Source organism: Erythrobacter aureus (assembly GCF_003355455.1).
In the GTDB taxonomy this organism is placed as follows: Bacteria; Pseudomonadota; Alphaproteobacteria; order Sphingomonadales; family Sphingomonadaceae; genus Qipengyuania; species Qipengyuania aurea.
On the sequence record NZ_CP031357.1, the window covers coordinates 160172 to 217842 of the forward strand.

Consider the following 57671-nt stretch of genomic DNA (forward strand, 5'->3'; position numbering starts at 1 on the left):
TGCGCATCTGGGTGGGGGAAAGGTTGATCGCAATGCGGAAACTCCCGTCCCACTCGGCGGTTTCGGCGAGCGCCTGCCGGATGACCCATTCCCCGATCGGAACGATCATGCCCGTTTCTTCCGCCACGTAGAGAAATTCCGACGGGGTCATGATGCCGCGTTGCGGGTGGTACCAGCGCAAAAGCGCTTCGTAGCCGGCAATCTTGCCCGTATCGAGATTGATGACCGGCTGATAGTGCAGCCCGAGTTGGCCGCGCGCGATCACTTCGCGCAAATCGGCTTCGATGTCCCGTCGCTCGCGCGCGGCGCGGTCGAGCGCTTGGTCGTACAGTGCGAGTGTATCGCGCCCCTTTTCCTTCGCAGCAAACAATGCCAGGTCCGCGCAACGCATGAGTTCCTGCGCCTCGCAATTGCCATCCGTGCATTTGGCAATCCCGATACTTCCCGAAATTCGGTAGAAATGACCATCGATTTCAAAGGGCTCGCGAATGACCGCGAGAAAGCGATGGGCACGTTCTATCAGCATACCGGCGCCACCGCGCGCTTCGAGCAGAACGGCAAATTCGTCCCCTCCCAGACGCGCGACAAGATCCTGGCCCCGAACCTCCTGTTCGAGCCGCGTTCCGACTTCTCGCAGCAAGCGGTCGCCGACGAGATGGCCGCGCGTGTCGTTGATCGCCTTGAAATCGTCCAGATCGAGATAGAACAGCACCACATTGCGGGCGCGATCGCCCGTCGACAGAGCATTGCGCAACCGGTCATTGAAGAGATACCGGTTGGCCAGGCCGGTGAGATTATCGTAATGCGCCATGAAGGCGACGCGCTCTTCGACCAGCTGATCGCTGGTCACATCGCGCGCGACCCCGCTCATCCAGCCATCGTATCGCGGCCGCGCCGAGAGTTTCCAACAACGGGTTTCTCCATCAACTCTCAGTTTGACAACCAGATCGCGAAAACGGCTGCGGTCCGCCACGTGCCGCGCAAGACTGTCGCGTTCCTCCGAAGGCATGAAGAGATCGATGAATACGCTACTCTCCAGAACGTCGACTTCGCTCCCGGTAGCCGCGGCGAACCGCGCACTCACGTCGCGCAGTTTCCCCTCCGCATCGACCGTCCACAGCCAGTCTGACGATTGCTCCTCATAGTCATTGAGCAAGAGACGGACGGTCGATTCCGCTTCCTCCCTCTTCATCTCGCCAGCGATGGATCGCGCGAAGGCCCGTTCCTCTTCGAAGGTCAGTAGCAGGAGAGAACTGGCGAAAATGACAGTGAGCAGGGCGGTCGGCCACCCTTCGAACCCGGCGATCAGATACGTCGCCGACAATAGCGATACCGACATTCCGACAATGTGGAACACCGCCAAGCGCGGCGCCGCTCGCGTGACCAGCGCGACTGCGAAGAAGATCGCCGTGGCGACCGCGGTGAGTACGGCGAGTTCCGTATTCCGCACCACAAGTGCCAAATACGGAAACATGGCCATCCAGGCCAAGCTGCTGACCAGTTGGAGCAGGCTGATCCGCCACCAGTCACGCCGCGCCCGTGCGAGATCGAATTCTTCGGTCCCCACGCCCCGAACAAGCCAGATGAAAGCCGCGAGCAGCGCGCACTGGAAGAAGGCCCAGCCAAACAACACGGAAGGCGACGCGTCGTCGAGAAATACGTAAAGGAGAATGGAAATAGCCGCAAAAGTCGGCGGCAACGTAATTGTCACGCCGCTTTTGAAGGTACGCATTCGCCAGAAAAGCTTAAGCTTTTCCAACTCGTTGGCATCGATCGGAGATTTCAATCCGTTCGGTTCGCCCATAATTCCCCCGGACCATTGCGATTTGTCGCATTCCCGTCATATTTCGTCAATGCTTTGTCTAGTTACAGGAAAGTCATCGTCAGTACACGTCGTTCGGTCGAATGGCCCCCTATCCCTGGTTGGATGAGCACCCACGTTTGACGTGTCATGCGAAACGCCCCGGTGGATCGCTCCACCGGGGCCTTCCAATTTTCAGCCTCATGCCGGCAAGGTCGGCTTATTCGCCGTCCTTGGCGTCCTCGTTGAGGTAATCGCCAGCATCGGCATCGGTGCCGTGCGTTTCGCCTTCGACGCTCGCCAGCGGATCATCGCCGATTGCCGCTTCGGGGCCCTGGGCGAGTTCCGCCTCATGCTCTTCCTCTGCAGTGTTGGCGGCGATGATCGCCTCCTGTGTTTTCTTCCACTGGGCGCGCAGGGCGGCATCGCGGCTCGAGGCGGTGATACGCATGCGGTTCATGCCCGCGCCGGTGCCCGCCGGGATGAGACGGCCCACGATCACGTTTTCCTTCAGGCCGACCAGCGTGTCCTTCTTCCCTTCGACCGCGGCCTGCGTAAGCACGCGCGTGGTTTCCTGGAACGAAGCGGCGGAGATGAACGAACGCGTTTGCAGGCTGGCCTTGGTGATGCCCAGCAGGATCGGCGTGCCCACTGCGGGCTGCTTGTTCCGGCCCAGCTTCGAGTTGGTTTCGTTCAGCTCTTCCAGATCGACCTGTTCGCCCGGCAGCAGCACGGTGTCGCCACCGTCGGTGATCTCGACCTTCTGCAGCATCTGGCGAACAATCACCTCAATGTGCTTGTCGTTGATCTTCACACCCTGCAGTCGGTAGACTTCCTGGATTTCGTTGACGAGATATTCGGCCAGCGCCTCGACGCCCAGAACCTCGAGGATGTCGTGCGGATTGGGCGAACCGGAAATCAGGGTGTCACCCTTCTTCACGAAGTCGCCTTCCTGCACGTCGATCACCTTGGTCTTGGGGATCAGGTACTCGACTGCATCACCTTCCTCCGGCACGATCGCAATCTTGCGCTTCGCCTTGTATTCGCGAACGAATTCGATCTTGCCCGAAATCTTGGCGATGACCGAATTGTCCTTCGGAAGACGTGCCTCGAACAGTTCGGCAACCCGCGGCAGACCGCCGGTGATGTCGCGGGTTTTGGCAGCTTCGCGGCTGGCGCGAGCCAGAATGTCGCCCGCCTGGACCTCGGCCCCGTCCTCGACCGAAAGCGCGGTGCCCGGCGCCAGCATGTAACGCGCGGCCTCGCTCTCGTCGCCCGCATCGTTGAACAGGGTCAGGCGCGGACGCAGATCTTCGTTCTTCTTGCGGCCGGTGGTCTTGGTTTCGGTAACCACACGCTGGGCGATACCCGTGGCATCGTCGACGCGCTCTTCCATGGTCGTGCCATCGATGAGGTCCTGAAACTTCACCACGCCCGAGGTTTCGGTGATGATCGGCAGGCTGAACGGATCCCATTCCGCCAGACGATCGCCTTCCTTCACCTTGCCGCCATCTTTGTGCATCAGCACAGTACCGTAAGGCACCTTATGGATTTCGCGTTCGCGGCCCTCGGCATCGATCACCGCCAGTTCGCCATTGCGCGCGAGCGACAGGATGCGGCCCTTCTTGTCGGTGATGGTCGGCATGTCGCGATAGACGACCTTGCCGTCAGACACCGCTTCGAGATGCGAGGTCTCGTTGAGCTGCGCGGCGCCGCCGATGTGGAAGGTACGCATGGTAAGCTGCGTACCGGGTTCACCGATCGACTGCGCGGCGATGACGCCCACGGCTTCACCGATATTGACCGGCGTACCGCGCGCCAGGTCACGGCCGTAGCAGGTGGCGCAGACGCCGTGCCGGGCTTCGCAGACCAGCGGGCTGCGGATCTTGGCAACCTGGACTTCGGCTTCCTCGATGAGCTTGATCATCGGTTCGTCCAGCAGCGTACCGGCCTTGGCGATGACTTCGCCGGTGGCCGCATTGACGATGTCCTCGGCCACGGTGCGGCCCAGGATACGTTCGCCGAGCGATGCGATGACCGAACCGCCCTGCACGATGGCGCGCATGTCGAGCGAGTTTTCGGTCTTACAGTCGTCGACCACGATGGTGCAGTCCTGCGACACGTCGACCAGGCGGCGTGTCAGATAGCCCGAGTTCGCCGTCTTCAACGCGGTATCCGCCAGGCCCTTGCGGGCGCCGTGGGTCGAGTTGAAGTATTCAAGAACGTTGAGACCTTCCTTGAAGTTCGAGATGATCGGGTTTTCGATGATCTCGCCCGACGGCTTGGCCATCAGGCCGCGCATACCGGCAAGCTGCTTCATCTGAGCAGGGCTACCGCGCGCGCCCGAGTGGGCCATCATGTAGATCGAGTTGATCTCGGCCTGGACGCCGTCCTTGCCGATCGGGCGGGCCTTGATCTTCTCCATCATGGCATCGGCCACCTGGTCGCCGCAGCGGCTCCAGGCGTCGATGACCTTGTTGTACTTTTCCTGCTGGGTGATCAGGCCGTCCTGGTACTGCTGCTCGTAATCGGCAACCAGCGCCTTGGTTTCATCGACCAGGCCATCCTTTTCCTCGGGGATGATCATGTCATCCTTGCCGAAGGAGATACCGGCCTTGAACGCGTGGCGGAAGCCAAGCGCCATGATGGCGTCGGCGAACAGCACCGTGTCCTTCTGGCCGGTGTGACGATAGACCTCGTCGATCACGTCGGCGATGTCCTTCTTCGTCAGCAGGCGGTTGACGATGTCGAAAGGAACCTTGTGGTTCTTCGGCAGGCATTCGCCGATCAGCATGCGGCCGGCAGTCGTTTCGAACCGCTTCATGACGATGTTGCCGTCCTCGTCCGCCTGCGGAACGCGGGCGAGGATCTTGGTGTGGAGCGAGACCTGCTTGGTCTCGAGCGCCTGGTGCACTTCGGCCATGTCGCTGAACATCTGCAGCTTCTCGACCTTATTACCGTCGGCATCCTCGACATACTCGGGCTTGCCTTCCTGCCGCTCCATCGAGAGGTAATAGAGACCCAACACCATGTCCTGCGAAGGTACGATGATCGGCTTGCCGTTGGCGGGCGAGAGGATGTTGTTGGTCGACATCATCAGCACGCGCGCTTCGAGCTGGGCTTCCAGCGAAAGCGGCACGTGAACGGCCATCTGGTCACCGTCGAAGTCGGCGTTGAAGGCTGCGCAGACCAACGGGTGAAGCTGGATCGCCTTGCCTTCGATCAACACGGGCTCGAATGCCTGGATGCCGAGGCGGTGAAGCGTCGGCGCACGGTTGAGGAGGACGGGGTGCTCGCGAATGACCTCGTCGAGAATGTCCCAGACCTCCTTGCGCTCCTTCTCGACCCACTTCTTCGCCTGCTTGAGGGTCATCGAAAGACCCTTGGCGTCGAGGCGGGCGTAGATGAACGGCTTGAACAGTTCGAGCGCCATCTTCTTCGGCAGGCCGCACTGGTGCAGCTTAAGTTCGGGGCCGGTCACGATGACCGAACGACCAGAATAGTCGACGCGCTTGCCGAGCAGGTTCTGACGGAAGCGGCCCTGCTTACCCTTGAGCATGTCGGACAGCGACTTCAGCGGACGCTTGTTGGCGCCGGTGATGACGCGGCCACGGCGGCCGTTGTCGAACAATGCGTCGACCGCTTCCTGCAGCATGCGCTTTTCGTTGCGGACGATGATGTCCGGCGCGCGCAGTTCCATCAGGCGTTTCAAACGGTTGTTGCGGTTGATCACACGACGGTAAAGGTCGTTGAGGTCCGAAGTCGCGAAACGACCACCGTCCAGCGGCACCAGCGGGCGCAGCTCGGGCGGAATGACCGGCACGACTTCGAGGATCATCCATTCGGGGCGATTGCCCGATTCGATGAAGCTTTCGACGACCTTCAGGCGCTTGATGATCTTGGCCGGCTTGAGCTTGGACTTGGTGGTCGCGAGCTCTTCCAGCAGGTCCTCTTTCTCCTGCTCGAGATCGAGATCCATCAGCATGATCTTGACCGCTTCGGCGCCGATCCCGGCGCTGAAGGCGTCTTCGCCATACTCGTCCTGCGCTTCGAGCAGTTCGTCTTCGGTGAGGAGCTGGAACTTCTCCAGCGGCGTCAGGCCGGGCTCGGTGACGATGTAGCTTTCGAAATACAGCACGCGCTCGAGCTGCTTCAACTGCATGTCGAGCAGCAGGCCGATGCGCGAAGGCAGCGACTTCAGGAACCAGATATGCGCGACCGGCGCGGCCAGTTCGATATGGCCCATGCGCTCGCGGCGGACCTTGGTGACGGTCACTTCGACGCCGCACTTCTCGCAGACGACGCCCTTATACTTCATGCGCTTGTACTTGCCGCACAGGCATTCGTAATCCTTCACCGGACCGAAGATGCGCGCGCAGAACAGGCCGTCACGTTCGGGCTTGAACGTGCGGTAGTTGATCGTTTCCGGCTTCTTGATTTCGCCGAAGGACCACGAGCGGATGCGCTCGGGGCTGGCGATGCCGATCTGGATCTCGTCGAAGGTTTCGGGCTTCGCGAGCTGGTTGGTGAATTTGGTCAGTTCGTTCATGACTTATTCCCTTAACGGGTGAATTCCTGGGGCGGAGATGGGGACCGAAGCCCCTTATTCCGCCGCGATCGCGAAGCCGTCGTCATCCTCATCGTCGGCCAGCGACTTGAGTTCGACGTTGAGGCCCAAGCTGCGCATCTCCTTGACGAGCACGTTGAAGCTCTCGGGAATGCCCGCCTCGAAGGTGTCGTCGCCTTTGACGATCGCTTCGTAGACCTTGGTCCGGCCGATCACGTCGTCCGACTTCACGGTGAGGATTTCCTGCAGCGTGTAGGCGGCGCCGTAAGCCTGGAGCGCCCAGACCTCCATTTCCCCGAAGCGCTGGCCGCCGAACTGGGCCTTACCGCCCAGCGGCTGCTGGGTGACGAGGCTGTAGGGGCCGATCGAGCGGGCGTGGATCTTGTCGTCGACGAGGTGGTGCAGCTTGAGCATGTAGATGATGCCCACGGTGACCTTGCGGTCGAAAGCTTCACCCGTGCGTCCGTCGAACAGCACCGACTGGCCCGAACTGTGGAGCCCTGCCTTTTCGAGCTCAATGGTCACGTCGCCTTCGCGTGCACCGTCGAACACCGGTGTGCCCATCGGGACGCCTGCGGTTAGGTTGCCGGCCAGTTCGACCACTTCGGCGGTCGAGCGGCTGTCGATCGCATCGTGATATTCCTCGCCATAGACAGTCTTGAGGCGCTCGATGACCGCTTCGGGCGGCTTGGCCTTGGCATAGTCTTCCGAAGCATTGGGGTTCGCGCGCTTCCACTCTTCGAGCTGCTCGCCGATCTGGTGGCCCAGATTGCGAGCCGCCATGCCGAGATGCGTTTCGAAGATCTGCCCGACATTCATGCGTGAAGGCACGCCCAGCGGATTGAGCACGATATCGACCGGGGTTCCGTCTTCGAGGAACGGCATGTCCTCGACCGGGAGGATGCGCGAAATCACACCCTTGTTCCCGTGGCGGCCGGCCATCTTGTCGCCCGGCTGCAGCTTGCGCTTCACCGCGACGAAGACCTTGACCATCTTGAGCACGCCCGGGGCGAGTTCGTCGCCGCGTTCGAGCTTTTCCTTACGGTCCTCGAACTTCTCTTCGATGAACTTGACCGCCTCGTCGTACTGCGACTTGACCGCTTCGAGCTGCGCTTGGCGACCATCGTCGGCCACGGCAAACTTGAACCACTCGTGCTTGTCGACACCCTCGAGCACCTCTTCGGTGATCTCGCTGCCCTTCTTCACACCCTTGGGCGCTGCCGAAGCGGTTTGACCGACGAGCATGTCGCGCAGGCGGTTGTAGGTCGCACGGTTGAGGATGGCGCGTTCGTCGTTCGAGTCCTTACGGAGGCGTTCGATTTCCTCGTTTTGGATCGCACGCGTACGGTCGTCGATCTCGATACCGTGGCGGTTGAAGACGCGGACTTCGACGACCGTGCCGGCAACGCCCGGGGGCAGGCGGAGCGAAGTGTCGCGCACGTCGCTGGCCTTTTCGCCAAAGATGGCGCGCAGGAGCTTTTCTTCCGGCGTCATCGGGCTTTCGCCCTTGGGTGTGATCTTGCCGCACAGGATATCGCCCGGATGCACTTCGGCGCCGATATAGACGATGCCCGCTTCGTCGAGGTTGCGCAGCGCTTCCTCGCCGACATTGGGGATATCGCGGGTGATGTCTTCGGGGCCGAGCTTCGTATCGCGGGCCATGACTTCGAATTCCTCGATATGGATCGAGGTGAAGACGTCGTCCTTAACGATACGTTCGGAGATGAGGATACTATCCTCGTAATTGTAGCCGTTCCAGGGCATGAAGGCGACCAGGCTGTTGCGGCCCAATGCCAGTTCGCCGAGATCGGTCGAAGGGCCATCGGCGATGATATCGCCAGGAGCGACCGTCTCCCCCACCTTCACCAGCGGGCGCTGGTTGATGCAGGTGTTCTGGTTCGAACGCTGGAACTTCTGCAGCGTGTAGATATCGACGCCCGACTGGCCGGGCTCGACATCGCCGATCGCGCGGATGACGATACGTGTCGCGTCGACCTGGTCGACAATGCCGCCACGGGTCGCCGCGATGGCCGCGCCGGAATCGCGCGCAACGGTTTCTTCCATGCCGGTGCCGACCCAGGGCGCTTCCGCCTTGACCAACGGAACCGCCTGGCGCTGCATGTTCGAGCCCATGAGTGCGCGGTTGGCGTCATCGTTTTCCAGGAACGGGATGAGCGATGCGGCGACCGAAACGAGCTGCTTGGGGCTGACGTCCATCAGCGTGATGCTCTCGCGCGGCGCCATAAGGTTGTCACCGTCGTGGCGGGCCGAGACCAGCTCTTCCACGAAGCTGCCATCTTCCGTCAGCTCGGCCGAGGCCTGCGCCACGGTGTGCTTCTGCTCTTCCATGGCGGAAAGGTAGATCACCTCCTCGGTGACCTTGCCGTCAACCACCTTGCGATACGGCGTTTCGATGAAGCCGTACTTGTTGACGCGGGCGAAGGTCGACAGCGAGTTGATCAGGCCGATGTTCGGGCCTTCCGGCGTTTCGATCGGACAGATGCGGCCATAGTGCGTCGGGTGAACGTCACGGACTTCGAAACCCGCACGCTCGCGGGTGAGCCCGCCCGGGCCAAGCGCCGACACGCGGCGCTTGAGGGTGACTTCCGACAGCGGGTTGGTCTGGTCCATGAACTGGGAGAGCTGCGAAGAACCGAAGAACTCGCGCACGGCAGCAACCGCCGGCTTCGCGTTAATGAGGTCGTTCGGCATCACGGTCGACACGTCGACGCTGCTCATGCGTTCCTTGACCGCGCGCTCCATGCGCAGCAGGCCGACGCGGTACTGGTTTTCGAGCAGTTCGCCGACCGACCGCACGCGGCGGTTGCCGAGATTGTCGATGTCGTCGACGTCGCCCTTGCCGTCCTTGAGGTCGACCAGTTCCTTGACAACGGCGAGGATGTCTTCCTTGCGCAACGTGGTGACGGTGTCTTCGGCATCGAGGTCGAGGCGCATGTTGAGCTTGACCCGGCCAACGGCCGACAGGTCGTAGCGCTCGCTATCGAAGAACAGGCCTTCGAACAGCGCTTCGGCGGTTTCCTTGGTCGGCGGTTCGCCCGGACGCATCACCTTGTAGATCGCTTCGAGGCCCTCATCGCGGTTCTCGGCCTTGTCGACCTTGAGCGTGTTGCGGATCCACGGACCGGTGGTGACGTGGTCGATGTCGAGCAGGACCATTTCGTCGATGCCGGCGGCGTCGAGAACTTCGAGGTTCTCGGCCGAAACCTCGTCCCCTGCCTCGATATAGATGCGACCCGTCTTCTCGTCGATCATGTCGCGCGAAGCATAGCGGCCGAAGATTTCCTCGGTCGGCAGCAGCAGCGTTTCGAGCCCGTCCTTGGCCGCCTTGTTGGCCGCGCGCGGGCTGATCTTCTGCCCGGCGGGGAAAACTTCCTCGCCGGTCTTGGCATCGACCAGCGGGAAGGCCGGCTTCTGGCCACGCCAGTTCTCGGGGACGAAGGGAATGGTCCACCCTTCGCCTTTCTTGCCGGTCGAACGCTTCCAGGTGACGGTGTCGTAGAAGTGATCGAGAATGTCTTCGCTGTCGAGGCCGAGCGCGAAGAGCAGCGCGGTGACCGGCAGCTTGCGCTTGCGGTCGATACGCACGTTGACCACGTCCTTGGCGTCGAATTCGAAGTCGAGCCAGGACCCACGATACGGAATGATGCGGGCGGCGAAAAGGAGCTTGCCCGAGCTGTGGGTCTTGCCGCGGTCGTGATCGAACAGCACACCCGGCGAACGGTGCATCTGCGAAACAATGACGCGTTCGGTGCCGTTGACGATGAAGGTGCCGTTCGAAGTCATGAGCGGCATGTCGCCCATGTAAACGTCCTGCTCCTTGATATCGAGAACCGAACGGGTCTCGGTTTCCTGATCGACCTCGAAGACGATCAGGCGCAGCGTGACCTTCATCGGGGCGGCATAGGTGATACCGCGCTGGCGGCATTCGACGATATCGTATTTCGGCGCTTCGAGTTCGTAATGGACGAAGTCGAGTTCGGCGGTGCCGGCGAAGTCGCGGATCGGGAACACCGAACGCAGCGTCTTTTCGAGGCCGGAGACGTAATCGATCTCCTTGTTCGAGCGCAGGAACTGTTCGTAGCTCTCGCGCTGGACCTCGATCAGGTTCGGCATGTCGACGACTTCGTGGATGTCGCCGAAGATCTTGCGGATACGACGCTTCGCCGTGCCCTGCGCGTTCGTGCCCCGGGTCTTCTTCGGAGCCTTCGCCTTGGTAGCCATAAGGGGTAGTTACCTCTTCTCGTATGCGCCGGAGATCGTCCACGTCTTTGGGCGGACAACCCCTCGGAATTCGTGCCTCATGCGCGTGAGATCATAGCCGGGACGCGAAAAGGCCGCAGCGGATGACGCACCGGTCCCGGCGGTCTGCTGCAGCTTCTCAAGCGTCGCGAATATGGAAACGCCGCTTCCATCCTGTGCCCGATCCCCGCGCATGAATCGGACTCGCTCGAAGCGTGCGGTCGGAGGGCATGTAGGATTTGCGCGCGCACGGGTCAACCGGGGAATCGGGCGCTGCGCGGCGGGGCAGGGAAACGGCGACGCGATAAGCTAGGAAGGGGCGTGACGATGGCAGCGAAGAATGGATGGGTGCCATCACGAACAAGGACGGCCGACCATTGGCCATGATGACGAGCGCAGCGGCGGGAACCGGACAGGCTCTTACTCGACCTGGCGACTGTTCCACATCATCCGCTCGATCTTCCAATAGCCCGCTTCGTCGGGCCGGGCATGAATGATGTAGTGACCTTCCTGAACGGAGCGAGTGCCGTCATAGGTGAAAGCAATCTCGCTACGGCCGCTGATCGCCGCCAGCGCGGGCGATCCTTCGATGGCGTCCGCGTGCCGCTCGAAATATTCGACCTCGGTCGATGGAGGGCCATCGGGGAACCAGAAGCCGTGCAACGCCTCGATTCCTGAAATCGGCGGCGCTCCATCCCCCGGATAAACCACGGCATCTGGCGCGAAAAGCGCCAACAGCGCTTCCGATTGCGCCTTGGCCCCTTTTTCCCGCCATGCCTTGCCATAGCTCTGGTCGAGTGCGCGCAGCGCCTCGCGGTCGCCAGCGGTCATACTCGCCCGAGCGGAGGGCTCGCTTCTCGCGGGCGGATCGGTCGAGGGAGAAGAACAGCCGACCAGACCCAGCACCGCAATAGCGGCCAAGACGCGAAACATGGACACCACTCCCATCTGACCGGCGATAAATGACCTATCGGATCGACGAGGTCGAAGCCTGCTCCACCAATGTCATCCGCGATTCTGCGAATGACATGCGAATGCAGATTATCGAATTTCGATATTATCGATTGACGATATGAAAAATGTCCGTCATATCGAATTTCGATAAGGGAGATTGCCTCATGCTGGAAGCGACCATCTGGGTTCTGCGCGTTGCCAACTGGCTCAACTGGATCGTCGCCACGCTGTTCGCACTTCTCGGTGCGATGCTGGTGATCGACCCGAACCACTTCCGCGAAAAGTTGCTCGACGCCTTTTCGACCACAGGGGGCGAAGCGGTCTTCATATGGCTCGCCGTATCCTGCGCACTCGTACTGCCCGTTGCGGCTGCCGTTCATGCCATCCTGACACGGCTGATTGCAATCGTCCGGGATACGCGGGCGGGCGCCGCTTTCAGTGATCGCAACGCGCATCGGCTCACCATCGTCGCCTGGGCGCTGTTGGCGATAAATCTCGTCGATCTGGCGCATGGGCAGCTTTCGGTCTGGGCGAGCGCGCAAAGCGGAGAGTATTTCGGCTGGACGCTGTCCCTCACCGGCTGGCTGGCCGTTCCCTTGCTCTTCCTGCTTGCGCGCGTGTTCCGCGAAGGCGCCGCCATGCGTGAAGATCTGGAAGGCACGGTCTGATGCCGGGCGAAGACATGCACCATATCGTCGTCCAACTCGACGACTTGTTGCGCGAGCGCGAGATGACGCTGACCGAATTGTCGGAACGGATCGGACTGACACTGGCGAACCTGTCCATCCTAAAAACCGGCAAGGCCAAGGCCATCCGTTTTTCCACGCTCGAGGCGATTTGTCGCGAACTCGAATGCCAGCCGGGCGATCTGCTGAAATACGGGGAGTAAAAAACATGCAATGGATACGTCGTTTTTTCACCGATCTTGCAGGCAGCTATATCGATAGCCTGCGCGCGATCAGAGCCCTTCCGTGGCTTTTCGCTGCAATCATCCTGTGGGAATTCGCCCAGCATGTGGTCGAAGTGCGGATCGGCATGTTCGCCGATGAAGAAACCGCCCGCGCCGTATCGCAGGACGGTGCGCGCATGGCGTTCGGCTGGGTGAAGATGATCTCGATCTATGTCGGCGCCTTCTTCGTCATCCGGCATTTTGCAGGGAAGCGCGACGGGCGGCAACTGGCCCCGCGGGGTACGGCGGCAAAGCGCTTCGCACCGTATCTTGTCTATTCGCTCGTTATGTTCGCCGCCGTTTTCTACACGCGCGATTTTGCCGGCGAGGAGCATGTCGATACCGTTCGCACCATTGTCGGCCTCGGCCAGGTGCTGGTCGAACCGTTATTGATGGCCTGGGTCGTCGCGGCCGCGACAGATGGCCGGATCGCCGGGCCGATCGGTTCGGCCAGGCATACCGGCCTGCTCTATTTCCTCGCGCTGCCGCTGTTCCTGCTGACGCGTGTCCCGGTCAGCCTGCTGCACCAGAACCTCAATGAGTGGGCGATGGGCAAGCAGGGCGCCGAGCTGTGGTCGCTCCTCGCCATCGATTCGCTGGTGGTGGGCCTGATCGTTGCGATCACCCCTGCCGCGATGGTGCGGGTTGCGCGGTGGGTGGAGCTGCGCCACGCAAACAAGGTGGTCGCCCGGCAGCCCGGCACGACCCGGCATAAGGCCCGCACCGGGCAATCGCGGCGGGGCCTGTGACGGCCCTGTCCGCCCTTCGCCCTTGACGCAGGCGCCCGATCCGCTAAAGGCCCGCCCGCAAAGGCGGGTCTTTTTCGATTCCCGTCCGTGCATCCGTCCGAGACAGTTGGTGAAGGCAATCTGGCCTTCTTAATTTCCAGCCTAGACGGGGAACAGAGAATTTCCGGTGATGCGCCTGCATCACCGTTTCGCGCCATCTGGCGCACTCCTTCCCCTTCAACGGACTCGCCCGTGTCGCTCAGGTGGCATGGACAAACGTAGCCGGTCGTCTGCTTCCAAGCGGACGACCATAGTGAAGGAGTATGGCATGGATCGTTCGCAAAAAGCCGACGCGGTTGCCCAGCTCAGCGAAGTCTTCAACCAGGCAGGCGTGGTCGTCGTGACCCGCAACCTGGGCCTTACGGTCGCCCAGTCGACCGAATTACGTACGAAGATGCGTGAAGCCGGTGCATCCTATCAGGTTGCGAAGAACCGTCTTGCCAAGCTCGCCCTGAAGGACACCGACTACGCAGGTCTCGAAGAGTACCTGTCCGGTCCGACCGCCCTTGGTTATTCCGAGGATCCGGTTGCCGCGGCCAAGGCCGTGGTGGAGTTCGCCAAGACCACCGACAAGATCGAAATCGTCGGCGGTTCGATGGGCGCGCAGAAGCTCGACGAAGCAGGGGTCAAGGCGCTCGCCTCGATGCCCAGCCTCGACGAACTTCGTGGCACGATCGTGGGCCTCGTCAAAGCGCCGGCAACCAAGGTTGTCCGCACGATCAAGGAACCCACCTCGATGCTCGCACGCGTATTCGGTGCCTATGGCGCCAAGGAAGCCGCGTAAGAGCCGGTTCGACGTACGAACACATATTCATCGGGGCAAAGTCCGTCGGACACCCCGGCCTTATATTTGGAGTGAAACATCATGGCCGATATCGCCAAGCTTGTTGAAGAACTGTCGAAGCTGACCGTCATGGAAGCCGCTGAGCTTGCCAAGGCGCTCGAAGAAGAGTGGGGCGTTAGCGCCGCCGCTGCTGTTGCCGTAGCCGGCCCCGCCGCTGGCGGTGACGCAGGTGCCGCAGCCGAAGAAAAGGACGAATTCGACGTCGTCCTGACCGGCGACGGTGGCAAGAAGATCCAGGTCATCAAGGAAGTCCGCGCCATCACCGGCCTGGGCCTTTCGGAAGCCAAGGCTCTTGTCGAAGGCGCGCCCAAGCCGCTCAAGGAAGGCGTCAACAAGGCGGAAGCCGAAGAAATCAAGGGCAAGATCGAAGCAGCCGGCGGTACCGTCGAGCTCAAGTAAGCTCCTGCTCCCCGCCCGCGCGGGGATCTGCTTACGCTTCGATCTCGTTTCGCGAGATCAGACGAAGGGCGGCGCCGCGAGGCGCCGCCCTTTTTCCTATCCCGGTCGCACCGGCGGGCGGGCCGGCCAACCTAGTCGAGCTGAGCTTGGTCGACCGTGTAATAGACACCGTCGCGATCTTCTCTGCGGCGAAGGACAATGTGCCTGTCGGCCACGCCGGAACCCAGGGCATCGACGACCGAATCCGACTTGATCCGCGAAAAATCCTCATCGGACAGCGTCTGAAACTTCAGCCCCTGCGCCTCCGCGAAAATCAGCGCGGCCGGGGCTTGCCCGGAAAGGCGCGCCAGGAATGTCGCGGCAGGCTCGCTCGTCATGTAGCCGTACAGTTCGAGGATCTGTGTCAGCGAATGCGGGAAAGCCACGTGATTGTTGCCTTTGCCATTGTGCCATTTGCACAGCGGCATCAGGTAGCAGATGTTGGTCGACGGGACGCTGCCGTCTTTATTCGGGGTCATATGCCCGCCCACCAGGAACGCGGGATGCGTATGGTCGGGCATCTGGGGATCGACATAACAATGGTCGTTGGTGCCCACCCCTATACCGAACTGTTGAAGTAGGTAAGTCCAGCTCGGATAGCCGGGAATCTTGGGATCGCCGCTGCTTCCGATCACATTGTATAACGGATCGGTGTAGGTCACGATTTTTGCTTGTGTCGAAAACAGTCGCTGTTCGCCAAAACGAGTGACGAAGTTCTGCAATGCGGCGACGGGTTCGACCGCTTCCGAGTTCTCCATGGTTTTTCTCCCTATTGTGGCAGACGATCGATGACCGCGATCGGTCGGCAAGCCAATTCTCCTTGCATCCGATTCAGATCGAACCGGTCGCCAGCGTCACTTCCAACCGATTCTCGATCCCTCATGACGACCACAGTCGGCCGTCTGGTACAGAACCATGGCTGCGCTGCTGAGCCGATCGACCAGTCCGTTGAAGGCCCCGCACACCGTTACCTCCCAAGCGGACCAATTTTCGGTCAGTGCCGGTCAGGGCATCGCGCAGTGTGGCTTGCGCGCACCATGCGGGACGCCAATTGCTCTCGATTGCTCCGGGCGGTTTGAGCGGGACCTGTCCTTCGCCTATCCGGTCCGGCTGCATGACGCACGAGACCGCCATGGAGCCCACGCCCACCATTGCGGAACCGGGCGGCGATGGCTGGCGCGACGAACTGGTCGCGACGCTGCGGCTGAGCTGGCCGCTGGCGGCGGCGAATCTGTTGCAAATGCTGACCTATGCGATCGACGTGATCTTCATCGCGCGGCTGGGTCAGGATCAGTTGGCGGCCTCGGCTTTGGCGGTGGCGCTCTTCGGCATGGTCTTGTGGGCCTTATCCGGCCTGACCGGCGCGGTCGCACCGGTCGCGGCAGCCGAGCTGGGCGAGCGCGCGCCCGCATTGCGGCCGGTCCGCCGTTCGGTGCGCATGGCGCTCTGGCTTGCGCTGATCTCGGGAATTGGCGGGATCGGAGTGTGCCTGCTGCTTGGCCCGCTGATGCGGATCACCGGACAGGAACCACAGATTATCGCCATGGCGATCGAATACAACACGTTGCTGGTGCTCAGCCTGGTACCCATGCTGTTCAACAACGTGCTGCGCAGCTTCGTCTCCACGCTGGACCGCCCGATCTTCGCCACCGCGATCACCGCAGCCGGCATCTTCGTCAACGCGCTCGCCAACTATGCCTTCATCTTCGGCAATCTTGGCGCGCCCGAGCTCGGCCTCAAGGGCGCTGCGGTAGCGACGATCCTCACCACGTTGACCACGCTCGCCGCCTATATCCTTGTAATCCGCCTCGATCCGAAACTGCATCGCTATCGCGTCTTCGGGCGGTGGTGGTCGCCCGACTGGCAGCGGTTTGTGCATATCACGCGCATCGGCACGCCGATCGCGCTGACCATCACCGCCGAAGCGGGGATTTTCGGTGCCGCCGCCTTTCTGATGGGCAATATCGGCGCAACCCAGTTGGCTGCCCACACGGTAGCCCTGCAGATTGCCGCTCTTGCTTTTCAGGTGCCCTTCGGGGTCAGTCAGGCCGCGACGATCCGCGTCGGCTATTTCTACGGGGCACGCGATTCCATCGGTATGAAACGCGCGGGCTGGACCGCCATCTTCGTGGGCACCGGTTTCATGGCGCTGACGGCCCTTGCGATGGTGGTGATCCCCAAGCCACTGCTGGCGATCTATATCGACCCGTGGGATCCGAAAAACGCGGTTCTGGTCGGCTTTGCGCTACAATACATCGTGATCGCCGCCGCCTTCCAGTTGTTCGACGGGATGCAGGCGGTCGCCGCGGGCGCACTGCGCGGGTTGCAGGACACGCGCGTGCCCATGTGGATCGCCGCCTTCGCCTATTGGGTGCCCGGCATCGGCCTTTCGCTTTATCTCGGTTTCCGTACCCCGCTGGAGGGGGTGGGCGTGTGGATCGGGCTCGCCACCGGCCTTACGGTTGCCGCCGCGCTGCTCGGGTGGCGCTGGCACCGGCGCGAAAAACTCGGACTGACGGACAGGCCCCCTCGCCTGGCCTGAACACGCGCACACCCCGGCGAAAGCATCGCAACTTTTTTCGCCGTCGCCCCGTTGACTCGAGGAAAAGGCGTCCCCAAATGCGCCTCGCTGGCACTCTCGGAGTGGGAGTGCCAATCCTTGTTTCACACTCTTAGAAGAGAGGTCATCATTATGGCATTTCGTCCGCTGCACGACCGCGTTCTGGTCCGTCGCATCGAAGCCGATCAGAAGACCGCCGGCGGGATCATCATTCCCGACAGCGCCCAGGAGAAGCCGAGCGAAGGCGAAATCGTCGCTGTCGGCGATGGCGCGCGGGACGATGACGGCGACCGTATCGCACTCGACGTCAAGGTCGGTGATCGGGTGTTGTTCGGCAAGTGGTCGGGCACCGAAGTCAAGCTCGACGGCGAAGACCTGCTGATCATGAAGGAAAGCGATATCATGGGGATCATCGGCTGATTGCCGAGCCTTTCTCGCTTCCTACCAGACACATAATTTCCAGGAGAAAAACCAATGGCAGCCAAGGACGTTAAGTTCGGCCGCGACGCGCGCGAAGGCATTCTGCGCGGCGTCGACACCCTCGCCAATGCAGTCAAGGTCACGCTGGGTCCCAAGGGCCGCAATGTCGTGATCGACAAGAGCTTCGGCGCCCCCCGCATCACCAAGGACGGCGTCACCGTCGCCAAGGAAATCGAGCTTAAGGACAAGTTCGAGAACATGGGCGCGCAGATGATCAAGGAAGTCGCATCGAAGGCGAACGACGCCGCCGGTGACGGCACCACCACCGCGACCGTCCTCGCCCAGTCGATCGTGACCGAAGGTATGAAATCGGTCGCGGCCGGCATGAACCCGATGGACCTCAAGCGCGGCATCGACCTTGCGGTCACCAAGGTCGTCGAAGACCTCAAGAGCCGTTCGAAGGACGTCTCCGGATCGAACGAAATCGCGCAGGTTGGCATCATTTCGGCCAATGGCGACCGTGAAGTCGGCGAGAAGATCGCCGAAGCGATGGAAAAGGTTGGCAAGGAAGGCGTGATCACCGTCGACGAGAGCAAGGGTCTCGAATTCGAGCTCGAAACCGTCGAAGGCATGCAGTTCGATCGCGGCTACCTGTCGCCCTACTTCATCACCAACCCGGACAAGATGACGGTCGAACTCGAAAACCCGTACATCCTGATCCACGAAAAGAAGCTGTCGAACCTGCAGTCGATGCTTCCCGTTCTCGAAGCGGCTGTCCAGTCGGGCCGTCCGCTGCTGATCATCGCGGAAGACATCGAAGGCGAAGCGCTGGCGACCCTCGTGGTCAACAAGCTGCGCGGCGGCCTCAAGGTTGCAGCCGTCAAGGCTCCGGGCTTCGGCGACCGCCGCAAGGCGATGCTGCAGGACATCGCGATCCTGACCAAGGGCGAGATGATTTCCGAAGATCTCGGCATCAAGCTCGAAAACGTCACGCTCGGCATGCTCGGCGAAGCCAAGCGCGTCACCATCGACAAGGACAACACCACCATCGTCGACGGCGCCGGTGACGAAGCCGACATCAAGGCTCGCGTTTCGGAAATCCGCACGCAGATCGACAACACCAGCTCGGACTACGACCGCGAAAAGCTGCAGGAACGCCTGGCCAAGCTCGCCGGCGGCGTTGCGGTGATCAAGGTCGGCGGTGCGACCGAAGTCGAAGTGAAGGAACGCAAGGACCGCGTCGACGACGCCCTGCACGCAACCCGCGCAGCCGTTGAAGAAGGTATCGTTCCGGGCGGCGGCACGGCCCTGCTCTACGCCACCAAGGCGCTGGAAGGCCTCGAGGGCGGAAACGATGACCAGACCCGCGGCATCGACATTATCCGTCGGGCGCTGCAGGCTCCTGTACGCCAGATCGCGACCAATGCCGGTCACGATGGTGCCGTTGTCGCAGGCAAGCTGACCGATGCGAACGACACCTCGCTCGGCTTCAATGCTGCGACCGACACATACGAGAACCTCGTCAATGCCGGTGTTATCGACCCGACCAAGGTTGTGCGCACGGCACTGCAGGACGCCGCTTCGGTTGCCGGCCTGCTGATCACGACCGAGGCCGCAGTCGTCGAGAAGCCGGAAGACAAGGGCGCCGCCCCGGCAATGCCCGACATGGGTGGCATGGGCGGTATGGGCGGCATGGGCTTCTAAGCCTTTTCCCGACCAACCGGACAGCATTTGGCCCGGCAGGAGCAGTCCTCCTGCCGGGCCTTTTCATTCGTCCTGTCTCGCCACGCCCCGGCGCTCCGCACAAGCGCTTCGTCCTCTCTCAAACGGCTCGTGTCGATTTGGCGCGATATTCCAAGGATTGCGTCGACGGCTCGGATAAACCCGTGTTTCATGAGGAATGGGCCGACAACCCTGCCCCGCCAGAATGGTAGCGAGGACACGCTTGAGCCTCGGCATGGATCGAACGACGATGCCTCGCGCCCCGAGCCGCGGGAACGCTATACAAGGCCGAAGCAATCGGCTCTGATCCGCATGGGCAAACGCCTGCGCGATCCGGTCAATCGCTGGTTTGCGCGCCAGTCGCTGGTCGGAGACGAGGCGATCCTGCCCGCTTCGTACCTTCCCTGTCTCGATGAGTTGCAGCGCGAATGGCATATCGTCAGACAGGAACTTGCGCCCCTCCTAATGGAGCGTCGCTCGATACCCGCATTCGGCAAGCTTTCGCCCGACCATCGGCGAATTGCCAACAGCTCTGCCTGGAAAAGCTTCTTCCTCGAAGGCTATGGTTTCAAGGCCCAGGGAAACCGCGCCCGGTGCCCGCAGACCGCTGCCATGCTCGACCGGATACCCGGGCTCGTTGTCGCCTTCTTCTCGATCATGGAGCCGGGCACGCACGTCCCGCGCCATCGCGGACTGACCAAAGCCTGGCTCAATTGCCATCTCGGACTTGCGGTCCCGCGGGGTCCCGATCGCTGCGAGATGGAAGTGAACGGGGCGCCGGTACGCTGGGCCGAGGGCGAGTGGATGGTGTTCGACGAGACCAATCCACACGAAGTCTGGAACGAAACGCAAGAACCACGCGTGGTCCTGTTCCTGCAAGTGCGCCGCCCGATGCGCCGGTCGGGCCGCATGGCGGCCAGGCTGCTCTATTCGATCATCCGCCGCACCGCATTCGTTCAGGATGTGAGAAAAGCGATCGCGGCCTAGCTTACCCGCCCGTGCGGCTTTCCTCGACCGCCGCAATCACTTCGGCAGGCCAGGTGACCTGGGTTTGCGTCTGCGGATTGAACAGGCCATCGGCATAGACCGCCGCCTCGGCCGCGGCGATTTCCGCTGCGGTCAGGTGCTCGCTCGGCTCAAGCGCGAAGACGTCCAGCCCCCGGCTGATCTCGGTCGCGTAGATGCGGCCATTGTACCAATATGCCGACCAGTATCCGCCCGTGATAAGCTGCTCCTCATCGACTGGACCGCGATCGAAATAGGCGATCTCGAACGGCTTGCTCGCATCGGTGAAGTCGATCACCGAAATGCCGCCCTGATACCAGGCTTGCACGAAGATATCGCGTCCCGGCACCGGAATGATCGAGCCGTTATGCGCGACGCAGTTTTCCTTGTCGCCCTGCGGTGCAGGCAGCTTGTAGGTGCCGCGATAAACGAGCTTGCCGTCTTCGATCGCGTAGAATGCATTGGCGCCCCAGTTCTTCGGATCTCCTGCCTGGCAACGCGGACGGCCACCGCCGCCCCATTCGTCAGTGAACAGGACCTTGGTGCCGTCATTGTTAAAGGTGGCCGAGTGCCAATAGGCAAAACCTTCATCGGTTACGTCATCAATGCGGACCGGCTTGAGCGGGTCCTTAATATCGAGGATGATACCATTGCCGGAGCAAGCACCCGCCGCGAGGTCGAGCGCGGGAAAAACGGTGATGTCATGGCACATGTCGGTCCGAAAAGTGTCCTGCGTGCCTTCACCATGGTCGCCACCGCGCCACAGGCCGGCTATCTCGCCATCCTTGGCGAACACGCGCGGGCGGTCGACAATGCGCGATGCGGATGGATCGGCGAGCGGGACTTCGATTACGTCGATGCTGAACAGCGCGGTATTGTCGCCGCCGATCTCGTAGCAGCCCGCCAGTTCCTCATCGTCGCGGACGTAACTCGTGCCCGAATTGTAGACGATCAAACGATCTTCGTCGGCCTTCACGATCGAATGCGTGTGGCTGCCGCGACAGGTCTGGACCAGCCCGACCTGGCGTGGGCGGGTTATGTCGGACATGTCGAATATGCGGAGCCCGCGGAAGCGTTCCTCGCTCACCTTGTCGTCGACGCCCTGCAACCCGCAATCGACGCGCGCGCGACGGTCCTGGACGCTCATGATCAGGAGATCGCCCACGATCGATACGTCGCCCTGTCCGCCGGGGCACACGACCGAGCTGACAAGCTGGGGTATGCCGTCATCGCCCAGGCGATAGGCGTTGAAGCCGTGATAGCTGCCCGCCACCATCATGTCGCCGCTAAAGGCCATGTCGGTAAAGGCAAAGCTCAGCAGCGATCCGCGTTCACCGAACTCGGGCTCGTCATCCTCGGTTTCCTCGCCGTCTTCGCGCGGCGATGTGTCGGCCTCCTCTTCGTCCTCTTCCTTCACCGGCTGCAATTGGGCGGGGTTCTCCGGATCGAAGAAACCAGGCGGCTTTTCGAGCGTGGCCACTTTGCGCAGGTTCAGGATCGCCTCGCCCGCATCGCGAAAGCCCGCCGTCAACGTGGCGCGCGGATCGGTCGAGAGCGTGGCCAGCGTAGCGTTCATCCGGTCGATTTCAGCCTTCTGGTCGGTCACCACTTCATTGGTGAACTCGTACATCACCGGATCGTAAGCGCTGCCCGAAGTCCCGTGAAGATCATCGACCATGGTCACCGCGCCGCGATGGTGCTCCACCATCAGGTGCAGGAACAACCGGTCGAAGGCCGTGCCATTGGCGGCGGCGAGTTCACGCATCTGTTCCGGCGTCGCCATGCCTTTCATCGTATGGTGCGCATGGCCCATGCCCTGCATCGCCACTTCGAGATTGCGGTCCTTGAGCCAGGTCCGCATGAAATCCATCTCGTCTTTCTGACCCGCCTCGATACGGTCGGCGGTTTTCAGGATCGCTTCGTTATTGGTGCGATCCCTGACCAGTTGCGCCATATCGACGGCTTGCTGGTGGTGGACGATCATCCCCTGCATGAAAGCGACGTCCGCCGGAGAGAAGCGCGTATCGGACAGTGCTATCGCTTCCTGGGCGTCGATCACGCGCGGTGTATCGCCAGGCGCTCCGGGCAGGACGATCGGCACACTCTGCGCCAACGCGGCAGTGGAAGTCGAAAGCAACAGGCTGGCGGCCAGAAGACGTAGCGATTTTGTCATGATGTCAGTCCCCGAGATATCCTGATCGTAATCAGGCCCGGCAGGAGCCGGGCGGTCAAGCGCAAATTCTACGAACGGCAAGATGGAATGGGTCAGGAGCGGGCGAACCGACCACGTCTTGGCCCCAGATAGCCGAACAGATAGGCCGCCACCTTGCGCATCTGGATTTCCTCCGCGCCTTCGGTGATCCGATAGCGGCGGTGGTGGCGATAGATGTGTTCGAACGGCTTGTGACGCGAATAGCCGATCCCGCCATGCACTTGCATCGCACGGTCAGCCGCTTGGCAGACCAGTCGGTTCGCCCAGTAATTGCACATCGAAACCTTGTCGGAGATCGTCTTCTCGATCTCCGCATGCGGCATATTGTCCATTTCCCACGCGGTCTTGTAGATCAGCAAACGCAGCATCTCGCATTGCGTGGCCAGCTCCACCAGCGGGAACTGGATCGCCTGATTCTTCGCCAGCTCCTCGCCGAAAGGCTTACGTGTCCGGGCGTAGCGCACGCTCTCTTCGACGCAGTAGCTTGCCGCACCGAGCGACGATGCCGCTTGGCGGATACGGTTCTGGTGGACAAAGCTTTGTGCCAGAGCAAGGCCGCGTCCCTCCACACCGAGGATCGCGCTGTCGGGCACCCAGACATCGTTCACCGACAGCCGCGGATGGTCGGTCGGCATGTTGAAAGTCCACATCCATTCCTCGATCTCAAGGCCGGGGGTGGGATTGGGCACGAGGAAGCAGGTAATGCCGCTGGCATCGCCATTCTCTCCACTGGTGCGCGCGAACATCGCGCAATGAGTGGCGACGTGCATGCCGGTGATCCACATCTTCTCACCATCGATACGCCAGCCATCAGCCCCGTCGCGCGTTTCGCGGACCGCCGTGGTTTCCATCCAGGTGGCATCCGATCCATGATCCGGCTCGGTCAGGCCGAAGGCGACGCGGCGCGAGCCTTCGAACCCGCCTTCGATGAATTCCCGCTTCTGTTCCTCGGTCCCAAAGGTTTCGAACATGGCGACGAAGGGAAAGTTGCCGACGATCGAATGTTCGTTCTGCAGGTCGTTGTGCAAGCCAAGCCCGCGCTGGGCGAACCGATCGCGGATCACCGCCATCCACAGATTCGATCCATCCTTCCCGCCATATTTCCTCGGCGCGGAGAAACGCCAATGTCCTGCCTCGTCGGCAATCTGGCGGGCCTGCCGCAGCAGGTCCTCCCAGGCTTCATTCGGTAGACCGCCCTGCTCCCAATCGGTCCGCGCATTCTCGCGGCGGTGATCGAAAAACCGGATATTGTCGTCGCGGGCGACCAGCGGCTCGATCTTCGCCTCGATAAACCTCTCGAGTTCCGCGTAATAGTCCTCGAGCTCCTGCGGAATGGTGAAATCCATCGGCCTATTCCTCTTTCGTCCATGTCTTCCGCGCGATCGCCAGCGCAGGGTATTTCGGCATGTCGACCGCCAGCTTGTCGAGTGTGTTTCGTCTGAGCGCGGCGAGCAATCCCGGCTGAGCCAGTGTAACCTTGCCATCGATCAGATCGCGCGCCAGTTTCGCGTCGCGCACCTCTGTCCGGACAGCATTGTCACGGGCGATTATGCCGAGCGCATTGCGGGCGACCGCATGCTGGAAGCGATCATGGCCGTCCATCCGGTCTTTCACAGTCGCAAGCCATTCCGAGATTGCGACCGCCAGCTCCCCGGCACTCGCCTCTCCCCTCGGTTCGGACGTACCCGAACTATCCGGCAAATCGCGCTCGCGCTCTTCTCGGGGTGCGTCTTCCTCCAGCAAAAGCAGCAGGTCGAGTTCCTGCTCGCTGGTTCGGCGCGAGATGAGCGCGCGTTCGAGTGTGCGATCGGCTCCTTCACGCCAGGTCGCACCCATGCGCCAACAACCGAGCGCCCACCAGCACGTGCGATAAACCAGCCACCAGCGGAAGCGCGCCGGATCGACCTCGCGGCCGTAAAGGCTTGCATATTCTATCGACTGATCGCCGAGCGTCCCGAGGCCATAAGCCGGCCTGTCGGGGCCGCGAGAACCGCCATACGGTCATGCAACCATAAGCGATATCCTCATGGTAGTCGCCGAGATGCGCCAGTTCCCAGTCGAGCACCCCGGTCAGCGTGCTCTCCTCCACCATCAGATTGCCGAGCCGGTAGTCTCCATGGACCAGCACGGGTTCGATCGGCGAGAGAAGATTGCCCTCCAGCCATCTCAGCGCCAGCGCGACGATCGGCCGATCCGCCCCGGCCTCCTCGAACTGCTCGCGCAGACCTGCCACACCGTCGGACGGTTCTAGCCGAGGGAGATCAGGCAGGCTGTCCAGCGGAGTGTTATGGATCTCGGCAAGCTCCATCGCGATGTCGGCGCACAGATCGAATGCCAGCTCGTCCCCTTCATTCGCAGCAAGAATGGCGCGAGGATCCGCCGTCCCGGGGAGCGCCCGCATGACGAAGCCGGTTCCCAGACAGTCGGTTTCCTCCAGCTCGACCACGATTTCCGGGGCGCGCACCCCGCGCTGATGAACGGCGCGGATGACGGCGGCTTCGACATCGTGCCCGATCGCCCGCCCTTCCATCATTGCTGCGGACGGCGCACGGCGGAGGATAAAATCCCTTCCCGCGCTCGAAAACCGCCAGCTTTCCATGGTGGCCCCGCCGGTCAGCCTCTTCAGGCCTTCCGGCGCCCCTATTCCAACCCGTTCAAGCGCCCGGGCCAGTCCTTTCGCGAGCGCGCTTGCGCTTTCAGTCTCTCCCATGCGGTTCATGTGTGAAGCGAAACGCTCTGTCGCTCAAGCCCGGACCTCTTGCGGCGGTGGGTCGTTATTCCGACAAGCCAGTCTATCAGGAGATACTTTTATGCGCCTTCCCGCCAACGCCCATGTCGCCATCGTCGATGGTGAGAACTTCACTGTGATGCGCAACAGCGGCAAGCCTTTCGAACCCAAGCTAAGCGGCGCGGAGAAGCCCGACCTGTCGGCAACCAATTTCAGCGCCGGGGTGAAGCACCAGGATGCCGTCGGCCAGCGACTCGGGCGGACGGATCTGGATGAACTAGCCCATGGTGCAGCGGCAGCGGAATGGCTCAATGCCAAGTCGATAGCGGGTGAGATCACCGACGTCTTGGTCATCGCCGACCCCAAGACACTGGGTGAAATGCGCAGGCACTATCACTCCGAACTCGAGAAGCGCCTGGTTGGTGAGATCGATAAAACAGTCACCGGGGAACCGACCGACCGCATCGAGGAAATCATCGCCAATACCTGAGGTATCGGACGAACGATTGTAACAAGTCGGCAGGCTAACCTGTCGCGCCCGCAACACTTTTCGTCGCGTCGCCCTTGTGTCGACATATTCGGTTGGCATTAAGCTTCGCCTAACCACGGAGGGTGTATAGGGTCGGCATGCCTAAACGATTTTTTGGACGACTGCTGGCGATCGGGGCGATGCTTGCGTCTGCCCCGGCGCTGGCGCAAAGTGGCGGGTTCGAGGCCCAGTTCGACAATGCCCTGGGGACACAGGTCCGGGCACCGCAAACGCTCGAGGCCCTGTACGAAACTCCGCTCGCACGCGAAATCGCGATGCTTGCCGACGGCTCGAATGGCCGCATCGGCGTCTATGCGGTCGACCTGGCTACCGGGCATGAAGTTGGCGTGCTTGCCGATCAGCGCTTTCCGATGGCCAGTACCAGCAAGGTCGCCATAGCGGCCGCCTATCTTGCCGGGGTGGACGAAGGACGTTGGAGCCTGACGAGCGAGTTTCGACTGCCGCGTCCCGGTGGCGCCTATTTGCCCGCCTACAAACATCTCAGCCTGATGATTTCCAAGAGCTGTAACGACTGCACCGATGCACTGTTGGCGGCAGTCGGTGGCCCTCGGGCGGTAAACAAGTGGATGCGGAATGCCGGAATCGAAGGGTTCGAGCTGAGCCGCGATATCCGCACGCTGATCCGCGAAGATGGTCGGATCGACCCGGCCTGGAGCGTCGACGCGAAGGACAGCGCCACGCCGCGCGCAATGGGGCAGTTGCTGGCCGGAATTTATCAGGGCAAGTGGCTCAGCGATCATTCGCGCCGGTTTCTGCTGGACGCCATGGAGGAAACGACCACCGGAAAACGGCGCATGCGCTCGGCGCTCCCCGTCAGCGCCAACCTCGCGCACAAGACCGGTACGCTCAGCCGCACGGCGAGCGATATCGGGATTTTCCACACGCCCGATGGACGCGCAATCGCCGCCGCGATTTACGTCACCGGGCAGAGCCCTTCCATGGCGATCGAAAATGGCAGCCGCAGCCGCAAGCTCGAGGCACGGGCCAATCGCGATGCCCGGATTTCCAGCATCACGCAGGCGCTATACCATGGCTTCGGGCGTAACGTGAACGACGGGCGCAACTGGGCTTCGGCCGAATATGGCGGAAGGTAAGAGTCCGGCAACTCGATAAAGAAAAAGGGCGGCGCCGGAAGGCACCGCCCTTTCTTTTCGTGAACGCTAACCGTTCGCGAAGCGTGCGCGATTAGTCGGCAGCAGCTTCGGCTTCGGTTTCGCCTTCGACTTCAGCTTCGACTTCAGCAGCAGCTTCGTCGGCTTCGGCAGCAACTTCTTCAGCACCGGCTTCCATGGCGTCGCCAGCGGCTTCCATGTTTGCTTCGGCGTCAGCAGCAGCCGAATCGGCGGTTGCTTCGGCAGCGTCTTCGGTAGCTTCCGAGCAAGCTGCGAGGGTCAGGGCAGCAGCCGAAGCAGCAGCGAAAAGAGCGATCTTGCGCATAGTTCTAAATCCTTGAACAGCGAGTTTTGAGGTGGTTCGGAGGCCGAAGGCCCCCTCTCCACGCGAGTCCCGAATTGGGGCCTCACAGTGTCTAAATAATGGCCAAATTGGGGCCTAGCAAGCAGATTCACCAGAATCTGCCACATTTTGGCCCCAATTCCGCTGGGAATGGCAGGAATCCGCCGATTGTCGTGACGAGGAAAAATCGCGCTCCCCAAGGGGCAAGCCATTGCTAAGCCGCCTGACCATGGGTGAAAAACCACATCTCTACCTCGTCGACGGCTCGGCCTATATCTTCCGTGCCTATCACCGGCTCCCCCCCTGACCGACCCGAGGGCACTCCCGTGGGCGCGGTCTATGGGTACACCACGATGTTGTGGAAGCTGGCGGACGATCTGGACAAGGCCGATGGTCCGACCCATCTCGCGGTCGTGCTGGACAAGTCGAGCCAGAGCTTCCGCAACGAGATTTACGATCAATACAAGGCCAACCGGCCCGATCCGCCGGAAGATCTGGTTCCACAATTCCCCCTGATCCGCGATGCAACGCGGGCCTTCAGCCTGCCGTTGGTGGAAGAACCCGATGTCGAGGCGGATGACATGATCGCCACCTATGCCCGCGCGGCGCAGGAGCAGGGCTGGAACGTCACGATCGTTTCCAGCGACAAGGACCTGATGCAGCTCGTGGGCGAAAAGGACGGCGCCCGCATCGATATGCTCGATACGATGAAGAATGCGCGCATCTATGTCGAAGAGGTAGAGGACAAGTTTGGGGTGGAGCCCGAAAAGGTTGGGGATGTGCTCGCGCTGATGGGCGATTCGGTCGACAACATCCCCGGCATCTTCGGCGTGGGTCCCAAGACCGCAAGCAAGCTCATCGCCGAACACGGCGATTTGACCGCGGCGCTGGACGCGGCCGAGGGCATGAAAAAGTCGAAGCTCAAGGAGCGCCTGATCGAGCACCGCGCCGACGCCGAGCTCAGCCGCGTGCTGGTGACACTGAAGGAGGATTGCGACCTTCCCATCGCCCTCGACGATATGAAGCTCGACGGCGTGCCGAGCGAACCGCTCGCCGCATTCCTCTCCAAGCACGGCTTTACCAGCCTTCTGAAACGGCTCGATGCAGGTACTGGCAGCCCCTCTCGCACAACCGATCTTAATCCGGCCAAGCAAGATGCCAAGGGCGCGCCCGCCAGCACCGAGGGCAACCGTCAGCCGCTGCCCGACTATCCCGCGATCGACCGCTCGGCCTATGAATGCGTCCAGACCATGGAGCGGCTGGAAGAGTGGATCGAACGCGCCCATATGGCGCGCGTGGTGGCGGTCGACACCGAGACCAGCAGCCTCGATGCGATCCGCGCCGATCTTGTCGGGATCAGCCTCGCGCTGGGAGCCAACGATGCGTGCTACATCCCGCTCGGCCATGGCGGCAGCGACATGTTCGCCGAAAAGCCCCCGCAGATCGACAAGGCCGCCGCGCTCGAAGCCCTGAAGCCCCTCTTGACCAGCGACGCCGTGCTCAAGGTCTTCCACAACGGCAAGTACGACCTCAACGTCCTCGCCCGCAATGGTATCGCGGTCGCGCCGATCGACGATACGATGATTATCAGTTTCGATCTCGATGCGGGCCGTCAACTCGACGGGATCGGCGGCGGCCACGGGATGGACGAACTGGCCGACCGCCACCTCGGCCACACCTGCCTCAGCTTCAAGGAAGTGTGCGGGACCGGCAAGAAGGCGATACCGTTCGGCGAAGTCCCGCTCGACAAGGCGACCGAATATGCCGCCGAGGATGCCGACGTCACCTGGCGGCTTTATCGCCATCTCAAACCGCGGCTGGCGACCGAGGGGGGAACGAGGATCTACCAACGCGTCGACCGCCCGCTGGTCCCCGTGGTTGCGCAGATGGAGCGTCATGGCATCAAGGTCGACCGCGTCCGGCTGGCCAAGCTGTCGGAGGAGTTCGCCGGCGAGATCGCACGGCTGGAAAAGGAAATATACGAGCTGGCCGGCACCGAGTTCACTGTCGGCAGCCCGAAACAGTTGGGTGAAGTCCTGTTCGACACCCTCGGCTACAAGGGCGGCAAAAAAGGGAAGAGCGGCCAGTATTCGACCGATCAGAGCGTGCTCGAGCGGCTGTCCGGCGAAGGCGCGGAGATTGCCAACAAGGTGCTCGAATGGCGCCAACTCGCCAAGCTCAAGAGCACGTATACCGATGCGTTGCAGGCTGCGATCAACCCGGAAACCGGGCGCGTCCACACCAGTTATAGCCTGGTCGGCGCGCAAACCGGGCGGTTGTCCTCGACCGATCCAAACCTTCAGAACATCCCGATCCGCACTGCGATCGGCCGCCAGATCCGCGAAGCCTTCGTCGCCGAGGAAGGCCATGTCCTGCTCGCCGCCGACTATTCGCAGATCGAATTGCGGCTGGCGGCGCATATGGCCGATGTCCCGACCCTGAAGGAAGCTTTCTCCAATGGCGAGGACATCCATGCGCGCACCGCCACCGAAATGTTCGGCGAAGTCAATCGCGATACCCGCGCTCGCGCGAAGACGATCAATTTCGCGATCCTCTATGGCATCAGCCGCTGGGGGCTGGCCGGTCGGCTCGGTGTCCAGCCCGATGAGGCGCAGGCGATGATCGACACGTATTTCAGTCGCTTTCCGGGCATCCAGAAATACATCGTCCGCACGCTCGAACAGGTGCGCGAGCGCGGTTATTCTGAGACATTGTTCGGGCGCAAGACCTGGTTCCCGCGGATCGGTTCGAAGAATCAGGCCGAGCGCCAAGGCAGCGAGCGCGCAGCGATCAACGCGCCGATCCAGGGCACCAGCGCCGACATCATCAAGCGCGCCATGGTCCGCATGATGCCCGCACTCGAAAAGGCGGGCCTCGGCCATGTGCGCATGTTGCTGCAAGTTCACGACGAACTTGTCTTCGAACTGCCCGAGGGAGATGTCGAAGCCGCATCCCAGGTCATCGAGCACGTCATGGCCGGCGCGGCGCAACCTGCCGTGACGCTTGACATACCGCTGGGCATCGACATCGGTACGGGTTCCAGCTGGGGAGCAGCACACTGAACGAGATCGAGGACTTCGTCGCGCGCACGCGCAATCCACGCTGGATGAATGTGGCCCTGCTGAGCGTGATCGCGGCGGCAATGTTCGCCACGCTCCTGCTCGTCTATCAGACCGTGGAAGCCGAACGCGCCCAGCGCGAACAGGTTGCGAAAACCACCGAGATTCTGGAGGAACTGCGCTTGGTCAATAACGCGGCTCTGAACGGCGAGACAGGGCAGCGCGGCTATCTCATCACACTAGACCGGCGCTATCTCTCGCCATACCAGATCGGACGTGAACAGATCGATCCGGCTCTCGATCGGATCCGGGCGCTCATCGGCGACGAAGCGACTCCGCGCCAGACCGAGCTGATCGACCAGATCGACGCCCTGGCCCGCGCGAAATTCGACGAGATGGCAGCCAGTGTCGAGCTGCTCGAGAACGGGCAGTTGCTCGATGCGCGCCGCGCGGTGCTTACCGACGAGGGTGTGGAGACCATGGAACGGCTCAGTCGCGCGATCGCCGAAATGGAGCAGATTGAGAACGCGATACTGGCCGATCGCAACACTCAGGCGGCGCGAACCGAGGCGCGTTTGTTGCCACTGCTGGGTGCCCTGTTGGTATTGTTGATCTTGGCCATGATCGCAGGTGCCCGGCTGGTCGGCCGCGCGGCCAGGGCCGAGGCCGAAGCGGCGCAGGCGGCGGTCGTCAGCGAAGCACGGGACCGCGCCGACCTGCTTGCCCGCGAGCTCAACCACCGGGTCAAGAATCTCTTCGCGGTCATCCTTGCAATCGTGCAAATGAGCGGCCGGGACAAACCGGAAGCCAAGGAAGTCACCGAGAGCATCGCCCAGAGAATCCGCGCCCTGCTCACCGCGCACGAAGTGAGTCAGGGCGAATTGGAACGGCCCGTTGCTTCGCTCCGCGCGCTGGTGGAAACGTCGCTCGCACCGTATCGCTCGCGCAAGCACACTGCCGAAATCGATGGCCCGGAAATCATGCTGCCGGCCAAACGAGTGACCCCGCTCGGTCTCGTCCTCCATGAGCTGACGACCAATGCGGTGAAGTACGGCGCCTGGCAATCCGAAGGCACGGTGAGTGTGACCTGGACGGAAAAAGACGGAAGGGTGGCTCTCGAATGGCGCGAGAGCGGCGCGAATATCGAAGAGGTTCCCGAACGCAAGGGGTTCGGCAGCCTGCTGATGACCAGTGCCGCACGGCAGTTCGGCGGCACTCTCGAACGGAAATTCACGAAGGATGGCCTGCGGGTCTCGATCGAGCTTCCGGTTGATGACTAGGCTTGCCTTGCCGCTGCCCTGCTCATAGCAGGTGGCCCGATGTTAGAGCGTTACGATCCGCGCAATTGGCCGATTTCCATCGAGGGCGTGATCCATACCCTGATCGTGCTGAGCGGTGCTATTCTGGCCGCATTCATCGTCCATTGGCTGGCCTTCGCGATTCTGCGGCGGCTGGCCAAGGCTTCGGAAAGCACGCTCGACGATGTCGTCGTGGAAGGGGTGCGCAGGCCCCTTCGCTGGGCCGCCATCGCATTTTCGATAACCGTCGCGGCAGAGAACGATGCCTTGGTCGGCCAAGGCTGGGACCTCCTGGCCAAATTCCTGACACCCGCAGTGGTCGGCTGGGTGGCCTACGCCGTCGTGCGCGGCCTCGCCAAAGGATATGAAGCGCAAATCGAGGGAGCGGAAGATCCCGTCGCGCAGCGTGGCCGCCTCACGCGGATCGCGATCCTTTCCCGCACGGTGAAGGTCGCGATCATCATCATCACCGTATCGCTAATCATGCTCAACGTTCCCGGCGTGCGCGATATCGGCACGACTATGCTGGCCTCGGCCGGTCTTGCCGCGCTGGCCGTGGGCGCCGCGGCACAGCCAGCGCTGAAATCCCTGATCGCGGGCCTGCAAATGGCGCTCACCCAGCCGCTACGTATCGGCGATCTGGTCAAAGTCGACGGACAGGCGGGCCGGGTGGAGGAAATCCGGATGAGCTTCGTGACGGTGCGCACTTGGGACGAGCGCGTTCTGGTTGTGCCGACAAGCCGGTTTCTGGACGAGAGTTTCGAAAACTGGTCGCGGGTCGATGAACGCCTGACCGGTCCAGTGATGTTGCATCTCGACCCAATCGCCGAAGTGGAGCCCATTCGCGAGGAGTTCGAGCGTTTCGTGCAAGCACAGGATCTGTGGGACGGGCGCAATCTGCAACTGCTGATGACCGAAGCCCATCCCGAAAGCATCGAACTGCGCCTATCGATGAGCGCCGATACGATTGGCGATTTGTGGACCTTGCGCTGCACCGTGCGCGAACACATGCTGGGCTGGCTCAAGGAAAACCAGCCCGAAGCGCTGATCCGCCACCGGCTCGAGGTCGAGGCGGCGAATCAGCGCGCTGAGGAGGCCTAGGCGCTGGTATCCGGCCCGTGCTTTTCGTCGCGGGTGCTTTCGACCATCCCTTCGTAAAGAAAGCCGATCGGCCGGACTTCGGCGGCACGTTTTTTCAGCTCGCCGCGCATCTTCTTGTATTCGGTTTCCATTTTGACAGTAACGGTCGCCCGGCTGTCCTCGAGTGCCTCTGCAAAATCGGCAGCGGTCACGTTTTGCACATCCCCACCGGCGCGATGGAGCGCGCTGAGACCGGCACGGCGCACCACATCCTCGAGATCCGCGCCGGTGAAGCGAGCGGTTTTGACCGCCACTTCACCCAGGTCGACGTCATCCGCCAGGGGCATGTGCTGCGTGTGTATGCCCAATATCTGCTCGCGCCCCGCTTTGTCCGGTGTGCCGACATAGACCAGCTCGTCGAAGCGGCCCGGACGCAGCAGCGCGGGATCGACAAGGGTCGGGCGGTTGGTCGCGCCGACCACCACGACCGACTGCAATTCCTCCAACCCATCCATTTCGGCAAGGATGGTATTGACCACGCGCCCGGTCACCTGAGGCTCGCCCTGCCCACTGCCGCGCGCCGGCACGAGACTGTCGATCTCGTCGATGAACAATACGCACGGTGCGACGGCGCGGGCACGTTTGAACATACGCGCAATCTGCTGCTCGCTCTCGCCATACCATTTCGACAACAGGTCCGAACTCTTCATCGAGATGAAATTGGCCTTGGCTTCCTTCGCCACCGCCTTGGCGAGCAGCGTCTTGCCGGTACCCGGAGGGCCGTAAAGCAGAAAGCCCTTGGCCGGTCGGATCCCGAGACGGTGAAACGCCTCGGGATTCTTCATCGGCAATTCGATGCCTTCCTTGAGTTTCTCGATCGCGTCGCCGATTCCGCCGATATCGGACCAGCCGACATTGGGCATCTGAACCATAACTTCACGCATGGCGCTGGGCTGGATGCGCTTGAGAGCGGACAGGAAATCTTCGCGGGTCACGCACAGCTCGTCGAGCACTTCGGGCGGAATGGTCCGTTCGTCCAGATCGATCTTATGCATGATCCGGCGGACGGCATCGATCGCCGCCTCCCGTGCCAGCGCGGCGATATCGGCGCCTACGAAGCCATAGGTAGCCTTGGCTAACTCGCCAAGGTCCACCTTGTCTCCGAGCGGCATGCCCCGGGTATGGATACCAAGGATCTCGCGCCGCCCGCTTTCATCGGGCACACCGATCACAATCTCGCGGTCGAAACGTCCGGGACGCCGCAAAGCCTCGTCGATGGCCTCGGGGCGGTTGGTCGCGGCGATGACGACCAGGTTGGAACGCGCCTCGAGCCCGTCCATCAGGGTAAGCAACTGGGCGACCAGCCGTTTTTCCGCCTCGCCCGGCACCCGATCGCGCTTGGGTGCGATCGAATCGATTTCGTCGATGAAAATGATGGCCGGCGCCGACTTGGTCGCCTGTTCGAACACTTCGCGCAGGGCCTTTTCGCTTTCCCCATAGCCCGAGCCCATGATTTCAGGCCCGTTGATGGTGAAGAAATTGGCGTCGCTCTCATTGGCAACCGCCTGCGCAAGCCGCGTCTTGCCGGTGCCCGGCGGGCCGTGCAGCAGCACGCCCTTGGGCGGGTCGACCCCCAGGCGGGTAAACAGTTCGGGATAGCGCAGCGGCAGTTCGACCATTTCGCGCAATTGCTGGATGGTCTCGCCCATGCCGCCGACATCGTCATAATTGACGACGGCCCGGGCGTCGCGCGGCGCTTCGAATTCCGCGCGCAATTCGACCTCTGTGTCCTCGTCGATATGAACGATGCCCTTGGGGGCCGTGGACACCACGCTCAGGCGGATCTGGGTCAGGGCATAGGCCGGTGCATTGAACATGCGGCGAACCTCTGGCGGCATGTTCTGGACGGGCTGCTGGCCGGTCGTCGCCACCAGATCGCCCGCAACCAGCGGTTTTCGGAAGAAATTGCGCTTGAGTGCCTGGGGCGGTCCTTGGAGCCGCATTTCCCGCTGGGCGGGCGCGAAGACCACGCGCGTCGCTGGCCGCGACTGAGCCACGGCGACCTTTACATGCTCGCCCGAGCCAACCTCCGCATTACCGCGCTGGAGCCCGTCAAGGCGCACCACATCTAGGCTTTGGTCTTCGTCATAGGCCGACATGGCCACCGCTGCGGTCGCCCGTTTCCCCGTTATTTCGACTACGTCTCCCTCGGTGATGCCGAGTGCCTGGAAGGCCGATCGCGGCATGCGGGCTATGCCCTGCCCGCTTTCTTCCTGCCGTGCCGCCGCCACCGCCAGCCTTATGGTCTTTTCCTCTGTCGCTGCTGCAGCATCCGCATCGGCCATGTGGACTCGGCTCCCGTTACCTGAACTTGTCTCCGCCCCACTTGGGAACGGGTCCCTGCCGATGCAATGAGCGAGGTCGATGCGTGGGTCCGCGAAACACAAGAAAAAAGCCCGGCTGGCGAACCAACCGGGCTTGGAAGTCTTGGGAGAGGATGCCTGAAAGGCAAGTGGACATATGCTGGCCGAGACGATTTTGTGCAAGTGCGAAAAGGACAATTTTTGTTGCATGACTTGCAACAAAGTTCGTCGCTTCAATTCTAAGGCGTTGAATTTGATTGTTCGTGACAGGCAGGGTTGCACCGACTGATGTTGCATCGCACAATCGAATGCCTTCATTGGGGTATCGGTTCAGAAGCACTCGGCCAGCGAAGCGCCGACAGGCTTGCGGGTATGAGCCTGCTCCGTGCTAAGCGGGGCTCCGAACCGCCCTCAAGCCGAAATGGAGCCGATTCGATGAAACGAATTCTTGCCTTTGCAGCAAGCGCGGTTGCGCTGAGCGGATGCACGACGGCCCAAGCCCCGCCCGTTATCGCCACCCAGACGGTCATCGCAAGCGATGATCGCGCTGCGCCCGATACCATGCGCTGGCTCTACGGATCGGGAGAGGCCGCCGGCGCATCGATCCAAACCTGGCGGCAGATCGCCGACTACGCCATCGCCGTATCGCGCCAGCGCCGGGTACCGCAATCGGTTCCGCTGGGCCTGCCCGATGCACCGGGCGGAGTGGGAACGCCTTCCTGCATGGCCGACGACGGGACGACGAAGCCCTTTGCCGCGGTGTTCGATGTCGACGAAACCGTGCTGCTCAATACCGGGTACGAATATTGGCAAGCGCTTTCGGGCAAGCCCTTCGATATCGACGAGTGGACCGAGTGGGCCAATGAGGGCGCGGGTATTGCCAAGCCCGTTCCGGGCGCCGTCACCGGTCTCAAGCGCCTGCGCGAAGCGGGCATAGCCGTGATTTTCAACACCAATCGCAATTCGGATACAGCCGCGGGCACCATCGCGGCGATCGAGGCGGCCGGCACCGGCCCCGCTGTTCACCTCGAAAACCTGTTCCTGCGGGGCGACGATACTATGGGTAGCCGCAAGGACGGGCGCCGTGCGCGGATCGCCGCACAGTATTGTGTCATCGCCATGGCTGGCGACAATCTTGGCGACTTTGCCGATGTCTTCAACGCCGATGAGGGAGCCATTGCAGCACGGCGCGCGGCTGTAGCGCGCGGGCAATATGCACAGCTATGGGGCAATGGTTGGTTCCTCATGCCCAACCCCGTCTATGGCGCCTGGCAGGAAGGCACCATTGGCGAGGTCTTCCCGCCGGAAACACGCTGGAAGCCTTCGCCCAGCGATGCGCCCGTGATCATGGACGGCCAATAGACACCGCTTGCACTCCGACACGCCGGCGATAGGGTAGGTTGCAAGGGAGAGACCTACATGCCGATGAACCGCGTTTGCGAATTGACGGGAGCGGACTTTCCGCTCTTCGCTTTCAGCCACTGCCGCGACGTGGTCGCCGCAGTCAGCAAGGCGGGCGGCTTTGGCGTACTGGGGGCAACACGCTTCAGCCCCGACCAGCTAGAGGAAGAGCTGGCCTGGATCGATGCCCACGTAGAGGGCGCCCCCTATGGCGTGGATGTCCTCGTGCCGGAAGTAATCGACCCGCGGGTTCGAGAGCTGTCGGACAATAAGAGCCGCGCCGCCGCGATCGATCCCTCCTATCAAGGCTTCGTCAATCGGGTGCTCGGGGAATTCGGGATAGCACCCGAACCGGAAATGCCGATCCTGCGCGAACGCATGGGTATAACGCCCGAAAACGGCCTCGCGCTGATGGAGGTCGCCTTCAGCCATCCGATCAGGCTCATCGCGAACGCGCTGGGCATCGCCCCGCCCGCGATGATCAAGGAAGGTAAGCGACGCGGTGTACCCGTGGCGGCGCTGGTGGGAGCGAAAGAACATGCAATCCGGCAGGCCGAAGCGGGGGTCGACATCATCGTCGCGCAAGGCACCGAGGCGGGCGGGCATTGCGGCGAGGTGTCCACGCTGGTGCTGATACCCGAAGTGGTGCGCGAACTGGCGCGCGCGGGCCATGACATGCCCGTGCTGGCGGCGGGCGGGATCATGACCGGCGGACAAATGGCGGGCATGATGGCCGCGGGGGCACAGGGCGCCTGGACCGGATCGATCTGGCTCGCCACGCCCGAAGCCGAGACCAGCGAGACCTTCCGTGATAAAATGGTTGCCGCCCGCAGCCGCGACACGGTGCGTTCGCGCAGCCGGACCGGCAAACCGGCGCGGCAATTGAGAACCGCATGGCACGATGCATGGGATTCCTCCGGCGGCCCCGGCACCCTTCCCATGCCGCTGATGGGGATGGTGTCCGAACCGGCCTTCGCACGGATCGAGCGCGAAGCCGCCGCGGGCAATGACGGCGCGCGCGAGCTCGTCAGCTATTTTGTCGGCCAGGGCGTCGGCTTGGTGGAGCAGGTTCGTTCGAGCCGACAGGTCGTGCAGGACTTCCGCGAGGAATTTGTCGAAGCCGTGGGTCGCCTCACCGATTCTGTCGGCATGGGGTGACTTGACCGGCGTCTGCCGCGAGCCCAAGGCGCTCGCCATGTGGCTCGATTCTCCGCGCAATCCGAAGGCCCCGCTCGCCGGGCTCAAAGTCCTTGAACTCGCCCGCGTGCTCGCAGGGCCTTGGGCCGGGCAAATCCTGGCCGATCTTGGTGCCGATGTCATCAAGATCGAAAGCCCCGAGGGCGACGGTACCCGTCAGTGGGGGCCGCCATGGATAGAGCGCGAGAATGGCGAGCGCGAAGCCGCCTATTACCACGCGGCCAATCGCGGGAAGCGTTCGATCGTCGCGGATTTCAGAAACGAAGAAGATCTCGCGCGTGTGCGCGAATTGGCGGCATCGGCGGATGTCGCGCTCGAAAATTTCAAAACCGGGAAGCTCGCGAAATTCGGGCTCGATTATGACAGCCTTGCCAAAGCCAATCCCGCCCTCGTCTATTGTTCGATCACCGGTTTTGGCCAGACCGGCCCGCGTGCGCGTGAAGCTGGCTACGATTTCGTCATTCAGGCGATGAGCGGTTTCATGGCGCTGACCGGCGAGCCGCAGGGGCAGCCGATGAAGATGGGCATCTCCATCTCGGACCTCGTATGCGGCCTCTATGCGGTCATCGGCATTCAGGCGGCCCTCGCCATGCGCGAGCGCACCGGGCGCGGTCAGCATGTCGACATGTCGCTGCTCGATTGCTCGGTCGGCCTGCTCGCCAGTCAGGCCATGCATCTTCTCACGACAGGCGAGAACCCGCCGCGCATGGGTAACGAGCATGCGCAGGTCAGCGCTTATGGGGTCTTTCCCGTCGCCGATGGCGAGGTCGTGCTGGCCCCGGCCAATGACGGGCTGTTCCGCAAATTGCTGTCGCTGCTCGGGCGTGAAGACCTGCTGGGCGAAGAGAAGTTCGCCACCAATGAGGGCCGCCTCGCCAATCGCGAGGAACTCGACGCGATCATCGCGGCCGAAACGCGCAAATGGCAATTGGACGAACTGCTCGCCGATTGCGTGGAAGACGGGATTCCGGCCGGAAGGGTCAATCCCATCGACGCCGTCTTCGAAGAGGCTCAGGTACAGTCGCGCGCCATGCGCATCGATCTCGAAGGCATTCCGGGGGTGCGCAGCCCGTTCACCTTTTCCGAGGCCGAACTGGCGCTCGACCACCCCAGCCCGCGCAAGGGTGAACACGGCTAGACCTTACGCCGGCACCAAGGAAAAGGGCGGCCCGCGAGGCCGCCCTTGTCGTATCAGTCGAGAGCCGCCTTGAGATCCTTGACCAGATCGGTGCGCTCCCATGGGAAGGCTTCCCCTTCCGCCTGGCGGCCGAAATGTCCATAGGCCGCGCTCTTGCGGTAGATCGGCCGGTTGAGGCCGAGATGCGTGCGGATGGCCCGCGGAGTCAGACCGCCCAGCTTTTCCATTCCACGGATCGCGTTTTCCAGGGCTTCGTCGGTAACGCCCTCGGCTGCGGTGCCGTGCGTGTCGATATACAGCGATAGCGGCTTCGATACGCCGATCGCGTAGCTCAACTGGATCGTGCAGCGCCTGGCAAGGCCTGCTGCCACGATGTTCTTGGCCAGATAGCGCCCGATATAAGCGGCCGAGCGATCGACCTTGGTCGGATCTTTCCCGCTGAACGCGCCGCCGCCATGCGGCGCTGCGCCGCCATACGTATCGACAATGATCTTGCGACCCGTGAGACCGGCATCGCCATCGGGACCGCCGATCTCGAAGGCCCCGGTCGGGTTGATGTGCCATTGGGTGTCCCCGGAAATCCAGCCTTCGGGCAGGATTTCGGTGACGACCTTCTTCACATAGGCCTTGAGTTCGGCTTCCTTGTCGCCCTCGTGATAGCCCTTGGCGTGCTGGGTCGATACGACGACTGCCGTACATTCCACGGGCCTGCCATTCTCGTACCGCAAGGTTACCTGGCTTTTGGCGTCCGGTTCGAGGAAGGGCGCCGCGCCGCTCTTGCGGTCTGCGGCAAGCCGTTCGAGGATCTTGTGGCTGTAGTCGAGCGTGGCCGGCATGAAATCGGGCGTCTCATCGCAGGCAAAACCGAACATGATCCCCTGATCGCCCGCGCCTTCATCCTTGTTGCCGCTGGCATCGACGCCCTGCGCGATTTCAGACGACTGACCGTGAAGATGGTTCTCGAAGGTCAGCGACTGCCAGTGGAACCCATCCTGCTCGTAACCGATCTCTCGCACGGTTCGGCGAACGGCCTTTTCGATCTCTTCCTTTGCGCCCGGTGCCCAGCCGCCGTTTTCGGCCCAGTCGGGATTCTTGGCATCGTACATCGGCGCACAGCGAATTTCGCCGGAAAGGATCACCCGCTGAGTCGTCGTCATCGTTTCACAAGCGACCCGCGCCTCGGGATCCTTGCGCAGCATCAGATCGACAATGGCGTCGGAAATCTGGTCGGAAACCTTGTCGGGGTGGCCTTCCGAGACACTCTCGGAAGTGAACAGGTAACTGGTGCGCATGAAAGTCGAAATCCCGATATAAAGAAATCTTTATGTGTTGCGGGTGGGGTAGCCACCTGCGAAGCGCATGGCAACCAGCGATAGTGCCAGAAAAACAATGCCCCATATCAGAGTGAGCCAGTGGCCCATTCGTGCGAACCACGTTGGCGCCTTCGGCGTCGGGACCAGCGTATCGATCCGCCCCGCGACCTTGCGGCCGATATGTTCGCGCACCACGCCGCGCGCATCGATCACGGCGCTGATGCCGGTTGTGGTCGATCGCAGAACGGGGAGCCCTTCTTCCGCAGCGCGCATGCGCGCCTGGGCCAGATGCTGCGGCGGCCCCCAGGTGCCGAACCAGCCATCGTTGGACGGATTGAAGATATAGTCCGGGCGATTGCCGCGATCGACCACTTCGCCGGAAAAGACGATTTCGTAGCAGATCTGCATGCCCGCCATGCCGTACTGCCCGAGATCCTGGGTCCGCGGTCCCGGTCCGGGAATGAAATCGATCGTACCCGCCACCAGACGCGAAAGCCCCAGCGGCTCGAGCAGAGCCCGGAAGGGAAGATATTCGCCATAGGGAACGAGATGCGCCTTCGCATAACGCTCGCCCAGCTTACCGTCGGGATCGATCGACGTGACCGCATTGTAGGCGCCGATCGCTTTCCTTCGTCCATCCACTGTGCCGATCTCGAGATCGACCAGACCGGTCAGCAGCAGGCTGGCCGGTCCGATGACATCGCCGATCCGCGCGCGCGCGAAAGCGGGGTCGCCGCCTGCGGTCATCTGGATGTAGTAGCGCTGCGGATAACCATCGCGAAGGTAGTCGGGAACGCCGCTTTCCGGCCATAGTACCAATCGGCGAGCGCCAGGTTTCAGCGGCTTGCTCAGGCCCGCAATGGTCTGGAACTGGTCCTCGAACTTCGACGCATCGTCGATGTCTTCCTGCTTGAGGTTGGGCTGCACCAGCGTGAGAGCCAGATCGCCTGTCCCGCCCCGACCGGCAGGCCAGTAGATCAGAGCCGTTACCGCCAGCACGGATGCGCCGAGCGCGGCCCAGCGGCGCGCGGCGGCGAGCGCGGCTCCGCCAACCGCCGCTGCGACCACCGCGCCGGACAACGCATAGCTGCCGGCGAATGGCAGCAGCCGCGCCAGGCCGGGGCGATCCCAAGGCCCGAGCAGCATCATCGAAAACGGCCCCCAGCTGTAGCCGGTGAAGACCCAGCTTCGCAGCCATTCGGCGGCGATCCAGCACGCTCCGAATGCCAGGGCAAAAGCGAACAGCCCTTTCCCCCGCGCGATCAGCCAGGCTGCGGCAGTCGCAAGTCCGGGCCAGATCGCGAGATAGAGCGAAAGCAGGGGCACCGCAGCCCATCCGAGCGCTGCGGGCATTTCCGCCTGATAAGTGAAAGCGGTCGCGATCCAGTTATTGGTCGCCGTGAAATGAGCGACGCCGAACAACCAGCCAACCAGCAGGGCCCGCTTCCAGCCTGCCTGTTGCCATGCGAGCCAGCCGAAAGCCGCCATCGCGGCAAGCCCCAGCGGCCAGAGGTGAAATGGCTGAAAGCCGAACGCCGAGATAGCGCCCAGCAACAGCGCGGAAATCTTCGGGTGGGAACGGGCCAGGCCGGGGATTGTCTCCATCGGCCTGCCCCTTAACCGGTGAGGTCCGGCGCGCAAGCGCGATCAGCCGACCGCGCTTACCTCGCCGTCATCGTCCTGCTTGCGCTTGCGGCGGCGAGGGGCGGGTTTTTCTTCGCCATCGCCTTCGTTCGCGCTGAGCGAAGGCGGCAATACCGCCGCATCGATTGCGCCCCCATTGCCTGGAGCGCTTTCCTCGCTCTTCTTCGTCTTGCGCGGAGCACGACGCTTCTTCGGCGCCTCATCCTCGTCGTCGCGGCGGGTGAACGGGTTTTCCGAGGGTTCGAATTCGCGGCCTTCACCATCGTCATCGCCCTTGGGCTTACGGCCCCGCGGCTTGCGTCCGGTGTCGTCCTGATCGTCGCGCCGGCTGCGCTGACGACGGTTGTTGCGGCGATCGTCACCGTCGCCGTCATCGTCGTCTTCATCGTCCGACTGGTTCTGGCCCGGTCCATCCTGACGTTTGGCCTTGGCCTCTTCCTGGCGGGCCTTGTTGTCGGCGATCACCCGAAAATAATGGTCCGCGAATTGCAGGTAATATTCGGCCTGCACGCGGTCGCCATTATGCTGGGCGTCCTGAGCGAGCTTCTTATACTTGTCGAGCAACTGCGGGGCATTGCCACGCGCGCGGCTATCGATCCGATTGGCCGAATTAGCACCGCCCTGATTGCGGTTACCGCGTCCGCGACGACGGTTATTGCGATTGTTGTTCAAGGGTAGCTGGTCCTCATTCAATTCGCGGCACGGACCTTTTTACCGGTCCGCATATGGCCGCGTGACCCCTTGCGCGGTTGCGCCTGTCGCAACTCGCGTGCCCCGACTTGTGCATGGTATGCGTAGCCACTGGCTGCGCACCGGAACTGCAATGTCGGAGCTGGAACCGGTGGGGAAGCGTTAGCCGCGCACCACTGGCCTAGGGCCAGAGGTAAAGGGTCGAATCGGCTTTGCCAACCCCTAAGTGAGAATCAGTGCACGAGGGCGGCCTGCAAGGTCGCGTTTCAGCTTCACCGAAAAGCCCGATTCGCGCGCGATGGCGGAAACCGCTTCCTCCTGACGCGCGCCGATTTCGAGGACAGCGGCGCTGTCCGGCAGAAGAAGCTTGCCAAGCTGCGGGACGATCGCGCGATAGGCGTCAAGCCCTTCAGGCCCGGCGAAAAGGGCGCTGGCCGGCTCATAAGCGCGCACGTCCGGTTCAAGCTCCGCGTCCGCCTCGACATAGGGCGGATTGCACAGGACCAGATCGAACCGGCCCAGATCGTTCGACCATCCATCCTCGAGCCAGCTCGCCTCGAGAAAACGTGCGCGCCCGGCAAGACCCAAACGCTCGCAATTGTTTGCCGCCACATCCAGCGCGGCTGCACACGCATCGATACCGATCCCGCTCGATCCCGGCCTCCGGTCGAGAAATGCGAGCAGCAACGCGCCGGAGCCGGTCCCCATGTCGAGCACCCGTGCATCGGGCCTCGCCGTATCGAGCGCCGCTTGCACGATCGTCTCGCTGTCACCGCGCGGGATCAGCGTATCGGGCGTGACCGTGAAATCGAGCCCGAAGAACTCCTGGTGCCCGACGATATACGCGACCGGCTCACGCGCTGCGCGGCGCGCGACCAAACCTTCGAAGCCTGCGGGCTCGAGTTCGCGCATATGCCGGAGCAGCATATCCGAGCGCGACACGCCCAGCGTGTGCGCCATCAGCAATTCCGCATCGAGACGGGCGGTGTCGCTGGTGGCGGCGAGACGCTCCGCCGCGGCGCGCACCGCATCGGCAACGCTCATTCGGTCATCGCGGCAAGGCGCTTGGCCTCGTCCTCGGCGATCAGCGCGTCGACCAGCTCGCCCAGCCCCGGCCCGGCGATGATCTGCGGTAGCTTCTGCAAGGTCAGCCCGATGCGATGGTCGGTCACGCGGCCCTGCGGGTAGTTGTAGGTGCGGATGCGCTCGGACCGGTCGCCGCTGCCGACCATGGCCTTGCGCGCCTCGGCCTCGGCGCCCTGCGCTTCCTCGCGCGATTTTTCGTAAAGGCGTGCGCGCAGTACCTGCATCGCCTTCTCGCGGTTCTTGTGCTGGCTGCGCCCGTCCTGGCAGGTCACCACGAGGCCCGTGGGCAAGTGCGTGATGCGGATCGCGCTGTCGGTGGTGTTGACGTGCTGGCCGCCCGCCCCGCTCGCGCGGTAGGTATCGATCTTGAGGTCGGTCGCATCGATCTGGACGTCGACCTCATCGGGTTCGGGCAGCACCGCGACCGTCGCCGCCGAGGTATGGATGCGGCCGCCGCTTTCGGTTTCCGGCACGCGCTGCACCCGGTGGACGCCGCTTTCGAACTTCAGCTTGGCGAAGACGCCGTTCCCCGTCACGTTTGCGACGATCTCCTTGAAGCCGCCGACTTCCGATGCGCTCATGCTCACCGGCTCGACCTTCCAGCCCTGTTCGGCGGCGAAGCGCTCGTACATGCGGTAGAGATCGCCCGCGAACAGCGCCGCCTCGTCGCCGCCGGTGCCCGCGCGTATTTCGAGCATGGCGGGTTTCGCATCGGCGCTGTCGCGCGGCAGCATGGCGATGGCCAGCTCGCGCTCCGCCTCGGGCAGGCGCTGGCGCAATTCGGCCAGCTCTTCCTCTGCCATGGCTTTCATTTCCGGGTCGGCGAGCATCTCCTCCAGCTCCGCGATCTCCTCGCGCGCGGCCTTCACCTCGGCGGCCACCTTCGCCACCGGCTCCAGTTCGGCATAGTCGCGGCTCGCCTGGACGAATTCCTCGCCCTCGAGCGTACCCGACGCCATCCGCGCCTCGAGCTCGGCGAAGCGATGGGCGATCTGGTCGAGGCGTTCGGCTGGAATGGTCATGGGTGGTTCGGGTGGCGGATGGGTGACGAAGGCGACAGGGTGTCACCTTCCGCAGTCTCGCCTGACTCTTTCTTTTACAACAACAATTTTACTCGCAAGCCGGGTGACACATGCGGAAGCTCCCCCCCCCGCCCCATGGCCATTTCAACTCGCCTTGCCGCATCCTTAGCGAAGGAGATAGCGGGTAGGAAAGATGTTCGATCCCAGGTTCGTCCACCCAGGCCTATTTCGTCATCCCGGGCTCGACCCGGGATCAGGCTTCTTGCTGCGATCGGGACCTCGAACGGAAAGCACCACCCCGGATCGGGTCCAGGGTGACGGATGGAAACGGACCATCTCCCCATCCCCGTCATGCTGAACTTGTTTCAGCATCCATCCCGCCCCCTCACCGACGGCGCTATCGGTGAGATGGACCCTGAAACAAGTTCAGGGTGACGTTTATTGGGGAGCGAATGGTTTCATCTGCTCCCATTCACTCGCCACCTTACCGCCTAAAGGTTCTTCGCCAGCAGTTCGCAACCCGGAAGAAAAGCCCGCCTCTTCCATTTTCAAGCTTAAGATGACCTTCGCGCCTGATTTTACGGCCTTATCGAATCGCTTTTTTGGTGACCCCGAAACAAGCATGTCCGCAATAAAGCCACGCTCTCGAAAACCCGCAGTCGCAAAAACAGCAGTCGGCAAGACATCATCGTCTTCCGCGACGACCATCACTTCGGCCTCTTCACGCTCGATTTCCCCCACCAACATCGCCAGCCGCTCGATCCCCGCGGCCCAGCCGACTGCGGGCGTCGGCGCGCCGCCGAGGCTTTCCATGAGGCCATCATAACGACCGCCGCCGAGGATGGTGCTCTGGCTGCCGAGCTTGCCGGCTGCCTCGCTGCCCTCGTCGGGGATGAATTCGAAGGCGGTGTGGCGGTAATAGTCGAGCCCGCGCACGAGGCTTTCCGCGCGCGTCCATTTCACGCCCGCCGCATCGAGGCCGCTGGTGACGGCATCGAAGAAGGCGCGCGCGTCGTCCGAGAGGAACTGGTCGATCTTCGGCGCGTCGGCGACGAAGCGCTGATCGCGGCGGTCCTTGCTATCGAGGATGCGCAGCGGGTTCTTCTCCAGCCGCTCCTGCGAATCCTCGCTCAGTTCATCTTTCACGGCGCGGAAATGCTCGACCAGCGCGGCGCGCCAGGCTTCGCGGCTGTCGCCATCGCCGAGCGTGTTGAGGTGCAGCGTGACGCCCTCGATCCCCAGTTCCTTCAATAGCTGGTCGGCCATCGCCAGCAGTTCGACGTCTGCTTGTGGTTCCCCCGCGCCGATGATCTCGGCGTCGATCTGGTGGAACTGGCGATAGCGGCCCTTCTGCGGACGCTCGTAGCGGAACAGCGGCCCATGCGTCGCGACCTTGAGCGGCGCATGCTGCTGCCAGCCGTTCGAGAGATAAGCGCGCGCGATCCCGGCAGTGAATTCGGGCCGCAGCGTCAGGCTTTCCCCGCCGCGATCGTCGAAGGAATACATTTCCTTGCTGACGACATCGGTCGTCTCGCCGATCGCACGGCTGAACACTTCTGTTTTCTCGAACACGGGCATTTCGACGCGGCGGAAGCGATAGAGCTTGCGCACGCGTTCGAAGGTTTCGACGACGAAGGCGAAGGCTTCCGCATCGGCGCCGAAAATGTCCTGGGTTCCGCGAATGGCTTGGGGTGTTTTGGGCATGGTGCGCGCGATTAGAGCGAACTGCGCGGGTCCGCAATCTATAGCGATGGTCCGGTGCGGGCAGGAAGTGGGGCAGGGCAAGTGGAGGCTATCGACGAAAGTCCCTGTTTACGCCTGCGCCCCGCCCCGCTATCCGCCCGGCGAAGTCTTTCTGGGGAGAGGGGCGAAACCGAAATTTGCGAGAAGAGTAGCGGATGCGCATCGACAAGATTCCGACCGGCGACAATGTGCCGGAAAGCCTCAACGTCATCATCGAAGTGCCGACTGGCGGCGAACCGGTGAAGTATGAATTCGACAAGGAATCGGGCGCGCTGTTCGTCGACCGTATCCTGCATACGCCGATGCGCTATCCGGCCAATTACGGCTTCATTCCGCACACGCTCTCGCCCGATGGCGATCCGCTCGACGCGCTGGTGATCGCGCGTTCGCCCTTCATCGCCGGCTGCGTCGTCCGCTCGCGTCCGATCGGCGTGCTCAACCTGGAGGACGAGCATGGCGGGGACGAGAAACTGATCTGCGTGCCGATCGACACCACCTTCCCGTATTATTCGGATGTCGCCGAAACGAAGGACCTGCCCTCGATCATTTTCCAGCAGATCGAGCACTTCTTCACCCACTATAAAGACCTGGAAAAGGAAAAGTGGGTGCGCATCGGCAATTGGGGCGACGCCGCAGAGGCCAAGCGCATCGTCATCGAAGCGGTCGATCGCTACAAGGCGGAAAAATAAGAGGAAGCCGAGCCAGGGGGCGCCGCCACGCGCCCCTTAATTGCCGACGGCAGTTATTCGACCGGCCGCGACGTATCGAGCAGGTCCTTATCCTGCTCCCCTCCCGTGCGCCGTTCCTCATCGACCATGGCGGCAATCTCGTCGGCCGGGCGAACGTCTTCTTCGGTCTCGGTCACGGTTATCTCGCGCACCGGCTTCGCCTTCTCGTCACGCTGCGCGGCGGGTCCGGCGGTGGCTTCGGTGGCGAAGGGTACCGTGGCCGAACGCGGGTCGAAACGCAGGCGATAGATCGGCTCGGGCAGGCCGAACCCGGCCTCTTCCAGAGCCCGCTTCACGGCGGGGATGGCCTGGCTCTGCGCCTTCCACCAATCGGTCTCGCGCTGGTCGACCCAGCCGAGAAAGCGGATCACCACATTCGAATCGCCGACCTCGATAATCCGCGCCTCGGGCGGGGGATCGTCGAGGACGAAATCCAGCCCGGCCAGCGTATCGCGCCCCAATTGGCGCGCGGCGCGGGCATCGTCATCGGCATCGACTCCCAGCTCGAACTGGAAACGCCGCTGCGGATTGCGCGTGAAATTGAGAATCACGGCGCGGAACACCTGGCCGTTGGGAATACGCAGGTGATTGCCGTCCAGCGTCATCAGCACGGTCGCGCGGCTGGTCAGACGGATGACCCGCCCCTCATACGTGTCGATCTGAACCCAGTCATTTGCGCGGAAGGGCTGACGCAGGCTGAGCATGAGCGAGGCGACGTAATTCTCGATCGTATCGCGCATGGCGAAGCCGAGCGCGATGCCGATCACGCCCGCCCCGCCCAGCACCGCGCCGAGCAGAGCGGTGGCCCCGATCATGTCCAGAGCCACCACCAGACCGCCGATGAAGAACACGAAGCGAATCGCGCTGGCGATCAGTTCGGCCAGGAAACTGTTGGGAGCGATACGGTGCCACAATGCGCCCAATCCGGCGATGACATAGCCCGCCGCCGCGATGAGAAACCATACACCGAGCGCGGCGGCAATCAGCGGTAGCGCGCTGACGAAAGCGTTCCAGCGCTCGCCCAGAACCGAAATACCGGCGCTGTCGGCGGATACCGACAAATCCCGCTCCAGCCCGTTCTCGATCGTCACGACGCCGGATATCCGGTTCACGATCGCCTCGGCGCGATCGATATCCTCGGCCTTGGGCACAGTGCCGGAAAGAGCGACGACGCCCTCGCTCACCTCGACCTCGACGCCGGTAAAGGCCGGCAATTCGGCGAAGATTCCGGCGATGCGTTCGGCGATCTGTTCGTCGGCGCCCGCTTCCTGTGTCGCGGCGATGGTCTGGACGGGCGTCGGCGTCTCGACCGGTTCGGCCGGCGCGTCGAGCTGGGCTGCCAGCGGCATCGCCCAGATCAGTGCAAGGATGGCGAGAAGCCGCGTCACTGGCCCGCCACCGACATGCCATCGATGCGGAAGGTCGGCACATCCACCCCGCGCACCAATTCCAGGTCGTCCGCGGGCACCAGTGCGCGGAACATGTCCGGCAGCGTGCTGGCGATCGTGATTTCGGCGACCGGCCCGGCCAGTTCGCCATTGCGGATGCGCAGCCCGCTGGCCCCGCGGCTGTAATCGCCGGTGACGAGATTGACGCCCTGGCCGAAGAGGTCGGTCACGAACAGACCGTCTTCGATATCGGCGATGAGGTCCGCGACCGATTGCGATCCTGCTTCCATGACGACATTGCTCACGGCTATGCCCGGCGATCCGCCGCCGCCGCGGCTGGCATGGCCTGTCAGGCCGAGACCGAGCTGCGCGGCGCTGGCGACATTGGTGAGCCAGCCGGTGATGCGTCCGTCTTCCACCAATGCGCGTTCGACAGTCGCCACGCCCTCGCCGTCGTAATGGCGCGACCGCAGGCCGCGCAGGCGATGCGGATTCTCGGCGATGCGGATGGTTTCGTCGAAGTGCTGTTCCGTCTCGCGCCCGACCAGAAAGCTCGCCTTGCGCGCGATGGAAGGCCCGGCGATCGCACCAAGCAGGTGGCCGAGCACGCCGCTCCCCACGCGCGGATCGAATACGACCGGCATTTTGCGCGACGGGATCGACCCGGGACCCACCTTGCGCACCGCGCGCTCCCCCGCCTCGCGGCCGATTTCGGCCGGGTCCGGGAGGTCGCTGCGGTGGCGCTGGGTGCGATAGGCATAATCGGTCTGTTTATCGCCTCCCTCGCCCGCTACCACGCTCGCCGAAAGGGTATGCGATCCACCCGAGTGGCCGCGCGCGAATCCGTTGGACGTGGCCAGCGCGAAGACCGAACGCGAATAGGACGCGCTGCCGCCGTTGGAATTGGTCACCCCATCGACAGCGCGCGCGGCATCTTCGGTGGCGAGAGCGGCCTCGCGCAGATCCGCAGGCGAGGGTTCGGACCGATCCGAAAGGTCGAGATCGAGCGGTTCGCCGCTGAAAAGCGCGTCGCGTGGCGCGAGCCCGCCATAGGGATCCTCCGGTGCCAGGCGCGCCATTTCCACGGCACGCTGGGCAAGCAGCTTCAACCCGTCGGGTGCGAAATCGCTGGTGTTGATCGATGCGGAACGGCGACCGACGAACACCCGCAGGCCGATCTCCTCGCTCTCCGAACGTTCGACCTCCTCGAGCGCGCCGAGCCTCACGCTGACGCTTTCGGAAGAAGAGGCGCGCGCGGCGGCATCGGCTGCGTCGGCGCCCATCGAACGGGCAAGGTCGACGAGTTCCCGGCACCGGTCGAGTGCGGCGTTGCTGTCCATCATGGGCGATTGCCGAAAAGGGTCATCATCCGCGCGAGGTAGGCGCGGGCCGCGGTGCTGGCAACTGCCGCGAAAATCAGGCGAAGATGATGTTGAAGAAAGTCGTGAGGGCGAAGGGCAAACCGATCGCCAATGCCCACAACAGCAATTGGTCGCGGCGGAAGGCCGGTTTCAGACCGATTTCGGCGGCCTCTTCGTCGCTCAGGCCGATCCAGCGCCGTTCGAACCAGCGGCAGGCGGGAATGATGCCGGCGACCAGAACCACGAGGGCGAGATAGGGCATGATCGAGGACGATCCCTGCTTCATCGCATGAACCGTCACGAAAATCTGCAGCGCGGTGTAAACCAGCAGGGCGAGCGCCACATTGTCGCTCATCGCCTTGCGCCAATCACGCTTGCGAGCGGATGAGCGACCACCTGCGAAATCGTTTTCGTCGAGCGCCTTGTTCACTGCGCCTCTCCCTGTCTCTCCTGCCCGAATCGCATTGTTTCAAAAATGCCGCCCGCTGGCAAGCAATCCTGCGCGAACGGGCAATGGGATGTGGGAAAGCGCCGGGCGACGGCGCCTATGCACGAATCCTGCCAGTTCGTCGAAAAAGGCAAGGTCGTGGGGTTTTCACGCCCGGTTCGCGTGCTATGTCGCCGTGCATGGCCGATATCGGATTAAGCTCGGACAATGCCGCAGTGCATGATGCCGCCCCGCCCATTCCGCAGGGCGGGCTCGAAGTTATTTCCATTGCCAAGAGCTACGACAAGCGCGCCGTACTGACGGATATTTCCCTCAGCGTCGGCAAGGGGGAGGTTCTCGGCCTGCTCGGGCCGAACGGCGCGGGCAAGACCACATGCTTCTATTCGATCATGGGGCTGGTGCGGCCGGATGCCGGGCGTATCCTTATGGATGGCGAAGACGTGACCAATCTGCCGATGTATCGCCGCGCGATCCTGGGGCTCGGCTATTTGCCGCAGGAAACAAGCATTTTTCGCGGGATGACGGTCGAGCAGAATATCAATTGCGTGCTCGAAATGGTCGAGCCCGATCCGGACACGCGCGCGCAGGAGCTCGAGCGCCTGCTCGACGAATTCGGTCTCGCGCGGTTGCGGGCGAGTCCGGCCATGGCGCTGTCCGGCGGCGAGCGGCGCCGCTGCGAGATCGCGCGGGCACTGGCGGCGAAGCCCTCTATCATGCTCCTCGACGAGCCTTTTGCCGGGATCGATCCCCTGTCGATCAGCGATATCCGGGATTTGGTGAAAGACCTCAGAACGCGCGGTATCGGTGTGCTGATCACCGACCACAATGTGCGCGAGACGCTGGAGATCGTCGATCGGGCCTGCATCATCTATGGTGGCCAGGTGTTGTTTGCCGGTACGCCCGAAGCGCTGGTGGCGGATGAAAATGTGCGCCGCCTCTATCTAGGCGAGGGATTCACTCTGTGACGCGCAGGCACGCCCGGAATTGAACCATGGCGCTTAGCCCAAGGCTGGACCTCCGGCAGACTCAAACGCTGGTGATGACGCCGCAGCTCCAGCAGGCGATCAAGCTGCTGGCGCTGTCCAATCTGGAAATCGAAACCTTCGTCGGCGAAGTGCTCGATGCCAATCCGCTGCTAGAGATGGGAGAGGTCGGCCGGGAGGCGGGCGAAGAGACGCCACCGGATGTCACCGAACCCGATAGCGCGACGGAATTCGACGGCGAGAATGCACTCGACGTCGCCGGTCACGCCATCGATCCCGAAGCCGCGCCGGGCGATATGGCGCAAGGGGAAGCCGGAGACTGGAGCCGTGCCGATATCGGCATGGCCGGCGGTGAATTGCCCGATCTCGAAAACCGCTCCGCCGAGGGGCCGACGCTGGCCGATCATTTGACCGAGCAGGTCGGTGCGGTGGCGCGCGATTCACGCGAGGCGCTGATCGCCATGCGGATCATCGGCGAACTGGACGAGGCGGGTTATCTGCCCACCGACCTGCTTCAAATCGCCGAGGAGCTGGGTGTGCCGCTTGCCGAAGCCGAACGCGCACTTGAGACCGTGCAATCGCTCGATCCGACCGGCGTTGGCGCGCGAACGCTGGCCGAATGCCTGGCACTGCAGGCCAAGGAGGCGGACCGGTACGATCCCTGCATGGCGAGGCTGATCGACAATCTCGACCTGGTGGTGAAGGGCGATATCGCCCGGCTGAAGCGCATGTGCGAAGTCGATGACGAGGACTTCACCGACATGCTCGCCGAACTGCGCGGTTACGATCCCAAGCCGGGGCTGGCCTTCGGCGGCGGCACCGAATCGGCGATCGTGCCCGACGTGCTGATTACGCCGAGTGCGCAAGGCTGGGACATCCGCATCAACGAGGCGAGCCTCCCGCGTCTGGTGGTCAATCGCGAATACTATCTCGAACTCAAAAGCGGCGCGCGCGACAAGGCCTCGCAAAGCTGGCTCAACGAACAGCTCGGCGAAGCCGACTGGCTGATCCGCGCGCTGGACCAGCGCCAGAAGACGATCCTGAAAACCGCGGCCGAAATCGTAAAGAGGCAGGAAGGCTTCTTTCGCGAAGGGGTTACCGCCATGCGCCCCCTGACCCTGCGCGACGTGGCCGAGAAGATCGAGATGCACGAAAGCACGGTCAGCCGCGTGACCAGCAACAAATATCTGTCGTGCCCTCGCGGAACCTTCGAGCTGAAATATTTCTTCACCAGCGGGGTCGCCGCCGCCGATGGCGAAGGCGCGAGCAGCGAAGCGATCAAGGCGCGCATCAAGGCTTTGTGCGACGCGGAAGATCCCAAAAAAGTGCTGTCGGATCAGAAGCTCGCCGATCTGCTCAATGGCGAGGGGTACGATCTGGCGCGCCGCACGGTGGCCAAATATCGCGAGGCAATCGGCATCGGATCCAGTGCCCAACGCCGCCGCGAAAAGAAGCTGCGCGCTTTATGAGGCCCGGATGGCCGCTTCGAAAAGTTAACGACTTTTACCCCGCGTTAACCTTTTTCGTTCAGATGTGATGTGGTTAATACAGGGCAACACCTCTTTCCGGGGCGTTACCGAACGACACTAGGGACCATTCAGGGGAGTTCCGATGCGTGTACTGCTGATCGAAGACGAGCCGACAACCGCCAAGGCAATCGAGCTGATGCTCACCACCGAAGGCTTCAACGTCTACTCGACCGACCTCGGCGAGGAAGGTTTGGACCTCGGCAAGCTGTATGATTACGATATCATCCTGCTCGATCTGAACCTGCCCGACATGCATGGGTATGACGTGCTCAAGAAGCTCCGCGTCGCCAAGGTGCAGACCCCGGTACTGATCCTTTCGGGCATCGCCGAAATGGACTCCAAAATCCGTTCGTTCGGCTTCGGTGCCGACGATTACGTGACCAAGCCTTTCCATCGCGAAGAACTGGTCGCGCGCATCCATGCCGTGGTCCGCCGTTCGAAGGGCCACAGTCAGTCGGTCATCCGGACCGGCAAGCTGGCGGTGAACCTCGATGCGAAAACCGTCGAGGTCGACGGTGCCCGCGTCCACCTGACCGGCAAGGAATATGCGATGCTGGAGCTGCTTTCGCTCCGCAAGGGCACCACGCTGACCAAGGAAATGTTCCTCAACCACCTGTATGGCGGCATGGACGAGCCCGAGCTCAAGATCATCGACGTCTTCATCTGCAAGCTGCGCAAGAAGCTCAGCCATGCATGCGGCGGCGAGAATTACATCGAAACCGTTTGGGGGCGCGGCTACGTGCTGCGCGATCCGAACGAAGAGGCCGAGGCGGCCTGACCCCCTCACCCCTGGACGGGACAGCGAGAGACGCCCGGAGCTTCGGCTGCCGGGCGTTTTCTATTTGTGTTCCGCCATACGCGCGAAATCCAGGCCGCTGGGTTCCTGGAAAATGCGCAGTTCGAATTCGGGAGGATCGCAATCAGATGGTCGAAGATATCCGCCTGGATCGATTCATATTCGCCCCAGTCGACCGTATCGGTGAAACAGTAGATCTCTAGCGGCAGGCCCTGCGGCCCCGGAGGGAGCTGACGCACCATCAGCGTGAACCCCCGCCCGCGATACGCGGATGGCTTTTGAGGTAGGCAATCACATAGGCGCGCAGGGTGCCGATATTGGTGATGCGACGGGCATTGATTTCGTCGTAATCGCTGGACAATTCGTGGCGGTTCCACTCCGCTATCTCGGCCTCTTTTCTGGCGAGGTACTCGTCGAGCAGCCGGAAGCGCCTGAGCCCGGCAACCTCGTCTCCGCTCAGGAAACGGACCGCGTTCTGGTCGATCACCAGCGCCCGCTTGATTCGCCTGCCACCGCTTTCGCTCATCCCGCGCCAGTTGCGATAGGCATCGGAAATGAGCCGGTGCGTCGGAATGGTGGTGATGGTCTTGTCGAAATTCTGCACCTTGACCGTGTGCAGCGCGATGTCGATCACATCGCCATCGGCATTCATGCTCGGCATTTCGATCCAGTCGCCGACACGTAGCATGTCGTTGCTGGTGAGCTGAACGCTGGCGACCAGGCTGAGGATCGTATCCTTGAAAACCAGCATCAGTACCGCTGCCATGGCGCCGAGACCGGACAGAAGCAGCAGCGGCGACTGTTCGATCAGCACCGCGATCATCAGGATCGCCGCACCGCAGAACACGACGATTTTCACCACCTGGACATAGCCCTTGATCGGGCGGCTGCGCGCTTCGGGTCGGCGCGCATAGAGCTCGTTCGCATAATTGAGCGCCCAGCTGATCGCCATCGCCACGGACAGCACGATCAGCGCCTTCACGACATTGACCGTGACTGTCACCACCTCCGCCGGCAGATTGGGTACCACGGCAATCCCGCGCGATACAATCAGCAGCGGGATCACGGTGGCGAGCCACGCGACCGAGCGATCCACAGTGTCGCTGCGCTTGTCGAGATAGGGCGCGGCAGCGCGCAGCAGAACGCGCTTGATCAGCCAGTTCACCGCCAGCGCAACGACCGCGAGGCCCGCGAGAGCGATCAGCGACTGCAGCCACAGCGCGAGTTCGGAATAATCGTCGAGAAGTCCTTGCATGCGCTGCCGCCTAGCCGTTCCCGCAACACCGCTTCAACCCCCAGCCCGGCAGAGATTTTCTATCTCGCCCGGCTCGGCGAAGCGCAGTAAGTGCCGTCAGCGACAATTGCGAAAGGCGAGCCCCCGATCATGGAGGTGTTCGGTATCGATCTGGGGTGATTGCCCCTTCATCCTGATCGGTTTTGCGGCCCAGATGGTCGACGGCGCGCTGGGCATGGCCTTTGGCGTCATCACGAATACGCTTATGGTCGGCCTGCTGGGGGTGCCCCCCGCGCTGGCCTCGCAGCGCGTTCATCTCGTCGAATGCTTTACCACTGCGACCTCGGGCATCAGCCATTTGCTCAGCGGCAATATCGACAAAGCCCTGTTCTTCCGGCTGTTGATACCCGGCATTATCGGCGGGCTGATCGGGAGCTACGTTCTGGCATCGATCGATGGCGATACGATCAAGCCCTTCGTGCTGCTCTATCTCACTGGTATCGGCCTGTGGTTGCTCGTGCGCGGCCTGCTCTACCCGCCCAAGCTGCGTCAGGCCAGATATGTAGCGCCGCTGGGCCTTGTAGGCGGGTTCCTCGATTCCGCCGGTGGTGGCGGCTGGGGCCCGGTGGTGACGTCCAACCTGCTGGTCCAGGGAGCCGAACCACGCAAGGTCGTCGGCACGGTCAATTCGGTCGAATTCTTCCTGACACTCTCCATCTCGGTCAGCTTCGCCTATCATCTGGGCATATCGCATATCGCCGGGCCCACGCTGGGCCTGATCATCGGCGGGATCGCCGCGGCACCCTTCGGGGCACTGGCGGCGAAGCATTTCAGCCCCAAGCTGATGCTGATCCTGGTCGGGATCGCGCTGAGCGTCACCAGCGCGTACGGCATCTGGACGACATGGGGATGATGGCGCTACGGCGCGCCGCATGTCAGCATTCAAGGAAGGCGATCCGACCACGCTCAACCGGCTTTACGGCCGCAGCCAGGGCAAACCCCTGCGCGCGGCACAGCAGGAGCTGGTCGACAAGCTGCTGCCGCAGATCTCGGTGCCGAGCGAAGGGCCGGTGACGTCCGAAGCGCTGTTCGGCTTCGAGCGCCCGCTGCATTTCGAGATCGGCTTCGGCGGGGGCGAGCATCTGGCCGAGCGTGCCGACATGCTGCCCGATCACGGCTTCATCGGCGCCGAACCCTTCGTCAACGGAGTGGCGCAGGCGCTGACCCATGTGCGCGACCGGACCCTGGCCAATGTCCGCATCCACCATGGCGATGCGCTGGAAGTGCTGCGCCGCGTGCCCGACGGCGCGTTGACGATGCTCTACCTGCTCCATCCCGATCCCTGGCCCAAGAACAAGCACGCCAAGCGGCGGATGATGAATGACGGGCCGGTTCGCATGATCGCCGACAAGCTCAAGCCGGGCGGCGAGTTCCGCTTCGGCACCGACCACCCTGTCTATCTGCGCCACGCCCTGATGGTGATGCGCCGCTTCACCGATCAATTCGAATGGATCGTCGATGGCCCCGGAAGCTGGCAGAACCGCCCCTCCGGCTGGCCCGAAACACGCTACGAACACAAGGCGCGCACAGTCTACGGCCACGAAGTGTGGTACTTCCGCTGGAGGCGTACCGAAGGGTAGCTCTGGCGTAGAAAAGGCATTTTATTTCAACAGTATATCTACGCTATGTCTTGCGACCCTTGGCGGTGATTTCCGCCTCGGTGATTGCCGGGTGATTGCTGGAAACAGAGTTCGGAGAGCAAAATGGCGCGTGGAAAGATCACCAAGCGAAGCGTTGATTCGTTAATCGCAAAAGCCAGTGAAGGCTTTCTGTGGGACAGTAGCCTCAAGGGCTTCGGGGCCAAGCGTTCGAAGTCGGGGGCGTTGGCCTATATCCTGCAGTTTCGCATGGGTGGTCGCGAGGCAAAAACGAGGCGCTACACGATCGGCCATCATGGATCACCTTGGACACCGACAACTGCTCGAATTGAAGCCGAGCGCTTATCGTTGCTGATCGCGCAAGGCATTGATCCGGTCGAAGTCGAGCAGCAGCGTCGGCGCGAAGCAGTAGATCTCGCTTTCAGCAACTACGCTGACCGTTTCACCGACTCATGTACCGGGAAGGGATGGCGTGTGCTGGTCGAACGCTCGTTTCGCCTTCATGCAAAGCCGGTGCTGGGCTCCAGACCTTTACCCAAGATCACTCGCGCAGACGTGGTTGCGGTGTTTGATCGCATGCCCCGCGAACAAGCTGCAAACAAGAGAAACGTGTTCGCGGTTCTGCGGAGGATGTTCCGGTGGGCCGTTAGTCGCGGAGATCTTGAGCAGAGCCCTATGGAGGGTATGGAAACGCCTCCACCAGTCAAAGCGCGCGACTGCTGGCTTTCCGACGAGGAGCTTGGACGAATCTGGCACCATACATACGAAACCCATCGGTGCTTCGGTCCGATCGTTCGTTTGCTTATTCTCACCGGCCAGCGGCGCGAAGAGGTTGCGTCGCTCAAATGGGAAGAACTCGATAGGGGTGAGCAGCTTTGGTCACTTCCGGGGGATCGAGCGAAGAACGGTGAATCAAATCGCATTCCACTCGCAGAACTCGCGATCAAAGTCTTGGACGAGGTTGCCGGAGGAAGCGATTGGCCCGAAAAGGGCAGAGTCTTTACTACGTCATCGGGTGGCCGGTTTAGCGGTTATGATAAGGGCAAAAAGAAAATCGACCATTTGCTGGTCGCCGATGGAGGGGCTCTGATCGCACCCTGGCGGCTTCATGATCTCCGCCGGACACTGGCAACGGGTTTCCAGAGACTCGGAGTTAGGTTTGAGGTTACCGAGGCGATCCTCAACCACATAAGCGGAGCGCGTTCAGGCGTAGCAGGAATCTACCAACGACATGACTGGAAGTCTGAAAAGAGAGAGGC

General features: G+C 62.4%; 44 protein-coding genes and 1 pseudogene (2 of these 45 running past the window's edge). 24 read left to right on the top strand and 21 right to left on the bottom strand.

What is annotated here, in order from left to right; genetic code table 11:
* The 4 genes from DVR09_RS00835 to DVR09_RS00855 form a co-directional block, all read right to left on the bottom strand.
* Positions 1-1732 carry the 5' portion of a putative bifunctional diguanylate cyclase/phosphodiesterase gene (locus DVR09_RS00835; protein WP_162814801.1) on the bottom strand. It extends 545 nt beyond the left edge of the window, so only the first 1732 of its 2277 coding nucleotides appear in the window; it begins with the start codon at positions 1730-1732; the stop codon falls past the left edge of the window.
* 289 nt (positions 1733-2021) lie between these two features.
* Entirely contained in the window at positions 2022-6350 is a 4329-nt protein-coding gene (gene rpoC, locus DVR09_RS00840; RefSeq protein WP_115415257.1) for a DNA-directed RNA polymerase subunit beta', read from the bottom strand.
* A gap of 54 nt (positions 6351-6404) precedes the next feature.
* Entirely contained in the window at positions 6405-10610 is a 4206-nt protein-coding gene (gene rpoB, locus DVR09_RS00845) for a DNA-directed RNA polymerase subunit beta (protein WP_115415258.1), read from the bottom strand.
* 438 nt (positions 10611-11048) lie between these two features.
* Positions 11049-11561, bottom strand: a complete 513-nt coding sequence (locus DVR09_RS00855; RefSeq protein ID WP_162814802.1) for a YybH family protein — start codon at positions 11559-11561, stop codon at positions 11049-11051.
* A gap of 185 nt (positions 11562-11746) precedes the next feature.
* Between DVR09_RS00855 and DVR09_RS00860 the strand changes: the two genes are divergently transcribed.
* The 5 genes from DVR09_RS00860 to rplL all read left to right on the top strand — a co-directional run bounded on the left by DVR09_RS00860 (position 11747) and on the right by rplL (position 14562).
* Positions 11747-12250, top strand: coding sequence for a DUF2975 domain-containing protein (locus tag DVR09_RS00860; protein ID WP_162814803.1), 504 nt, complete (start codon positions 11747-11749; stop codon positions 12248-12250).
* The gene (locus DVR09_RS00865; protein WP_115415262.1) at positions 12250-12471 is read left to right on the top strand and encodes a helix-turn-helix domain-containing protein; all 222 of its coding nucleotides are present in this window, start codon (positions 12250-12252) and stop codon (positions 12469-12471) included. Before DVR09_RS00860 ends, DVR09_RS00865 begins: the two co-directional genes overlap by 1 nt.
* Positions 12472-12476: 5 nt before the next feature.
* Positions 12477-13280 carry a hypothetical protein gene (locus DVR09_RS00870; RefSeq protein WP_115415263.1) on the top strand — a complete coding sequence of 268 codons (804 nt, stop codon included), beginning with the start codon at positions 12477-12479 and terminating at the stop codon, positions 13278-13280.
* 307 nt (positions 13281-13587) lie between these two features.
* Positions 13588-14103, top strand: coding sequence for a 50S ribosomal protein L10 (gene rplJ, locus DVR09_RS00875; protein WP_115415264.1), 516 nt, complete (start codon positions 13588-13590; stop codon positions 14101-14103).
* 81 nt (positions 14104-14184) lie between these two features.
* Positions 14185-14562, top strand: coding sequence for a 50S ribosomal protein L7/L12 (gene rplL, locus DVR09_RS00880; protein WP_115415265.1), 378 nt, complete (start codon positions 14185-14187; stop codon positions 14560-14562).
* A 131-nt stretch (positions 14563-14693) separates the two neighbouring features.
* Here the strand turns inward: rplL and DVR09_RS00885 are convergent, their stop codons facing one another.
* On the bottom strand, positions 14694-15410 hold the full coding sequence (locus tag DVR09_RS00885) for a hypothetical protein (RefSeq protein WP_162814804.1): 717 nt from the start codon (positions 15408-15410) through the stop codon (positions 14694-14696).
* Positions 15411-15715: 305 nt separating this feature from the next.
* On the opposite strand from DVR09_RS00885, the gene DVR09_RS00890 reads away from it, so the two are divergent.
* From DVR09_RS00890 to DVR09_RS00905, 4 genes are all read left to right on the top strand, one after another.
* Positions 15716-17143, top strand: coding sequence for an MATE family efflux transporter (locus tag DVR09_RS00890; protein WP_234041492.1), 1428 nt, complete (start codon positions 15716-15718; stop codon positions 17141-17143).
* A 150-nt stretch (positions 17144-17293) separates the two neighbouring features.
* Complete coding sequence (gene groES / locus DVR09_RS00895) at positions 17294-17581, top strand: co-chaperone GroES (RefSeq protein WP_115415267.1); 288 nt, start codon at positions 17294-17296, stop codon at positions 17579-17581.
* Between the two features lie 54 nt (positions 17582-17635).
* On the top strand, positions 17636-19285 hold the full coding sequence (groL, locus tag DVR09_RS00900; protein WP_115415268.1) for a chaperonin GroEL: 1650 nt from the start codon (positions 17636-17638) through the stop codon (positions 19283-19285).
* Between the two features lie 189 nt (positions 19286-19474).
* A complete protein-coding gene (locus tag DVR09_RS00905) occupies positions 19475-20290 on the top strand; it encodes an aspartyl/asparaginyl beta-hydroxylase domain-containing protein (RefSeq protein ID WP_115415269.1) in 816 nt (271 codons plus the stop codon).
* Between the two features lies 1 nt (position 20291).
* Here the strand turns inward: DVR09_RS00905 and DVR09_RS00910 are convergent, their stop codons facing one another.
* From DVR09_RS00910 to DVR09_RS00920, 4 genes are all read right to left on the bottom strand, one after another.
* Complete coding sequence (locus DVR09_RS00910) at positions 20292-22481, bottom strand: DUF305 domain-containing protein (RefSeq protein ID WP_115415270.1); 2190 nt, start codon at positions 22479-22481, stop codon at positions 20292-20294.
* A gap of 92 nt (positions 22482-22573) precedes the next feature.
* Positions 22574-23866 (bottom strand): acyl-CoA dehydrogenase family protein, encoded by a 1293-nt coding sequence (locus tag DVR09_RS00915; RefSeq protein ID WP_115415271.1) that lies wholly within the window; start codon positions 23864-23866, stop codon positions 22574-22576.
* A 4-nt stretch (positions 23867-23870) separates the two neighbouring features.
* Entirely contained in the window at positions 23871-24356 is a 486-nt protein-coding gene (locus DVR09_RS17485; protein ID WP_234041493.1) for a DUF6285 domain-containing protein, read from the bottom strand.
* Positions 24337-25230 carry a phosphotransferase family protein gene (locus tag DVR09_RS00920; protein WP_234041494.1) on the bottom strand — a complete coding sequence of 298 codons (894 nt, stop codon included), beginning with the start codon at positions 25228-25230 and terminating at the stop codon, positions 24337-24339. Before DVR09_RS00920 ends, DVR09_RS17485 begins: the two co-directional genes overlap by 20 nt.
* Before the next feature lie 100 nt (positions 25231-25330).
* On the opposite strand from DVR09_RS00920, the gene DVR09_RS00925 reads away from it, so the two are divergent.
* On the top strand, positions 25331-25738 hold the full coding sequence (locus DVR09_RS00925; RefSeq protein WP_115415272.1) for a baeRF12 domain-containing protein: 408 nt from the start codon (positions 25331-25333) through the stop codon (positions 25736-25738).
* A 137-nt stretch (positions 25739-25875) separates the two neighbouring features.
* Entirely contained in the window at positions 25876-26892 is a 1017-nt protein-coding gene (locus tag DVR09_RS00930; RefSeq protein WP_115415273.1) for a serine hydrolase, read from the top strand.
* 91 nt (positions 26893-26983) lie between these two features.
* Here DVR09_RS00930 and DVR09_RS00935 read toward each other — a convergent pair whose 3' ends face one another.
* Positions 26984-27235 (bottom strand): hypothetical protein, encoded by a 252-nt coding sequence (locus tag DVR09_RS00935; protein ID WP_067696099.1) that lies wholly within the window; start codon positions 27233-27235, stop codon positions 26984-26986.
* A 247-nt stretch (positions 27236-27482) separates the two neighbouring features.
* On the opposite strand from DVR09_RS00935, the pseudogene polA reads away from it, so the two are divergent.
* The 3 genes and pseudogenes from polA (at position 27483) to DVR09_RS00950 (ending at position 32711) form a co-directional block, all read left to right on the top strand.
* A pseudogene (polA, locus tag DVR09_RS00940) lies at positions 27483-30315 on the top strand (DNA polymerase I).
* Between the two features lie 44 nt (positions 30316-30359).
* Positions 30360-31592: a sensor histidine kinase gene (locus tag DVR09_RS00945; protein ID WP_115415274.1), complete on the top strand. Its 1233-nt coding sequence runs from the start codon at positions 30360-30362 to the stop codon at positions 31590-31592.
* Between the two features lie 39 nt (positions 31593-31631).
* Positions 31632-32711: a mechanosensitive ion channel family protein gene (locus tag DVR09_RS00950; protein ID WP_115415275.1), complete on the top strand. Its 1080-nt coding sequence runs from the start codon at positions 31632-31634 to the stop codon at positions 32709-32711.
* Here DVR09_RS00950 and DVR09_RS00955 read toward each other — a convergent pair.
* Positions 32708-35035, bottom strand: coding sequence for a CDC48 family AAA ATPase (locus DVR09_RS00955; RefSeq protein WP_115415276.1), 2328 nt, complete (start codon positions 35033-35035; stop codon positions 32708-32710). The two genes, DVR09_RS00950 and DVR09_RS00955, sit on opposite strands and share 4 nt — an antisense overlap.
* A 453-nt stretch (positions 35036-35488) precedes the next feature.
* Here DVR09_RS00955 and DVR09_RS00960 point away from each other — a divergent pair, with 453 nt between their 5' ends.
* The 3 genes from DVR09_RS00960 to DVR09_RS00970 are packed head-to-tail and all read left to right on the top strand — an operon-like array spanning position 35489 to position 38789.
* Positions 35489-36415 (top strand): 5'-nucleotidase, lipoprotein e(P4) family, encoded by a 927-nt coding sequence (locus DVR09_RS00960; protein ID WP_115417705.1) that lies wholly within the window; start codon positions 35489-35491, stop codon positions 36413-36415.
* Positions 36416-36472: 57 nt separating this feature from the next.
* Entirely contained in the window at positions 36473-37612 is a 1140-nt protein-coding gene (locus tag DVR09_RS00965) for a nitronate monooxygenase (protein WP_115415277.1), read from the top strand.
* 37 nt (positions 37613-37649) lie between these two features.
* A complete protein-coding gene (locus DVR09_RS00970; RefSeq protein ID WP_115417706.1) occupies positions 37650-38789 on the top strand; it encodes a CaiB/BaiF CoA transferase family protein in 1140 nt (379 codons plus the stop codon).
* Positions 38790-38842: 53 nt separating this feature from the next.
* Here the strand turns inward: DVR09_RS00970 and metK are convergent, their stop codons facing one another.
* From metK to hisS, 6 genes are all read right to left on the bottom strand, one after another.
* On the bottom strand, positions 38843-40081 hold the full coding sequence (gene metK / locus DVR09_RS00975; RefSeq protein WP_115415278.1) for a methionine adenosyltransferase: 1239 nt from the start codon (positions 40079-40081) through the stop codon (positions 38843-38845).
* A 30-nt stretch (positions 40082-40111) separates the two neighbouring features.
* Positions 40112-41707, bottom strand: coding sequence for an apolipoprotein N-acyltransferase (lnt, locus tag DVR09_RS00980; RefSeq protein WP_115415279.1), 1596 nt, complete (start codon positions 41705-41707; stop codon positions 40112-40114).
* A 42-nt stretch (positions 41708-41749) separates the two neighbouring features.
* Positions 41750-42418 carry a DUF4167 domain-containing protein gene (locus DVR09_RS00985; RefSeq protein ID WP_115415280.1) on the bottom strand — a complete coding sequence of 223 codons (669 nt, stop codon included), beginning with the start codon at positions 42416-42418 and terminating at the stop codon, positions 41750-41752.
* A gap of 240 nt (positions 42419-42658) precedes the next feature.
* Positions 42659-43480: a peptide chain release factor N(5)-glutamine methyltransferase gene (gene prmC / locus DVR09_RS00990; RefSeq protein WP_115415281.1), complete on the bottom strand. Its 822-nt coding sequence runs from the start codon at positions 43478-43480 to the stop codon at positions 42659-42661.
* Positions 43477-44544 carry a peptide chain release factor 1 gene (prfA, locus tag DVR09_RS00995; RefSeq protein ID WP_115415282.1) on the bottom strand — a complete coding sequence of 356 codons (1068 nt, stop codon included), beginning with the start codon at positions 44542-44544 and terminating at the stop codon, positions 43477-43479. The genes prmC and prfA overlap by 4 nt, the downstream gene beginning before the upstream one ends.
* Positions 44545-44982: 438 nt before the next feature.
* A complete protein-coding gene (gene hisS, locus DVR09_RS01000; protein WP_115415283.1) occupies positions 44983-46248 on the bottom strand; it encodes a histidine--tRNA ligase in 1266 nt (421 codons plus the stop codon).
* A gap of 194 nt (positions 46249-46442) precedes the next feature.
* Here hisS and ppa point away from each other — a divergent pair, with 194 nt between their 5' ends.
* Positions 46443-46976, top strand: coding sequence for an inorganic diphosphatase (gene ppa / locus DVR09_RS01005; protein ID WP_115415284.1), 534 nt, complete (start codon positions 46443-46445; stop codon positions 46974-46976).
* 53 nt (positions 46977-47029) lie between these two features.
* Here the strand turns inward: ppa and DVR09_RS01010 are convergent, their stop codons facing one another.
* The 3 genes from DVR09_RS01010 to DVR09_RS01020 all read right to left on the bottom strand — a co-directional run bounded on the left by DVR09_RS01010 (position 47030) and on the right by DVR09_RS01020 (position 50194).
* Entirely contained in the window at positions 47030-48403 is a 1374-nt protein-coding gene (locus DVR09_RS01010; RefSeq protein WP_234041495.1) for a mechanosensitive ion channel family protein, read from the bottom strand.
* Positions 48400-49746 carry a TldD/PmbA family protein gene (locus DVR09_RS01015; protein WP_115415285.1) on the bottom strand — a complete coding sequence of 449 codons (1347 nt, stop codon included), beginning with the start codon at positions 49744-49746 and terminating at the stop codon, positions 48400-48402. Before DVR09_RS01015 ends, DVR09_RS01010 begins: the two co-directional genes overlap by 4 nt.
* 73 nt (positions 49747-49819) lie before the next feature.
* The gene (locus DVR09_RS01020; RefSeq protein ID WP_115415286.1) at positions 49820-50194 is read right to left on the bottom strand and encodes a hypothetical protein; all 375 of its coding nucleotides are present in this window, start codon (positions 50192-50194) and stop codon (positions 49820-49822) included.
* 197 nt (positions 50195-50391) lie between these two features.
* On the opposite strand from DVR09_RS01020, the gene lptB reads away from it, so the two are divergent.
* The 3 genes from lptB (at position 50392) to ctrA (ending at position 53502) form a co-directional block, all read left to right on the top strand.
* On the top strand, positions 50392-51177 hold the full coding sequence (gene lptB, locus DVR09_RS01025; protein ID WP_115417708.1) for an LPS export ABC transporter ATP-binding protein: 786 nt from the start codon (positions 50392-50394) through the stop codon (positions 51175-51177).
* Positions 51178-51203: 26 nt separating this feature from the next.
* A complete protein-coding gene (gene rpoN, locus DVR09_RS01030; RefSeq protein WP_115415287.1) occupies positions 51204-52664 on the top strand; it encodes an RNA polymerase factor sigma-54 in 1461 nt (486 codons plus the stop codon).
* 142 nt (positions 52665-52806) lie between these two features.
* Positions 52807-53502, top strand: coding sequence for a response regulator transcription factor CtrA (gene ctrA / locus DVR09_RS01035; protein WP_050601718.1), 696 nt, complete (start codon positions 52807-52809; stop codon positions 53500-53502).
* Positions 53503-53761: 259 nt separating this feature from the next.
* Here the strand turns inward: ctrA and DVR09_RS01040 are convergent, their stop codons facing one another.
* Positions 53762-54775, bottom strand: a complete 1014-nt coding sequence (locus DVR09_RS01040) for a mechanosensitive ion channel family protein (RefSeq protein WP_369692541.1) — start codon at positions 54773-54775, stop codon at positions 53762-53764.
* Positions 54776-54968: 193 nt separating this feature from the next.
* Between DVR09_RS01040 and DVR09_RS01045 the strand changes: the two genes are divergently transcribed.
* The 3 genes from DVR09_RS01045 to DVR09_RS01055 form a co-directional block, all read left to right on the top strand.
* On the top strand, positions 54969-55667 hold the full coding sequence (locus tag DVR09_RS01045; protein ID WP_234041496.1) for a sulfite exporter TauE/SafE family protein: 699 nt from the start codon (positions 54969-54971) through the stop codon (positions 55665-55667).
* A 19-nt stretch (positions 55668-55686) separates the two neighbouring features.
* Positions 55687-56394 (top strand): tRNA (guanine(46)-N(7))-methyltransferase TrmB, encoded by a 708-nt coding sequence (gene trmB, locus DVR09_RS01050; RefSeq protein WP_115415289.1) that lies wholly within the window; start codon positions 55687-55689, stop codon positions 56392-56394.
* A 123-nt stretch (positions 56395-56517) separates the two neighbouring features.
* Positions 56518-57671 carry the 5' portion of a tyrosine-type recombinase/integrase gene (locus DVR09_RS01055; RefSeq protein WP_115415290.1) on the top strand. The gene runs 46 nt beyond the window's last position, so the window shows 1154 of its 1200 coding nt (coding positions 1-1154); the start codon lies at positions 56518-56520; its stop codon lies off the right edge, out of view.

Excerpts from the sequence above, each read along its gene's own strand:
- rpoC (WP_115415257.1), bottom strand. The coding sequence starts at position 6,350 with ATGAACGAACTGACCAAATTCACCAACCAGCTCGCGAAGCCCGAAACC.
- rpoB (WP_115415258.1), bottom strand. The coding sequence starts at position 10,610 with ATGGCTACCAAGGCGAAGGCTCCGAAGAAGACCCGGGGCACGAACGCG.
- DVR09_RS00855 (WP_162814802.1), bottom strand. The coding sequence starts at position 11,561 with ATGTTTCGCGTCTTGGCCGCTATTGCGGTGCTGGGTCTGGTCGGCTGT.
- DVR09_RS00860 (WP_162814803.1), top strand. The coding sequence starts at position 11,747 with ATGCTGGAAGCGACCATCTGGGTTCTGCGCGTTGCCAACTGGCTCAAC.
- DVR09_RS00865 (WP_115415262.1), top strand. The coding sequence starts at position 12,250 with ATGCCGGGCGAAGACATGCACCATATCGTCGTCCAACTCGACGACTTG.
- DVR09_RS00870 (WP_115415263.1), top strand. The coding sequence starts at position 12,477 with ATGCAATGGATACGTCGTTTTTTCACCGATCTTGCAGGCAGCTATATC.
- rplJ (WP_115415264.1), top strand. The coding sequence starts at position 13,588 with ATGGATCGTTCGCAAAAAGCCGACGCGGTTGCCCAGCTCAGCGAAGTC.
- rplL (WP_115415265.1), top strand. The coding sequence starts at position 14,185 with ATGGCCGATATCGCCAAGCTTGTTGAAGAACTGTCGAAGCTGACCGTC.
- DVR09_RS00890 (WP_234041492.1), top strand. The coding sequence starts at position 15,716 with ATGACGCACGAGACCGCCATGGAGCCCACGCCCACCATTGCGGAACCG.
- groES (WP_115415267.1), top strand. The coding sequence starts at position 17,294 with ATGGCATTTCGTCCGCTGCACGACCGCGTTCTGGTCCGTCGCATCGAA.
- groL (WP_115415268.1), top strand. The coding sequence starts at position 17,636 with ATGGCAGCCAAGGACGTTAAGTTCGGCCGCGACGCGCGCGAAGGCATT.
- DVR09_RS00905 (WP_115415269.1), top strand. The coding sequence starts at position 19,475 with ATGAGGAATGGGCCGACAACCCTGCCCCGCCAGAATGGTAGCGAGGAC.
- DVR09_RS00910 (WP_115415270.1), bottom strand. The coding sequence starts at position 22,481 with ATGACAAAATCGCTACGTCTTCTGGCCGCCAGCCTGTTGCTTTCGACT.
- DVR09_RS00915 (WP_115415271.1), bottom strand. The coding sequence starts at position 23,866 with ATGGATTTCACCATTCCGCAGGAGCTCGAGGACTATTACGCGGAACTC.
- DVR09_RS17485 (WP_234041493.1), bottom strand. The coding sequence starts at position 24,356 with ATGGGTGCGACCTGGCGTGAAGGAGCCGATCGCACACTCGAACGCGCG.
- DVR09_RS00920 (WP_234041494.1), bottom strand. The coding sequence starts at position 25,230 with ATGGGAGAGACTGAAAGCGCAAGCGCGCTCGCGAAAGGACTGGCCCGG.
- DVR09_RS00925 (WP_115415272.1), top strand. The coding sequence starts at position 25,331 with ATGCGCCTTCCCGCCAACGCCCATGTCGCCATCGTCGATGGTGAGAAC.
- DVR09_RS00930 (WP_115415273.1), top strand. The coding sequence starts at position 25,876 with ATGCCTAAACGATTTTTTGGACGACTGCTGGCGATCGGGGCGATGCTT.
- DVR09_RS00935 (WP_067696099.1), bottom strand. The coding sequence starts at position 27,235 with ATGCGCAAGATCGCTCTTTTCGCTGCTGCTTCGGCTGCTGCCCTGACC.
- DVR09_RS00945 (WP_115415274.1), top strand. The coding sequence starts at position 30,360 with ATGAATGTGGCCCTGCTGAGCGTGATCGCGGCGGCAATGTTCGCCACG.
- DVR09_RS00950 (WP_115415275.1), top strand. The coding sequence starts at position 31,632 with ATGTTAGAGCGTTACGATCCGCGCAATTGGCCGATTTCCATCGAGGGC.
- DVR09_RS00955 (WP_115415276.1), bottom strand. The coding sequence starts at position 35,035 with ATGGCCGATGCGGATGCTGCAGCAGCGACAGAGGAAAAGACCATAAGG.
- DVR09_RS00960 (WP_115417705.1), top strand. The coding sequence starts at position 35,489 with ATGAAACGAATTCTTGCCTTTGCAGCAAGCGCGGTTGCGCTGAGCGGA.
- DVR09_RS00965 (WP_115415277.1), top strand. The coding sequence starts at position 36,473 with ATGCCGATGAACCGCGTTTGCGAATTGACGGGAGCGGACTTTCCGCTC.
- DVR09_RS00970 (WP_115417706.1), top strand. The coding sequence starts at position 37,650 with ATGTGGCTCGATTCTCCGCGCAATCCGAAGGCCCCGCTCGCCGGGCTC.
- metK (WP_115415278.1), bottom strand. The coding sequence starts at position 40,081 with ATGCGCACCAGTTACCTGTTCACTTCCGAGAGTGTCTCGGAAGGCCAC.
- lnt (WP_115415279.1), bottom strand. The coding sequence starts at position 41,707 with ATGGAGACAATCCCCGGCCTGGCCCGTTCCCACCCGAAGATTTCCGCG.
- prmC (WP_115415281.1), bottom strand. The coding sequence starts at position 43,480 with ATGAGCGTTGCCGATGCGGTGCGCGCCGCGGCGGAGCGTCTCGCCGCC.
- prfA (WP_115415282.1), bottom strand. The coding sequence starts at position 44,544 with ATGACCATTCCAGCCGAACGCCTCGACCAGATCGCCCATCGCTTCGCC.
- hisS (WP_115415283.1), bottom strand. The coding sequence starts at position 46,248 with ATGCCCAAAACACCCCAAGCCATTCGCGGAACCCAGGACATTTTCGGC.
- ppa (WP_115415284.1), top strand. The coding sequence starts at position 46,443 with ATGCGCATCGACAAGATTCCGACCGGCGACAATGTGCCGGAAAGCCTC.
- DVR09_RS01015 (WP_115415285.1), bottom strand. The coding sequence starts at position 49,746 with ATGATGGACAGCAACGCCGCACTCGACCGGTGCCGGGAACTCGTCGAC.
- lptB (WP_115417708.1), top strand. The coding sequence starts at position 50,392 with ATGGCCGATATCGGATTAAGCTCGGACAATGCCGCAGTGCATGATGCC.
- rpoN (WP_115415287.1), top strand. The coding sequence starts at position 51,204 with ATGGCGCTTAGCCCAAGGCTGGACCTCCGGCAGACTCAAACGCTGGTG.
- ctrA (WP_050601718.1), top strand. The coding sequence starts at position 52,807 with ATGCGTGTACTGCTGATCGAAGACGAGCCGACAACCGCCAAGGCAATC.
- DVR09_RS01040 (WP_369692541.1), bottom strand. The coding sequence starts at position 54,775 with ATGCAAGGACTTCTCGACGATTATTCCGAACTCGCGCTGTGGCTGCAG.
- DVR09_RS01045 (WP_234041496.1), top strand. The coding sequence starts at position 54,969 with ATGGTCGACGGCGCGCTGGGCATGGCCTTTGGCGTCATCACGAATACG.
- trmB (WP_115415289.1), top strand. The coding sequence starts at position 55,687 with ATGTCAGCATTCAAGGAAGGCGATCCGACCACGCTCAACCGGCTTTAC.